This is a genomic window from Saccharothrix mutabilis subsp. mutabilis (assembly GCF_039521145.1).
GTDB classification, from domain to species: domain Bacteria; phylum Actinomycetota; class Actinomycetes; order Mycobacteriales; family Pseudonocardiaceae; genus Actinosynnema; species Actinosynnema mutabilis.
The window spans coordinates 1-57,671 of sequence record NZ_BAAABU010000016.1 but is presented as its reverse complement, the minus strand read 5'-3'; the positions used below and the strand labels follow the sequence as shown (position 1 = coordinate 57,671).

Below are 57,671 nucleotides of genomic sequence, written 5' to 3'. Positions count from 1 at the left end.
TTCCCGTTCGACCGCCTGGTGGACCTGCTCGGCGCGCGCCGCGCGGGCACCAGGGTGCCGCTGGCCCGGGTGTCGCTGGCGGTGCAGAACTTCGACGACCCCGGCACGCCCGCGCCCGAGCTGGGCTTCACCTGGCAGTTCCGCGACCCGCCGGAGCGGCAGAGCAAGTTCGACCTGGCCTTCACCGTCTCCGACACCGACGGCCTGCGGTTGACGGTCACCTACCGGCCGTCGCTGTTCCGCCGGGCCACCGTCGCCGCGTGGGCCGGCCAGTACCTCGTGGCGCTGGAGCACGTCGTGCGCGGCGTCGCCGACCCGGAGGGGAGCGCGCGGTGAAGCTCAACCGGCAGCACGAGTTGTTCCGCGAGTCGGTGCGGATGGTGCTCGACCGCGAGTGCGTCGAGCTGGTCGACGACTGGGAGCGCGACGGCGTCATGCCCGTGCACCAGCTGTGCAAGACCCTGGCCGGCGAAGGGCTGCTGGGCCTGACCATGCCGGTGGAGGACGGCGGGCTGGGCCTGGACCTCGGGTACTCCTACGTGTGGGCGCAGGAGCTGGGCCGCGTCCCGGCCGGCGCGCCCGCGATGGCGTTGTCCGTGCAGACCGACATCGTCGCGCCGCTGCTGGCCCGCGCCGGCACGCCCGAGGTGCGCCGCGACGTGCTGCGGCCGGCCATCCGGGGCGAGCTGGTGGCGGCGCTGGCCGCGACCGAACCGGCGGGCGGGTCCGACCTGGGCGCGCTCACCACCACCGCCGTGCGCACCGGGCGCGGCTTCACCGTCAACGGCACCAAGGCGTTCATCACCAACGGGTCGGTCGCGGACTTCGCCGTGGTGCTGTGCCGCACCGGTGAGGCGGCCGGCATCGGCGACCTGGCGCTGCTGGTGGTGCCGACGAACCTGGCCGGGGTGCGGCAGGTCCGCCACACCGGCAAGCTCGGCCACCGCTCGTGCGACCACGGCACGCTGACCTTCACCGACGTGGAGGTGCCCGCGGCCTACCTGCTGGGCGAGGTCGGCGAGGGCTACGAACTCCAGACCCGCACGTTCACCCGGGAGCGCTGCTTCCTGGCCGTGGTCGCGCTCGGCCAGGCCGAACGGGTGCTGCGCGCGACCGTGCACCACGCGCGCCGCCGCCGCGTCCTGGGCCGCGCGCTGACCGACCACCAGGCCATCGGGTTCCGGCTCGCCGAACTCGACGCCGAACTCGACCTCGTGCGCGGCTACGCGGGCGAGGCCTACCAACTGCTCGCCGACGGCGCGCAGTGCCTGCGCGAGGCCAGCATCGCCAAGCTGCGCGCCACCCGCCTGCTGCGCGAGGTCGCCGACGTCGGGCTCCAGGTCCGGGGCGCGGCGGGCTACCTGGGCGTGGACGACGTCGAGCGCACCTACCGCGACGCCCGCGCGGGCAGCTTCGCGGGCGGGGCGGACGAAGCGCTGCTGCACCTCATCGCGGGCCACCTGACCAGCACCGAACAGGAGTGAGGCATGACGCCGAGGGAAGAACTGCTGTTCCTGGACCGCGCGACCGTGCGGGCCTGCGTCGCGGGCGTGGACCCCGTCGAGGTGGTCGAGTCCGTGCTGCGCAGCCACGCCGCCGGCCGCACCACCCTGCCCGCCGAGGGCTACCTGCCGTGGGAGAACGACCAGGGCGCGTACTGCCGGTCCATCGCCATGCTGGGCGCGGTGGACGGCGAACGCGGCCCCACCTACGGCATCAAGCTGATCAACGCCGCCGTCTCCAACCCCTCGATCGGCCTGGACCGGGCCGGCGGCTGCGGGTTCCTGTTCGACCCGCGGACCGCGCGGCCCGTGGTGCTGGCGGAGGCGGCCTACCTGTCGGGACTGCGCACCGCCGCCTACACGATGGCGAGCCTGCGGCACCTGGGGCCGGTGGGGTTCGACGCGGTGAGCTTCATCGGCACGGGGGCGCAGGCCCGCGTGCACGCCGAGCTGCTGGCCCGCTACTTCCCGGCCGTGCGGGACCTGCACGTGTTCGACTCCGAGCGCTCCAGGGCCGAGGCGTTCACCGGCGCGTCCGGGCACACCGTGCACGTGCACGAGACCGCCGAGGCGGCCGTGCGCGCCAGTAACGTCCTGGTCACCCTGACCACGGTCAACGACGGGTACATCCCGCACGACTGGTTCCGGCCGGGGTCGTTCGTCGCGCACGTGTCGCTGGACGACCTGCTGCCCGAGGTGTTCTTCAAGTCCGAGGCGCTGTTCGTGGACGACCTGGAGCTGATCCGGGAGAACCCGCGCCGGGTGCTGGGCGCGCTGCTGGCCGACGGCGACGTCCCGGTCACCGGGTCGCTGGGCGGCGTGCTGACCGGCGCGGTGGCCCCGGTGCGGCCCCGGGACGGGGTGGTGGTCAGCAACCCGTTCGGCATGGCCGTGCTGGACGTGGGCCTGCTGGCGGAGGTCGCCGCGCACGCCCGCTCCGCCGGGCTGGGCACGACCCTCGACCTGCTGGGCGCGGCCCGATGACCGGCCTGTACTCGCTGGCGGACCTGTCCCCGGCGGACGTCCTCGCCCTGGCGGACCGGTCGGTGCAACTGCACCGCGACCGGACCGCGCACGACCGCCCGCTGACCGACCTGGTGGTGGGCACCCTGTTCACCAAGACCTCCACCCGCACCAGGACGGCGTTCACCACGGCGGCGCTGCGACTGGGCGCGTCGGTGGTCGCGTTCGGCCCGGACGAGTTGCAGACCGCCACCGGCGAGTCCACCGCGGACACCGGCCGGGTCCTGGCGTCCATGCTGGACGGGCTGGTCGTGCGCACCGCCGGGCCGGTCGCGCGGCAGCGGGAGCTGTCCGGCGGCGGCGTGCTGCCGGTGGTCAACGCCATGAGCCGCGAGGAGCACCCCACCCAGGGCCTGACCGACCTGGCGGTGCTGCGCCACCACTTCGGCGACCTGGCGGGCGTGCGGGTGCTGTACGTGGGCGAGGGCAACAACACCGCCGCCGCCCTGGTGCACGCGCTGGCCGCCGTCCCGGGCTGCGAGCTGGTGCTGGCCTGCCCCAAGGGCTACGGGCCGCGCGACCCCGGCCCGTGGCGGGAGGTCGCGGACCTGGCGGAGGTCACCGGGGACGTGGACGTCGTCTACACGACCCGGTGGCAGACCACCGGCACGGCCAAGGCCGACCCGGACTGGCGCGAGGCGTTCCGGCCCTTCCACGTGGACACCGCGCTGATGGACCGGTGGCCGGACGCGGTGTTCCTGCACGACCTGCCCGCCCACCGGGGCGAGGAGGTGGCCGGCGCGGTGCTGGACGGCGCGCGGTCGCTGGCGTGGACGCAGGCGGCGATGAAGGCGGCGAGCGCGATGGCGGTGCTGGAGCGGTTCGTCGGGGGTCGCCGTGCTTGACCTCTCCCCCGCCCAGCGCAGCCTGTGGGTGCTGCACCAGCTGGACGACACCGGGTTCACGCTGTCGTCGGCGCACCGGCTGCGCGGGCCGTTCGACCTCGGCGCGTTCACGGCGGCGGTGGACGCGGTGGTGGCCCGGCACTCGCCGTTGCGCACCCGGTTCCCGGTCGGGGCGGACGGCGGGCCCGACCCCGTGGTGGACCCTCCGGGGCCGGTGGTGGTCGAGGCCGTCGCGGCGGAGGGGTTCACCGCCGCGCACGCCGAAGCCGCGCGGTTCTGCGCCCGGCCGTTCGACCTGGCGCGGGAGTGGCCGCTGCGGGTGCTCGTGGCGCGTCTGTCCACAGAGGACCACGTGGTGGCGTTGGCGGTGCACCACATCTCCTGTGACGGGGTGTCGCTGGGGCTGCTGCACGACGAGCTGTCCCGGCTCTACGGCGGTGCGGAGCTGCCGCCCGTCGCCGACCACCGGGAGCTGGTGGCGCGGCGTGCGGTGGACCCGGCGGCGGTGGCCCGGTGCCGGGACCGGCTGGCGGGCGTGCCGCCGCTGGCCGCCGACCGGCCCGCGGTGCGGTCGGGCAAGGGCGACCAGGTGTGGTTCACCGTGCCCGCCGACCTGACCGGCGCGGTGCGGGCGTGCGCGCGGCGGCACCGCGTCACCGCGTTCATGGTGCTGCTGGCCGCTTTCCAGCTCGTCCTGCACCGGCGGACCGGGCAGACCGACTTCGCGGTCGGCGTGCCGGTGGCCGGGCGCGGCGACCCGGACAGCGAGAACGTCATCGGCCTGTTCACCAACACCGTCGTGGTGCGGGCCGACCTGGCCGGCGGGCCGGGCCCGGCGGAGGTGCTGCGGCGGGTGCGGGAGGCCGCGTTCGACGCGTTCGCCGACCAGGACGTCCCGCTGGACGCGGTCGTGGCGGCCGTGGGCGAACCGCCCGACCCGGCGCGCACCCCGTTGTTCCAGGCCCTGTTCACCTTCCAGGACGCGCCGGTCGGGCGGCTGGCGCTGCCCGGCGTGCGGTGCGTGGAACTGGACCTGCCCACCGGCGCCGCCGCCTCCGACCTGGAGCTGGAGCTGGTGCGCGACGGCGACGAGCTGGCCGGGTCCCTGGAGTACTCGACCGACCTGCACGACAGCGGCACGGCCGCGGCGCTGACCGCCGACTTCCTGGCCGTGCTGGACGAGATCACCGCGGAATAGGGGGAAACGTGGACACGTACCTGGTGGTCGTCAACCACGAGGAGCAGTACTCGCTGTGGCCGGCCGACCGGCCGCTGCCCGCCGGGTGGCGCGCCGAGGGCACCTCGGGCGACAAGGAGCAGTGCCTGGCGCACATCGAGACCGTGTGGACCGACATGCGCCCGCTCAGCGTCCGCCGCCGCGCGGAGGCGGTGTGACCGCGCTGCACCGCCTCGACCAGCTCGCCGGCGCGCGGCCCGACGCGCCGGCGTTGCTGGACGAGGCGGAGACCGTGTCCTACAGGCGGCTGTGGCGCGAGCTGACCGGCGTGGCGGGCGCGTTGCGGACGGCGGGCGTGCGGCACGGGGACCGGGTGGTGGTGCCGGCGGACCGGACGTGGCAGGGCATCGTGTCGATGCTCGGTGTCCTGCGGGCCGGGGCGGCGTACGTGCCGGTGGACGCCGGCGACCCGGTCGACCGGCTGCGGCACGTCGTGCGGACTGCGGGCGCGGCGTGGGCGACCGGGCGGGCGGAGGCGCTGGCGGCCTTGCCGGACCTGGGCCTGCACCCGGTCCCGTTCGGCTCGGCCCCGGCCCCCGACTCGGCCCCCGACTCAGCCCCGGCCTCGGGCTCGGGCTCGGGTGGCGTCGGCGGGTTGCCCGGTCCCGAGGACTTGGCGTACGTGATGTTCACCTCCGGGTCCACGGGCACGGCGAAGGCGGTCATGGTGCCGCACCGGTCGATCGCGCACGCCGCCCCGTCCCTGGCGCGGCGGTGCGGGATCACGCCGGACGACCGGTTCCTGAGCTGGGCGTCGCTCGTGTGGGACACCAGCGGCGAGGAGCTGTACTCGACGCTGCTGTCCGGCGCGGGCCTGGTGCTCGACCGCGAGGCCACCTCCGGGTCGGTCCCGGCGCTGCTGCGCGCGGTCGAACGCCGGTCGGTCTCGGTCGTGGACCTGCCGACCGCGTTCTGGAACCAGGTGGTGGACTACCTGGAGACGACCGGCGAGGCGGTGCCGGAGTGCTTGCGGCTGGTCGTCGTGGGCGGCGAGGAGGTGCGGGCGCGGCAGGTGCGGGTGTGGGCCCGGCGCGCGCCGGAAATCCGGCTGCTCAACACCTACGGGCAGACCGAGACCGTCATGGTCACCCACGCGGCCGACATCGGCGGTCTCGCGCCGCCGGACGGGGGCGCGGTGCCGATCGGGCACCCGCTGCCGCACGTCCGCCAGCACCTCGAACCGGTCGGCGACGGCCTGTTCGAGCTGCACGTCGGCGGCCCCACCCTCGCGTGGGGCTACCGGGACCGGCCCGCGGCGACCGCCGAGCGGTTCCTGCCCGACGAGCGCGGGCGGCGGTTCCGCACCGGGGACCTGGTGCGGGTCGCCGACGACGGCGCGCTGGTGTTCGTGGGCCGGGCCGACCGGCAGGTCAAGGTGCGCGGGGTGCGGGTCGAGCCGGCCGAGGTGGAACGCGCGCTCATGGCGTGCCCCGGGGTGACCGCGGCGGCGGCGTTCGTGGTGGACAACGCGTCGGACGGCGTCCTGCTGGTCGGCGCGTTCGTGCCCGGCGACGCCGGCACCACGCCCGCGACGGTCGCGGCGGCGTTGCGCGCCAGGTTGTCGCCCGCGCTGCTGCCGCACCGCCTGGTGTCCGTGCCCAGCATGCCGCTGCTCACCACGGGCAAGATCGACCAGGCCGCGCTGGTGGAGCGGTTCGCGCGCTCCGACGTCGCGCCGGGCGCCGGCCTGGCGGGGCAGCTCGCGGTGGTGTTCAGCGAAGTCCTGGGCACGCCGTGCGCGGCCGACGACGACTTCTTCGACCAGGGCGGTGATTCCGTGGTCGCGACCCGGCTGCTGACGCGCATCCGGCGCAGCTACCGGGTGGAGCTGACGTTCCGCGACGTGTTCGACCACCCGAGCCCGACCGCGTTGGCGGGCCTGATCAGCCGGACCCCGAGGTGAGCGCGGTGCCCGTCCAGCCGCACGAGCACGTCCGGCGCACGCCGGTGGAGCCGTCCTGGCGGCGGTTCCCCGGCTGGCGGGGCGTCACGCGGGAGCAGTGGCGCGACCCGCAGTGGCAGCGGGTGCACTGCGTCCGCAACACCCGGCAGTTGCGCGCGGTCGTCGGCGACCTGCTCGACGAGCGGTTCTACGACGACCTGGCGGCCGACCAGGAGTCGTTCGCCACGATGTCGATGCTGCTGCCCCCGCAGATGCTCAACACGATGGTGCCCGAGGGCGCGGCGGACTTCACCGCGGCGGACTTCACCGAGGCGTTCTACGCCGACCCGGTGCGCCGGTACATGCTGCCGGTGCGGTCGGACCGCGACCCCGAGTGGCCGAGCCACCCGTACTCGTCCCGGGACTCGTTGCACGAGGCGGAGATGTGGGTGGTGGAGGGCCTGACCCACCGGTACCCGACGAAGGTGCTGGCGGAGCTGGTGTCCACGTGTCCCCAGTACTGCGGGCACTGCACGCGGATGGACCTGGTCGGCAACTCGACCCCGCAGGTGCGCAAGCACAAGCTGGAGCTGAAACCGGTGGACCGGCAGGACAGGATGCTGGACTACCTGCGCAGCACGCCGGCGGTGCGGGACGTGGTGGTCTCCGGCGGGGACGTGGCGAACGTGCCGTGGCCGCAGCTGGAGTCGTTCCTGGCGCGGTTGCTGGAGATCGAGACCGTGCGGGACATCCGGTTGGCCACCAAGGCGCTCGCCGGGCTGCCCCAGCACTGGCTCCAGCCGCAGGTGGTGGAGGGCATGTCCCGCGTCGCCCGCACGGCCGCGAGCCGGGGCGTGAACCTGGCCGTGCACACGCACGTGAACCACGCCCAGTCCGTGACGCCGTTGGTGGCCGAGGCGGCGCGGGCGTTGCTGGACGCGGGGGTGCGGGACGTGCGCAACCAGGGCGTGCTGATGAAGGGCGTCAACGCGACGCCGGACGACCTGTTGGAGCTGTGCTTCGCGTTGCAGGGCGAGGCGAACATCCTGCCGTACTACTTCTACCTGTGCGACATGATCCCGAACGCCGAGCACTGGCGCACGTCGGTGGCCGAGGCGCAGGACTTGCAGGCGGCGATCATGGGCTACTTACCCGGTTACGCGACGCCGCGCATCGTGTGCGACGTGCCGTACGTGGGCAAGCGGTGGGTGCACCAGGTGGTCGAGTACGACCGGGAGCTGGGCATCTCGTACTGGACGAAGAACTACCGGACGGGCATCGAGTCGGACGACCCGAACGCCCTGGACCGCCGCTATCCCTACTACGACCCGATCTCCACGCTGGGCGAGACGGGCCGGCGGTGGTGGCGCAAACACGAACGATCCTGACCCCGCCCGCGCCCCGACAGCTCAACGCCTCGTCGGGGCGCGGGCACCGGCACGGCGCAGGCCGGCACGGCTCGACCGGACTCAGCGGTAGCCGGTCAGGCCGTCGTCCAGCTCCTCGTCGTCGCCGTCCTCGGCCCCCGCCAGCGCCTGCTGCAACGCGAACGTCCCCTGGTAAGCCCGGATCCGCGGCCACGCGTCCCCCGCCCCGAGCAGCGCGACGACCCGTTCCACCAGCTCAGGCCCGTAACTGGCCCCCACCGCCGCCAGGTCCTCCGCGGGATCGCCCACCTTGGCCTCGTCCCAGTCCACGATCCCGGTCAGCCGCGGCAACTCCTCCGCCTGCTGCCACAACACGTTCTCCCCGCCGAGGTCGCCGTGCACCAACCCGGTGGCGACGTGGTCCATCGCCACGGCCGCCGCCAGCTCCCGCTCGGCCCGCGCCCGCCCGTCCTCCGACATCAGCGGGAACAGCGTCGCCCGGACCCGCCCGGCGAACCCGCGCCACCGCCCGGCGTCGGCGACCGCCAGCACCAGCCGCAGCTTCTCGACGTCGGCGCCGGCCATCGCCCGCAACACCCGCGCGAACTCGGCGGCCACGACGTCGATCACCTCGGGCGACGTCGCGTCCCCTCGCTCCAGCGGCGTGCCGTGCAGCCGGCTGAGCACCAGGAACCCGTGCGGACCGCCGTCCCGCACCTCCGACAGCGGAACCGGCACCCCCACCCCCAGCTCCACCGCGTCGACCGCGGTCAACACCGCCACCCGACCCGGCAACTCGGCCGCCGCGGCGGCCGTCTTCGGGAACCGGAACACCCGATCACGCGCGATCAACACGTCGTGGAACTGGCCCGAGTGCACGCTGACACCCTCAAGATCGACATCGGGGTGGGCGCGCCGAACCACGTCGACAAGGTGGGACAAGGTCATGCCCCCACATGGTGCCGACCCGCCGCGGCCACCGCGACCGATTTATCTCACGATCCGCACCCATCCCACTACTCAGTGAAACCGATTACAACGATCGGGTGAACCACCCGCGGCAGCCGAACCGGACCGGCCCCCGCGCACGAACCACTGAAGCCGTCCGGCGTGCGGCGGAATCGTGCGCCGGACGGGCCTGCGCACCCCGCCGGTTAAGGTTCGCGGGTGGGGAATGGCGAGCGGATCGGGGTGTTCTACGACGGCACCTGGTTCGCGTATCTGAGCGACTACTTCGCGTCGGTGCACCCGCGGGCCGCCCGGGTCTCGCTGGACGGGTTCCACGACGCCCTGCGCTGGTACGTGCGCACCGTCACCAACCAGCCGTTGGACGAGTGCGTGGTCAGTGAGGCGCACTACGTCCGCGGGCGGATCGACACGCCGGCGGTGGCCTTCGACGCCGTGTTGGCGGCGGCCGGGGTGGTGCGGCACGACCTGCCGCTGCACGCGGGCAAGGAGAAGGGGGTGGACGTCCACCTCGCCCTGGAGGCCTGGGAGCGGGCCACGGCCGTCCCGCTGCGGTGGGTCGTGCTGGTGACCGGCGACGCGGACTTCGCGCCCCTCGCCACCCGCCTGGTCGCGCGCGGCGTCCGGGTCGTGGTGCCGGTGGTGGACGGCGGGGTCGTCGCGCCGGCGTGGATGCCGCGCACGGCGGCGCCGCTGCGCGCGGCGGCGTCGGCCACGCCCACGTTCGACGACCTGTTCACGCCCGCCGAACGCGACGACTACCCGCTGCGGGCGCCGTTCGTGCGGACCTCCGGGGGCGGCGCGTCCGTCGCGGGCGAACCCCGCGGCCGGCGCAAGGGCACCGTCACCGGGTGGAAGCCCGGCCAACCGCACGGGTTCATCACCGACACGCGCGGCGCGTCCTGGTTCGTCTCGCGCGACGACCTCCCGCTGGGGCTGGTGGCCCTGCCGGTCGGCACGTCCGTGTCGTTCACCGGCCCGTCCACTCCCCCGGCCGGCCGCAAGTACCCGCGGGCGTACGCGGTGCAGACGGAGTGATCAGCTCTTCTTGAACAGCAGCTGCCACGGCATGACCGCGGACTCCAGCTGCACCCCGAAGCTCATCTTCGACGCGCCCTCCGCCCGCTCCTCGAACCGGATCGGCACCTCGGCGATGCGCATGCCGCGCTTGACCACGCGGTGGTTCATCTCGACCTGGAAGGCGTACCCGTTGCTGCGGATCGACCCGACGTCGATCTTGCGGAGCGTCGCGGCGCGCCAGCACTTGAAGCCGGCGGTGGCGTCCTTCACGCGCAGCCGCAGGATGGCGTTGACGTAGACGTTGGCCCACAGGGAAAGCGCCTTGCGGTGCCACTTCCACTCGCCCGACACCGACCCGCCGGGCACGTAACGCGAACCGATGACGACCGCCGCCTCCGAGGTCCGCAGCTGTTCGATCATCGTCGGGATGGCGCTCGCCGGGTGCGACAGGTCGGCGTCCATCTGGACGACCAGGTCGGCGCCGTCGTCCAGGGCCTTCAGGATTCCCGCGACGTAGGCGCGCCCGAGGCCGTCCTTTTCCGTGCGGTGCAACACGGAAAGCGGGAGCGGACCTTCGAGCGCCAACTTGTCCGCGACGTCGCCGGTGCCGTCGGGGGAATTGTCGTCGACCACCAGGACGCGCAGGCCCGGCACACCGAGGTCGGCGAGCAGGTCGACCAGGACGGGCAGGTTGTCCCGCTCGTTGTAGGTCGGCACGACGACGGTGGTCCTGGGCGGGTCCGGTTGTTTCGACATTCCCCCGAGCTTACCCGCGGGCGGACGCCGCGAAGTGCGCAACCGCCTCAGTCGTGCCAGGGAAGTTCGTCACGTAGTCCGGTGTGGATCGCATAGGCGTTCTTGATGGCGGCTTTCACCGAGCCTTCCGCCCAACGCCGGTGCCGGCGGTCACAGGCGTCGTTGGCGAACCACACTCGGTTCACCGGGCGGATCACGTCCTCGTAGAACGACTCGCTCATCTCGTAGGCGCGGAACAACGGGCCGATGCCGCACGCGAACCAGTCCAGCGCCCAGTCCTTGTAGACGCCGAACTCGAAGGTCTCGCGCGCCTCGGGGTGGATCTTCGAAAGGTCTTCCAACGCCTGCATCACGCATTCCTCGCCCGCGAGCGGCGTGTACGGCATGCTGTCCTGCTCCCAGCAGTAGGAGGCGATCATGACGCCCTTGCCGTGCTTGCGGTCCTGGCCCGCCGGCGGGTAGACGACGTTGCGGATGGCCAGGTCGGTGACCGTCGTGCCGTGCGTGATGCCGTACCGCGTCTCCCACCAGCGTTCGCTGAACTGCATGAACAGCTTGTGGGCGCGGCCGTAGTAGGTGTTGCGGATGGCGTACCACTTCTCCGGGTCCAGCCCGGAGATCTCCATGTGCCGCAAGCTCGCGAACGGCACCGTCACGACGCACTCGTCGGCTGTGACGGTCCGCACGTCGCGACCGGTCCGGAAGTGCACGCGCACGTCGCTGTCGGACTGCTCGATGCCCTGCACCACCGCGCCGAACCGGATGTCGTCCATCAGGTGCGGTTCGAACGCGCGGGGCAGCGCGTCCGCGCCGGCGGGGAGGTAGACCAGGTCGCCGAAGACGTCCTCGTAGTAGTGCGAGAACCACTCCAGCAGCGAGAAGTGGTAGCGGCCCTCCAGGTTGAACAGCGGTCCGAGCATGGCCAGCGCGCCGTCGCTGAGGCCGCGCTCCTTGAGGAAGCCGAGCAGGGTGTACCGGTCGTAGTCGGCCAGCAGCCGTTGCCACGCCGGGTCCGGCTCGTCGTTCTCCATCACCTCGACCAGCGGGTGCACGACGCGCCGCAGCAGCTCGTGCGGCGTCTGCCCCTTCTCCTCGGGGGCGAGGTCGAACCGGAACGACGACGCGTCGAACTCGCTGCGCCGAACGCCCTTGCCCTGGAGGAAGATGAACGTGTCCTCGTCGTACATCGGGAACGGCGCGGTCTCCAGGCCGAATTTGTCGACGATGAGGTGCTGCACCAGCGGGTGCTGGCGGGGGAAGCGCATCGCGCCGAACTCGCCGTACATGTCGCCCGAGAAGTCGCGGTGGGTCAGGATGCGCCCGCCCAGGCGGTTCTGCCCTTCCAGCAACACCACGTCGTGGCCCGCGTCTTTGAGCAGCAGGGCGGTGGTGAGCCCGGCGATCCCCGCGCCCACGACGACTACGCGGCGACGGGGTTCCTTGCTTTCCGGGAGGCCGTCGCGGAGCAGGCTCAAGGCATCGAAGTCCATGGACGCACTCCTTCGTGCGAGATCTCGGGATGACGCGACCGTACCGACGCGCCGACGACCGCGACCATTACCCGAAGGGGTAAACCCTTTTGCCGCACGCGATTTCCGATTAGTGCGGGTATTCGCTCTTCCGAGCAGCCCCGCAACCCGTTCGGCCGCACGAAATCGTCCATTGAGGACGGTTCTCTCCGCCCGACCACCGGCTCTCACTCGCTCGCGTGACAGGGGGTGCCGGACCGTATGTTGTCGGGCGTGCCTTCAGGTCGGGTTTCGGTCTGGGTGCCGATCGTCGTCGGGGTCATCGGCCTGGTCGGCGTCGTGGCCGGCCGGTTGATCAACGCGCGCCGCGAGGACCGGCGCTGGGAGCGGGAGACCGCTCGTGCGGCGATGACCGACAGAGGTGCCCGGGGTGTTGTCGCCGGGTGTGCGGCGGGGGCTGCTCCTCGCCGGGCCGGGCGTCGCCGGGTGGGCGGTGGTCCGGGTCGTGCTGCTCGTCAGCGGGGTGGCGGTCGGGCTGCTGGTCAGCGGGGTGGCGGTCGGGCTGCTCGTCAGCGCGTTGCGGCGGAGTGGCCCGCTGCGGGTGGGGGTCGGTGTCGCCTTGGCGGTGGCCGCGCCGCCGGCGAGTCCGGTCGCCCCGGTCGCGGTGGCGGTGGGGGTCGCGATCGTCGTGGCGGCGCTGGTCGAGCGCCGCCGAGCCGTCCACCGCGTGCCTGTGGCTCATGCACATCGGTGCCGCCGAGGCGCTCGTGCGCTACTCGACCTCCGAGGTCGCCCGCTACTACGCCGACGAGCTGATCGCCGGACGCCGGTTCGCCAACGCCCTGTCCGAACCCACCGGCGGCAACCAGTTCCTCTCGCCCCAGCAGGTCGCCGAACCCGTCGCGGGCGGCTACCGGCTCACCGGCGCCAAACGGTTCATCTCCGGCTGCGAGATCGCCGACCACTTCCTGATCAACGCGCTCGTGGACGGTCAACCCACCCTGTTCGGGCTCGAACCCGACGACACCGTGACCTTCACCCCGCAGGACACCCTCGGCCTGCGCGCCACCCGCAGCCACCTGGTCGGCCTCAACGGCACCGTGCTGCGCTCCGACCGGCGCTGCCCGCCGGCGCCCCCCGGCCCCAACCACATCGCCGCCGGCCTGGCGTGGCTCTCGCTCGGCGTCGCCGACACGGCGCTGACCACCCTCCTCGACCACGCCCGCACCCGGACCCTGCCGACCGGCGAACCCCTTGCCGCGCAACAACACCTCCAGTTCGACGTGGCCAGGGCCGTGCTCGACCTGGAGGCCGCCACCCTGGTCGCGCACAACACCTCGTGGCTGGCCGACCGGAACTCCCCCGCGTTCCTGCCCGCCACGACCCGCGCGAAGCCCACGGCCAACCGCGTCGCCCGCGACCTGGCCCAGCTGTGCCTCCAGGTCGGCGGCGGCTCGGGCTTCGTCACCACCTCCCCGATCCAGCGCGTCTTCCGCGACGCCCAGACCGGCTGGCTGATGGCCCACTCCGTCGAGTTCTGCCTCGACCACATCGGCGCCACCACGATGACCCCGTGACCGGGGTGGCCGCCCGACCCGCCTCGTCCGAGGCGGGTCGGGCGGCCACCGGGGCGCAGCTCGGGTCAGGCGACCCGGCAGGAGACGCTGGGCCAGGTCCAGTTGCCGCCGTGCATGATGGTGAAACCGAAGGTGTTGCCGTTGCCGTTGGGACGGGCCGTCATCACGTTGGCCGTTTCCCACGTCGCCGTGGTGTTCCAGGTGGCGATGATCCGCTGGGGCGAGCTGACCGTGACGGTGACGACCCAGTTGTTCGTGCCCGTCACCGTCACCTGGCCGTTGAAGCGGTCGCTCCACTTCTCGCCCTCGGCGTAGGTCGCGGTGCAGCCGCCGGGGTCGGGGTTGGACGTGCTGGTGGTCGGCGTGGTGGTGCCCGTGCCGCTGTTCAGGACGTTGAGCACGGACGTGTAAGCGGCCTTCTTGTTGCCGTAGTTGTCGAACAGCAGCGGGGTGCCGGACGCGCGCCACGAGTCGCTGTCACGGATGCCCCACACCGTGATGCCGGTGCAGCGCGACACGGCCAGGCACGCCTGCACGACGCCCTGGTACTGCTGCGCCTGCGTGCTGCCGGAACCCTCGATGTCCAGCTCGGTGATCTGCACGTCCACGCCCAGGTTGGCGAAGTTCTGCAACGTGGTGTGGTAGTTGGACGGCACCGGGTTGCCGCTGTTGAAGTGCGCCTGGAAGCCGACGCAGTCGATGGGGACGCCGCGGGACTTGAAGTCCTGCACCATCCGGTAGACGCCCTGGGTCTTGGCGTGCGACCAGTTGTCGGTGTTGTAGTCGTTGTAGCAGAGCTTGGCGCCCGGGTCGGCCGCGCGGGCGGCGCGGAAGGCGGCCTCGATCCAGTCGTTGCCGGTGCGCTGGAGGTTGGAGTCGCGGCGGGCGCCGGAGGTGCCGTCGGCGTACGCCTCGTTCACCACGTCCCAGGCGTAGATCTTGCCCCGGTAGTAGGACGCCACCTGCGTGACGTGGTTGAGCATGGCCTGGCGCAGCGCGCTGCCGGACATGTTCTGCATCCAACCCGGCTGCTGGGAGTGCCAGGCCAGGGCGTGCCCGCGGACCCGCTTGCCCTGGTTGCGAGCGTGGTTGACGATCCGGTCGCCGCTGCCGAACGAGAACTGGCCCTGGTTGGGCTCGGTCGCGTCCATCTTCATCTCGTTCTCGGCCGTGACCATGTCGAACTCGCGGTTGAGGATTCCGACGTAGGTCGAGTCGCCGAGCTTGTTCGCCGCCACCGCGGTGCCGAAATAGCGCCCGCTCTGCTGGGCCGCGGCGGCGAGCGTGGCCGCCGCGCCGCTGGCGGGCGCCGCCACCAGCACCGCGGCGCCCGCCGTGGCGGCCACCAGGCTCGCCACGAGCGCGACTCGTGAGACCGACTTCGCTGTCAGCTTCATGTTGCGCACCGAAACTTTCGATTGAGTTTACGATACTTGCAGAGGGCGACCATAACCACAGCGGGACGGCGCGGGCAACGCCTCCGACCGGCTAAATAAATGCGCGATCCCGTTAGCAGCGGCACCCCGCTGGGCGTGACCGGATGCCCGCCGTCGCTACACTGTTGGTGAACCGTCAACCGACTTCTGTGAGGTGGAGGGCCCCCGCTCCGGGAGTCCGCGCGCGTGGTGGATACCGAACGTGCAATGCGTCGGCCGCAGGTCGGCGACCCGGTGTGGCGAGAGGCCCCCTACCCCGCGCTCGTGGTGGAGAGCGGCGGAGTCGTGCGGGAGGCGAACGCCGCCGCCGGGGTCCTGGTGACCGCCGGGGCCGCCCTGCGCGGGACCGTGGACTGGCTGGCCGACGCGCACGAGGCCTTCCCCGCCGGCGGTCCGGTGGCGTCCGGGCCGATCGGCGACCGCGCGTTCGAGGCGCACCCGGTGCCGCACGCGGACGGCGCGGTCACGTGGTGGCTGGTCGACAACACCGACGTGCGGCGCGCCCGCGAGGAGCTGCGCGTCGAACGGGAGCGCGCCGCCCTGCTGAGCAAGGTCTCCTCGGCCCTGCTGACCTCGCTCAACCCCGACCGCTGCATGCAGCTCACCGCGCAGCTGGCCGCCGACCACCTGGCCGACGCCGCGTGGGTCATCGCCCCCGGCGGCGTGGCCGGCCACCCGGCCACGGTGTGCGTGCGCGGCGACGCGCCGGTGCACCACCGGCTCGTGGTCGACCCCGACGACGTGGCGGGCCTGGGCGAGGCGTTGCAGGGGTTCCCGCCGGTGCCCTCGCGGTGGATCGACCCGGCGTCCGCGCCCGACTGGCTGGTGCCCGACGGCTTCGGCGCGATCGGCTCGATCGTGGTGACCCCGCTGCCCGGCCACGGCGTGCCGGCGGGCGCGCTGGTGCTGCTGCGCCGCAGCGCCGACCGGGCCTACACCCCGGACGAAGAGGTGTTCGCGCGGCTGTTCGCGGCCCGCGCCGGGTCGGCGATCTCCGCCGCCCGCAGCTTCGCCGCCCAGGCGTCGATCACCGAAACCCTGGTGCGCGAGCTGCTGCCGCCGGTGCTGCACCGCGTGGAGGGCGTCGAGCTGGCCGGCCGCTACCGGCCCGCGTCGGACTCCGAACGGGTCGGGGGCGACTTCTACGACGTCCACCCGGTCGGCGACGAGCACCTGGCGGTGCTGGGCGACGTGTGCGGCAAGGGCCTGGAGGCCGCCGTGGTGACCGGCAAGGTGCGCAGCGTCGTGCAGGCGCTGCTGCCGATGTCCGACGACCACCAGCGGGTCCTGACCCTGCTCAACAACGCGCTGCTGGGCCGGCACGGCACCCGGTTCGTCACGCTGGTGCTGGCGTCGGCGCGCCCGGTCCAGGGCGGGGTGCGGTTGCGGCTGACCTCCGGCGGCCACCTGCCGCCGCTGGTCGTGCGGACCACCGGGGTAGTCGAGGAGGCCCCGACGTCGGGGACGCTGGTCGGCGTGCTGCCCGAGGTCGTGTCCACCACCGCCGAGGTCGTGCTCGCGCCCGGCGAGACGTGCCTGCTCTACACCGACGGGATCACCGAGGCCGTGGGCGGGCCGCTGGGCGACGAGATGTTCGGCGAGGAGCGGCTGCACGCGGCGCTGGCCGCGTGCGCGGGGATGCCGGCCGACGCGGTGGCCGAGCACGTCCACATGGTCGCGGCCGAGTGGATCGGCGGCGGCAGCCACGACGACATCGCGCTGCTGGCCGTCACCGCGCCCCGGCACGCGTCGTGACCGCCGCGGGCGTCGCGGACGCGTTGTGGGCCGCGGTCGTCGCGGGCGACGAGCAGGCGGCGACCCGGGCCGTGCTGGGCGCGCTCGACGCGGGCCTGGACCCCGAGTCGGTGCTGCTCGACGTCGTCGGCGGCGTGCAGCGGCGGGTCGGCGCGGAGTGGGCGGCCAACCGGCTCACCGTCGCGCAGGAGCACGCGGCCACCGCCATCAACGAACGGGTGATCGCGGCGCTGGGCGCGGTCGTCGAACGGCCCCCACCGCGCCTCGCGCACGTCGTGGTGGCGTGCGTGGACGGCGAGTGGCACGCACTGCCCGCCCGGCTGCTGGCCGAGGTGCTGGCGCTGCGCGGGTTCCGCGTGGACTACCTGGGCGCGCAACTGCCCGTGCCGCACCTGATCACCCACCTGCACACCACCGGGCCGGCGGCGGTGGCGCTGTCCGGGTCGCTGGCCGTGCGGCTGCCGACCGCGCACGCGACGATCACCGCCTGCCAGGCCGCCGGGACGCCCGTGCTGGTCGGCGGCAGCGCGTTCGGCCCGGACGGCCGCTACGCGCGCCTGCTGGGCGCGGACCTGTGGGCGCCCGACGCGCGGGCGGCGGCGGACCTGCTGGCGGGCGGCCTGCCGCCGCGCACCCGCGACGCCCACCAGCCGATCGACGACCTGCCGCACCTGGCCGACCAGGAGTACACGCTGGTGTCCCGGTCGGCGCGGCGGCTGGTGCGCGCGGGCGTGGCCGCCGGCAGCCCGCCCGAGGACCTGGCGCACATCGTGGACTTCCTGTGCGCCGCGCTCTACACCGACGACCCGGCGCTGCTCACCGGCTACCTCGCGTGGCACGCCGAGGTCCAGGCCGCGCGCGGCACGCCGCTGTCGGCGCTGGTCCCCGCGCTGGACGTGCTCGCCGCCGAACTGCGCGACTTCCCCCGCGCCACCCGCCTGCTCGACGCGGCCCGCTCGGTGGCCGGCGGGTTCGCCGACCAGGGGCCCGCGGCGTGAGCGCCGCGCTGAGCTGCGCCCTGTCCACCACCGACGGCCTCGCCACGGTGGCGCTGTCCGGCGACCTCGTCTACGGCCGCGACGACGGGCTGCTCGGCGTGGTGGACCAGGCGCTGGCGACCCGCGCGGCGGTGGTCGTCCTGGACTGCGCGGGCCTCACCCACTGCGACTCCCACGGCCTGTCCACCCTCCTGGCCGCGCACCACCGCGCGTCCGCCGCCGGCGCGACGCTCACCGTGCGCAACCCGCCGGCCGTGCTGGACCGCCTGCTGCGCCGCACCAACACCCACCTGCACCTGACCGGCGACACCCCCGCGCGCTGACCCGTCACGCGCCGACCCGTCACGCGCTCTCGAACAGCGGGTCCAGGGCGGCGGCGAGGACGGTCACCTCCTTGGCCGCCGCGGCGAACCCGGTCGAGGCCGGCTGCTCGGTCAGCACGGCCACCAGGAACCGGTCGTCCACGACCCCGGTGGTGTTCAACGCCCGCTGACCGCTGTAGCAGCACGCCCAGCCCTGCTTGACCGCCCACCGGTGCCCGTCGAGCCCGGCGGGGATGCCGAAGGTCTGGTCCACGCCGTCCGCGCCGCGGGGCGTCGCGTTCGCCAGCGCCGGCAGCACCACGTCGGCCTGCGGCGAGTCGAGCACGTGCCGGTAGACGGCGACGACGTCGCGGGCGGTCATCAGCGTGTCGCCCCACATGTTCGGGTCCGGGGGCGGCACGAGCCCGTCGAGCCCGATCCGCGCCGCCCAGGTCCGCGGGATCGCCTGCCGCCACAGCCGGTTGGCGATGCCGTCGTCGCTGGTGGACAGCATCTCGGCCACCACGTCCGGCGGCGCGGCGCCCCGCTCCAGCGCGTCGAGGGCGATCAACAGCTTGATCACCGAGGCCGCCGGGAACGCCTCCTCGGGCCGCTCGGCGAACACCTCCGCCCCCGCGTGCCGGTCGAACACCGCCACACCGCGCCGCACCCCCGGCGCCACGCCCGCCAGGTCGACCGTCGGCGGCGCCTGCGCCGGCGGTTCCACGACCGGCGGCTCGGTCGCCGCCACGGCCGTGGTCGTGGTGGTGGTCGGTTGCGTCGTCGTCGGTGTCGTCGTCGGTGTCGTCGTCACGACCGGCACCTCCGTCACGATCGCCACCGGGGCGGCAGGCCCCTCCCGCTGCTCCCCCGGCCCCGCCACCACGACCATCGCCATCACGGTCACCGCGCCGACCCCCATCGCCACCAATGCCACTCGAATACCCCTCACATCTACTGAAAAAGGCTTCGGGTCCTTCGACGTTGACCTGTCGGCGAGGCAACTTTTCCGCCGCCCACGGCGTCCGCGCGCGGTTCCTCAGGCCCCTGCGGGCCGGAAATCCGGTGGTGTGACGAGGACGGCGAGCCGGTGGTCGTCCACCGCCACGCGGAGATCCTCCAGTGACACCTCAGAAGGGGTGACGCCTCCGAAGGCCGCCGCCGTTGCCGCCGAACGGTGCATTGGGAGCGCTCCCAGAACTGCGTAGGGTTCGAGTCACGTCCACCGGCGCCCGAGGGAGATCCGCTGTGCGCAAGTTGCTGACGGCCTGCCTGGCCGCGTTGCTCGCCGTGCCCACCGCGGCGACGGCGGACGCGAAACCGGCCCCGTGCTCCCGTGCCGAACTGCTGTTCTGCGAGGACTTCGAACGCGTGGCCACGGGCGGCGCGACCAGCCTCAAGTGGGGCGTGGACACCAAAGACGGCACGCTGACCGTGGAACGGCACGGGCGCAACAAGGTCCTGCACGCCCACACGGTCGGCAACGGCCGCGCGTTCCTGCGCGTGGACCACTTCTCGGCCCCCGGCAACAGCTTCCACGGCCGCGCCCGCATCCGCGTGGCCGCCTTCCCCACCGAACCCGACTGGGCGCACTACACCCTCGTCGAGACCACCGGCGACGGCCCGGAGATCATCCGCCCGTTGGGCGGCCAGTACGTGCCCACGGTCGACAAGGCGCTGTGGGGCGTCGGCGCGGACGGCGGCCCGACCGGCGACTGGACGAACTGGCGCGAATCCGCCCCGTCGCGGGCGGGTGTGTGGCAATGCGTGGAATGGCACATGGACGCGACCGACAACCGCGTCACCGTGTCGATCGACGGCCGGCCGAAACCGGACCTGACGGTGTCCACGAAGGTCCACGGCGGCAACCCGGTCGACTTCCTGTTCCCCCGGTTCGACGCGGTCAAGTTCGGCTGGCAGCTCTACCAGCCCAACCCCGGCGCCTACGACGTGTGGCTGGACGACCTGGCCCTGTCCACCCGCCGCATCGGCTGCTGACCGTCCCGCATTCCGGGGACGCCACAATCGCGACTCGCGCTCGTATTCGCTGATCAAGGTATAAGTGCGGCAGAAATCCGCTTCACCGTTGACCGACCCGTGACGACCACTGGGCGACAAGCAGTCCCCATAGCGTGGAATCCGCCATCTCATGTCGGCGTGCGGCGCACAATCCCCGTCGTGTCGCAGGACCTCGTCGAAATGCTCGTGCCGTGTCGCGTGTGGCAGTTGATCCACCCGACGTTGCCCGAGTGGCCGAGACGGCGGCAGGGCGGCGGCACGGAGCCCAAGGACGACCGCGCTTCGTTGGCGGCTGTGGCTTTCGTGCTGGTCTCGGGGTGCTCCTGGCGGGAGGTGCCGCCCGTGTTCGGGATCTCGCGCGCCACCGCGCACCGCAGGTTCGTCCACTGGACGGAGGCGGGCGTCTGGGAAGCGCTGGACGGCATCGCGGTGCCCGAGGACGGCTGGGACGCGGAGTTCCGCTGGCTCGACACCGTCCGCCGCGCCGCCCGACGCCGCACCGCGCGACCGGAGGCGGGGGGACGCGCGGCAGTTCGGCTCGACGGGTCGGCACCGTCCGGCACGGCCACGCGAGACACCGCCGGTGATGATCGAATCCGCCCCGCCGGGATTCCCTTCCCGGCCGAGGGCAGGTCGACGGAGTTGAGGAGGATGCTCGTGGGCGGCGACAAGACCGACGACGACTGATCCACACGAGGCAACGCCCGGCGGCCGAGTCGGGCGTTGCCTACTTCAGGTCCAGTCGCACGCCGAAGCGGTGCCGACCGGGGACGTCGGTGGCGGTCAGGGTGACCTGCGTGCGGCCCGTGTCGTTGGCCTTGACGATCAGGTCGTACCCGCGGTCGCCTTCCGCGAAGCCGATGGGCTCGGCGTAGGCGTCCTCCCCTTCGGGCAGCACGATCACGTAGCGCACCGCGTCGGCGGGCCGGGCGAACCGCAGGAAGAAGTCGTCCGGCTGCCGTTTGCGGACCAGGGGTTCGCACATGCCGGGCCAGTCCAGGTCGATCACGAGCCGCAGCTCGTCGCCCGCCTTCACCGGGGAGGCCAGGTGCGCGATCACCTCCAGCCGGCCGTCGGCCAGCCACGTCTGCGTGGTGTCGCACCGGGGACCGGGGGTGGTCGCGCCGGACAGGGTGCGGACGCGGCAGGTCACCTTCGCGCGCTGCCGCTCGGGCTGGTTCCACGCCGGTCCGATCCGGAAGCGGACGAAGGGCGCGACGTCCGCCTCGACCCGCGCGCGGACGGCGACGGTCTCCGCCGCGCCGCCCCGGTCGTCGATCACGGTCACGTCGTCCCAGCTGAGGTAGTGCAGGGGCCCGCCGATGGCCTGTTGCACCAGCTCGCAGTACCGCGCGATCAGCCGCCGGTCCCGCAGCCGGTCGGCCTCGCCGCGCCGGCGGTGGGCCACCAGCGCGGCGAACGCGGCGAGCACCCCGATCCCCGCGACCACCACGGCCGCGGTCTTCGCGACCGGACCCCCGAACACGGCGCCGAGCACCGCGCCGACGGACAGCACGGTCAGCGACGCTTCGAGCAACCCCGCCAGGCCGGCTCGCAACACCTGCGCCTCGAACCACGCCACCACACCGCGCATGTGACGACCTCCCCACCCCCGCGCCATACCGCACGGCCTCGCCGTGCGGTATGCGGAAGCACGAATCGTGCAATAACGGGCAAGTCGCGTCCATGCGCCCGTTGCATGGTTATGCGAATCCGTTGAATTGCGGCCTGCTCAAGGCATTCCACGTCGGCGGGGAAGCATGGTGGTATGGGTTCCGCGATATGGGACCATTTCCGCGCGTGGTCCCGTGTGCTTCTCACGCAACCTTGAAGTGTGGCGGGGAAATCTGTCGGCGGGTACCTACCGGAAGCCCTATTCGCGCGGTGCGCGGGGGTGCGACGCTGCGGGGGTTCGACCGCACCCAGCCGGGCCGCCGCCCGCGTGGGGCCGGTGCGGTCGGCTTCCCCCTGCCTCACGAGGAGCATCGGATGAAGCACAGAACCCTGGGCGCGGCGGTCGCCCTCGCGGCCCTCGCCTGGACGGGGGTCCTCGCGCCGGCGGCCCAAGCCGAGCCGGGCGTGGCGACCCCCGCGGCGGCCGGGCCCGCTACGACAACCCTCGCGCCGCCGAACGTGGACGTGGCCGCCGTGCAGGCGCACCTCACCCAGTTCAACGGCTTCGCCACCGCCAACGGCGGCCACCGCCGCGCGGGCAGCGCCGGGTACACGCAGTCGCTCGCGTACGTGAAGGGCAAGCTGCAAGCCGCCGGGTACACGGTGACCGAGCAGCGCTGCACCTCCTGCACCTACGTGTCGAACAACCTGATCGCCGACTGGCCCGGCGGCGACGCCAACCAGACCGTCGTGTTCGGGGCGCACCTCGACGGCGTGTCCGCCGGTCCCGGGATCAACGACAACGGCTCCGGGTCCGCGGTCCTGCTGGAGAACGCGCTCCAACTCGCCGCCCGCAACCCGTCGATGACCAAGCACGTCCGGTTCGCGTGGTGGACCGACGAGGAGCAGGGCCTGAACGGTTCGCGCTTCTACGTCGGCCAGTTGACCTCCGCCCAGCGCACGGCCATCAAGGCGTACTACAACTTCGACATGGTCGGGTCGCGCAACGCGGGCTACTTCGTCAACAACATCTCCACCGCCGCCGCGGCCCCGCTGCGCGAGTACTGGACGTCGCTGGGCCTCGCGCCGGAGGAGAACGTCGAGGGCGCGGGCCGGTCCGACGACTACTCGTTCCAACAGGCGGGCATCCCCTCCTCCGGCTACGCCACGGGCGCGTCGGCCCGCAAGACCAGCGCCCAGGCGGCGAAGTGGGGCGGCACGGCCGGCGCGGCCTACGACCCGTGCTACCACGCCCGGTGCGACACGACGGGCAACATCAACCCGACCGCGCTGGACCGCGCGGCCGACGGCGTCGCCCACACGATCTGGAAGCAGGCCGTCAACGAGAGCCCCGCCAACGACTTCTCGCTGTCGTTGTCGCCGTCGTCCGGTTCGGTGGCGGCGGGCGGTTCCACCACGTTCACCGTGGCCACGTCCACCACGGCCGGCTCGCCGCAGACCGTCACCCTGTCGGCGACCGGCGCGCCCAGCGGCGTGGCGGTGACGTTCGACCCGGGCACCGTCCAGTCCGGTTCTTCCTCCACCGCAACGGTTTCCGTCCCGGCCTCGGCGGCGTCGGGCACGTACGCGGTCACCGTCACCGGGACCGGCACGACCGCCCGTTCGGCCACCTACACGCTGACCGTCACCGGCGGCGGGCCGGGCGGCTGCGACGGCGTCCCGGCGTGGAGCGCGTCGGCGTCCTACGCGCCCGACGACGTGGTGTCCCACAACAACCACAAGTGGAAGTCCACCTGGTACTCGTCGGGCGCGGAGCCCGGCGCGCCCGGCTCGTGGGCCGTCTGGCAGGACCAGGGCACCTGCTGACCCGCGCGGGGGTGGCGCACGACCGCCACCCCCGCTATTCCCCGACCCTGGCCCCACCAAGCCTTGTCGGCACGGCGGCGCGCGGGTCGGGCACGTGCACCCACGCCTGCTCGTCCACCTCCTTCAGCACCACCCGGACGGGGTCGAAGTCGGCCGCCCGCAACCCGCCGTAGCCCTGGCGCACGACCGCCCGGTGGACCGCGTCGGACACGACCACCACCAGGTCGGCGTCGGGCCGGTCGGCCAGCCTGCGGTACAGCTCCGGGCTGTCCACCAGCCGGCACGCCGTGACCAGGTCCGTGCCGGTCCAGCCGTGGCGGTCGCGGTCGAGGTCGCCCGCGTGCACCGCCATCCGCAGCCGCACCCCCTCCGGCCGGGCCGCCAGCCCCGCCACCAGTCGCGGCACCAGCGGGTCGAGCAGGACCGCCTTGGACACCGACGGCGGCACCACCAGGATCAACCCGTCCCCGCGGTCGGCCACCGCCAACCGCCACCACCGCACCCCCGCCGCGCGGAACGCCCCGCGCACCACGCCGCGCAGGGCCTCCCGCACCCGGAGCTGGGCACGGTTGTCCAGCCGACCGAAACCGGCCACGTCGAACACCACGATCGAGCGGTACATCGGGTACACGGCTCCCACCTCCCACCACCACGTGGGCCGGCCGACCGGGATCTCCCCGTCCGCCGCCGAACCCGGGGCAGCACCGGCGACACCGACGACCACCACCCCGTCCACCGCGCGTGCCAACCCGTCCACGTCGTCGGCGGCGGGCAGCGCCTCCCCGCACACGCTCAGCGCGTCCCGAGGTACGCCGCCGACGACCCGTCGCCCATACCGGTGATTCTGCAACCCACCGGCGAAGGCTTGTGATCTACCGCACGACCATCCATGCTAGGCCGACTCTTGGGAGCGCTCCCAGACACGACGAGGAGGAGCAGAGGACCGTGGACAAGCGAGGGACGAGACGCCGGACCGCCCTGGCCGGGCTGGCCGCCGCCGCGCTGGTCGCAGGCGCGTTCGCCACGACGGCGACCGCGGGGACCGGCGAGGGCGACGGCCCGCCGCACCTGCCCCGGGGCACCGGGTTCTACGTGGACCCGGATTCCGGCGCGGCCCGGCAGGCCGCGATCTGGCGGCAGGAGGGCCGCACCGCCGACGCCGACCTGATGGACGCGATGGCGTCCCACGGCCAGGCGATCTGGTTCACCACGGCCGGCGCGGACCAGGTGCGCGAGGGCGTGCGCCGGGTCGTGCGGGCGGCCAAGGCCCAGGACCGGGTGCCGGTGCTGGTGGCGTACTTCGTGCCGTACCGGGACTGCTCGCAGTGGTCGGCGGGCGGCGCGCGCAGCGAGCAGGAGTACAAGGAGTGGATCGACGCCTTCGCGCAGGGCATCGGTGACGAGAAGGCCGTGGTCGTGGTGGAGCCGGACGGCCTGGCGCTGCTGACCAGCGAACCGTGGTGCACCATCGGCCCGGACGAGGAGCTGGTGCCGCAGCGGTACCGCGAGATCAACCACGCCGTGGACGCCCTCAAGCGCGGCAAGCACACCCGGGTCTACCTGGACGCGGGCCACTCGGCGTGGCAGGCGCTCAACGACTACGACGCCGGGTACGGCGAGCCCAGGCAGCAGTCCGGCATCGTCAACCGCCTGCTGCGCGGCGGCGTGACCCGAGCCGACGGCTTCGCCCTGAACACGTCGAACTACCGGACCACCGAGGACCTGGTCCGTTACGGGACACGGGTTTCCAAGTGCATCCACCTGCGCACGCAGGGCGCGACGAGCTGCCCGTCGGACGCGGAACTGGACGCGATGCCCGTGCACAAGCCCGGCATGACCCACTTCGTCCTCGACACCAGCCGCAACGGCCGGGGCCACTACACCCCGGGCCCGGGCGAGACCGACTGGTGCAACCCGCCGGGCCGCGGCCTGGGCGAACGCCCGACCGCGAACACCGGCATCCCGCTGGTGGACGCGTTCCTGTGGGTCAAGCGCCCGGGCGAGTCGGACGGCGAGTGCCAGGGCGGCCCGCCCGCCGGCCGGTGGTGGCCCGAACAGGCCCTGGAACTGGCGAAGCTCGCCTCTCCCCCGCTGCGGTAGTCGTACGGGCGCGGGAAGGCCTCCCTGGTGCGGTGAGCCCAGCTCGCGCGCACCCGGGAGGCCTTCCCACGCCAAGGCGGCTTCACTTGCACGTGCCCAAGCTGCCGGGCGGCACGGACTCGACGACGGCCGACTGACCGCTCGCGCGGTGATCGAGTTCCGGTCGCGGGTGGTGTGCCGCCCGCCCCCGCCGCGTCACAGTGGTCCGGACTTCGCGGAGGGTGGCGCATGGACGAGGTGGCTCAGGGGGTCGCGTTCGTCGACGGGCGGTTCCGCCCGGTCGGGGAGGCGAGGATCTCCGTGCTGGACATGGCCCTGACCAAGGGCGACAGCACGTACGACGTCGTGCACGTGTGGAAGGGCCGGTTCTACCGGCTCGACAGCCACCTGGACCGGTTCCAGGCGAGCATGAACGCCCTGCGGCTGGACCCCGGCCTCACCCGGCGGCAGATCGAGGACGTGCTGCACGAGTGCGTGAGCCGCGCCGGCCTGCGCGACGCGTACGTGTCGATGACCTGCACGCGCGGTCGCACGACGGTGCCGGGCAGCCGGGACATCCGGAACGCGCGCAACGGGTTCTACGCCTTCGCGGTCCCGTTCGTGTGGATCACCACCCCGGAGCAGCAGGAGCACGGGGCGTCGCTGTGGATCAGCTCCCGCCCGCGCATCGCCCCCGAGAGCGTCGACCCGGCGGTCAAGAACTACCACTGGCTGGACATCCAGATGGCGCAGTTCGAGGCCTACGACCACGACGCGCAACTCGTCGTGCTGCGCGACCAGTCCGGCGGCATCACCGAAGGCGCGGGCTACAACATCTTCGCCTTCGTGGACGACCGGTGGGTCACGCCGAAGAACGGGGTGCTGGGAGGCATCACCAGGCAGTCGGTCATCGAACTGCTCGCCGAGGACGGCGTCGCCCTGGACGAGGGACACCTGAGCGCGGACGCCGTGCTGCGCGCGACGGAAGTCGTCGTCACCTCGACCGCCGGCGGCGTCATGCCCGTCACGGAGGTCAACGGCCGGCCGGTGGGCTCGGGCCGCCCCGGCCCCCACACCCGACGCCTCCGCGACCGCTACTGGGCCCGCCACGGGGACGACCGGTGGTCGACCCCGGTCCGCCCAAGCCGCCCAATGCAATTGCCAGAAGTATTCGATTAGCCCTGGTCGTCACACGCGGTAAACGCTCGGAACGCGTGTGTCACCAAAGGCTGTTACCGTCTCAAAAGGTGTGTCCACAACTGGTCAAGGCCGACCGACTCCGAATGGCCGCAGATGGATATCGGCGTGGCCGAACTCCCGCAAAAATTGCGCCCAACCGTGCTGATCAGGCGCATGACCTGCTCTGTTCGGGTGCTGTGCGGACGGGCGGTCGTGCGCTGATACTGGGCGAATCGACGGCGCTCTTGGGGGAAGGCCGTCGCCCGTCAGCACTATTCAGGGGGTACATCCGTGGCGCATGGAACTGTCGATCCTCGATTGAGCACACCGCCGGCACAAAATGTGCCGACCCGCTTGCCGTCACTGACCGGCGCGCGTTTCGTCGCCGCCGGTCTCGTTTTCTTCTTCCACGCGACCCTGCTGTTCCCCTTCGCCTCGCCCGACGCGCAGGAGAACGCCGACACGCTGTTCCTGCAAGGCGGCTTCACCGGGGTGACGTTCTTCTTCATGCTCAGCGGCTTCGTGCTCACCTGGTCGGTGCGGCCGGGCGACACCGCGCCGGCGTTCTGGCGCCGGCGGTTCTTCAAGGTCTACCCCAACCACCTGCTCACGTTCGTGGCCGCGCTCGTCGTCCTGGGCCTGGTCACCGGGGCGACGCTCGACGCGTGGGACGGCGTGCTGAACGTCCTGCTGCTGCAGAGCTGGCACCCCGACCTGGCCGTCCGCACCGGCTTCAACGTGGTCGCCTGGTCGCTGTCCTGCGAGGCGCTGTTCTACTTCGCCTTCCCGTTCCTGATCAAGCTGGTCGACCGGGTCCGGCCGGAGCGGCTGTGGCTCTGGACGACCCTCTCGGCGGCCTCCGTGGTCTCGCTGCCGAGCTTCGCCGCGCTGCTGCCCGAGGGGCAGCCGTTCCCGTTCGGCTACAGCGACCGGGAGCTGTGGTTCGTCTTCCACCTGCCGCCCACGCAGCTGCTCACGTTCGTCTTCGGCATGTTCCTGGCCAGGATCGTGCTGACCGGCCGGCCGCTGCCGCTCAAGCTCGGCGGGGCGGTCGGGTTGGCCGTCGGCGCGTACTTCGTCGCCCCGCTGTTCGAGCCGCTCTACCGGTTCAGCGCGGTCATGCTGGTCCCGCTCGGCCTGCTCGTGGCCGCCGCCGCGGTCGCCGACGTGGACCGGCAGCCGACGTTCCTCGGCAGCAAGGCCATGGTGTGGCTGGGTGACGTCTCGTTCGCCTTCTACATGTGGCACTACCTGGTGCTGGTCCTGGGTCAGCAATGGCTCGGCACGGGCCAGGACTGGAGCACCACGACCACGGTCGTCGTGATGCTCCTGCTGTTCGCGGTCACCCTGGTCCTGGCCTGGGCGACCTTCACCGTCGTGGAACGGCCGATGATGAAGCGGTTCGCCACCTCGCGCCGCAAGCGCGAGCCGGTCCTGGCCGCCTAGCGGGACGGCGGGGCCGGTGGGGACACCGGCCCCGGGTGGCACGTGCTCGACCGGCCGGCCGCCGCGCGCGACGCCGGGCCGGCCGGCCGCACCGTGCCGGTGGCGCGGTAGGTGCGGCCGGCGGTGGCGGCGAAGGTGACCCGGTCGCCGACCCGGGTGCCCGCGACCGGCTGCCCGGTGGCGGTGTCGATCAACGCGTACCGGCCGGCGAAGATGCCGCTGCGCACGGTCAGGTTGCCCGAGCCGGCCGGCGTGACGGTGAAGTCGACGCCGCCGGCCGCCGTCCACGACGCGTCCACGGTGACGTCGCCCCGGGCCTTGAGACCGGTCACCGAGCCGCCGGCCCAGGCGCCGGGCTTCGCGGGCAGGACGTGGACGTCGCCGTTCTGGCTCTGCACCAGCATTTCCGTCATGCCGGCGGTCGCGCCGAAGTTGCCGTCGATCTGGAACGGCGGGTGCGTGTCGAACAGGTTCGCCAACGTGGACGACTTGAGCTGTTCGGCGAGCACCCTGTGGGCGTGGTCGCCGTCGAGCAGCCGCGCCCAGAAATTGATCTTCCACGCCTTGCTCCAGCCGGTGCCGCCGTCGCCCCGGTCGAGCAGCGTGGCCTTCGCGGCCTCGCCGAACGCCGTGCCGGCCGCGATCTGGCGCCCGGGGTGCAGCGCGTAGAGGTGGGACACGTGCCGGTGCCGCGGTTCACCGGTGATGCCGTCGCTCTTCCACTCCCGCAACCGCCCGCCGCCGTCCACCCGCAGACCGGGGTCCATCGCGTCGAGCCCGGCCCGCACCCGGGACCGGAAGTCGGAGTCGACGCCGAGCGCGTTCGCGGCGGCGATGGTGTCGGTGAACAGTCCCCACACGATCTGCTGCGCCATCGCGCCGCCGGCGGTGAACGGGCCGTGCTCGGGCGAGTAGCTCGGTGTCACGACCGGCCTGCCGTCGCGCGGGTCGGCGCGCAGGTTCGCCAGCCAGAACTCGCTGGCCCCCTTGAGCAGCGCGTACGCCCGGTTGAGCAGGGCCGGGTCCCGGGTGAAGGTGGCGAGGTCGTAGACCTGGGAGGCCAGCCAGCCGTTGGCCTCGGGGAACCAGAACGCGGTGGCCCAGTCGTGCACGCCGGTGAAGCCGAACGGGTTGGTCTCGTTGTGCACGACCCACCCGGCGGTGCCGAACATGCCGGCCGCGGTGACCTGACCGGGCGCCTTGAGCGCCTCCACGAACCGGACGAACGGCTCCACCGTCTCGCCGAGGTTGGCCTGCGCGGCGAGCCAGTAGTTCATCTGGAGGTTGATGTTCGTGTGGTAGTCCGCCGACCAGGGCGGTGAGGTGGAGTTGTTCCACACGCCCTGGAGGTTCGCCGGCAGCGACCCGGTCCGCGACGACGCGATGAGCAGGTAGCGGCCGTACTGGTAGAACAACGCCTCCAACGCCCGGTCGTCCGGCGAGGAGCCCCCGGTGTAGGCGGCGCGCAGGTCGTCGGTGGGCTTGTCCGGCATCACCTGGCCGATGTCCAGCCGCACCCGGTCGAACAGCGCCCTGTGGTCGGCGGTGTGGTTGGCGCGCAGGGTCGCGAAGGACTTGGCCGCCGCACTGTCCACTCTGGACTTGACCCGCGCACTCGGGTCGCTGCCGCGACAAGTCGGGTAGGTGTCGGCGTAATCGGTGCCGGCGCTCAGCACGAACATCGCGCTGTTCGCTCCGGACACCGTGATCGACGACCCGTCGCCGGTCACGGTTCCGCCGTCGGTGACGACCTGGACCTGGGCCTCGAACACCATGCCGTTGTCGGCCAACGCGCCCCGGATGGTCAGCCGCCCGCCGGACGCGGTCGTGGTGGAGTCGCCGCGCGGGGAGGTGTGGCGGAGGGTGAACGACACCCGGCCCGGCCGGTTCGCGGCCAGCCGGCCCACCACCACGCCGTCCGGGTGGCTGGCGAAGTACTCGCGGCTGTGCGCCACGCCGTTGACGGTGTAGCTCACCTTCGCGGTGGCGTCACCGATGTCCAGCTCGCGCCGGTACCCGGAGTGGGCGGCGCCGTGCCCGGCCATGTCCAGGCGCAGGTCGCCGAACGTCTGGTACGCGCCGAAGCCGGTCTTGGGCTGACCGAGCCGGCCCGCCACCCAGGACGGGTCGGCCGAGCCGTTCCGGTCGATGGCGTCGACCACCTCGTCCAGCGCGCCGGGCCGGGGCGAGGTCCAGTTGCCGGAGTCGTAGCCGCCGGCCGCGCCGGGACCGCCGGTCCACAGCGACTTCTCGTTGAACTGCACCTGCTCGGAGGTGACGCCGCCGAACACCATCGCGCCCAGCGCGCCGTTGCCGATCGGCAGCGCCCGGCTCTCCCAGTCGGTGGCGGGCTCGTCGTACCACAGGGTGTTGCCGTCGGCGGCCCGCTGGGCGTGCGCGCGCGGCGGGCGGTCGGACAGCGCCGCGAGGCCGGTCGACACCAGGGCCGGCGCCACGACTGCCGACTTCGCCAGCGGTCCACGCATGGGCATCCTCCGTTGGCTCGGGTGATCGGATTTCAGGCTCGGCCTCGGGCAGCATAGATCCGATGTATGCGGGGCGGGTAGCCCTCAACGGCGCGTTGGCAACGAACCGCCAGGGCGGAAACGTCGGATGCGTGGGCGATGTCAGCCCGGCAGGTAGCGCGGGGGCCGCCGGGCCGCCGCCGCCTGCTCGAACGCCGCCGCCAGCCGCAGCACCCGCACGTCCTCGCCGTGGCCGCCCAGGAAGGACAGGCCCACCGGGAGGTCGCCGACGAAGCCCGCGGGCACGGTGGCGTTCGGGTAACCCGACACCGCCGCCGGCGCGGACGACCTCGCCCTGGTGACCCGTGCCGCCCGGTCCGTCCTCGGCGCCGGCGTGTTGGTCGGCGACACGATCACGTCGAGGTCGTGCGCGGTCATCACCTCGTCGATCGACCGCTTCGCCAGCGCCGTCGCCGTCCGCCGCCGCTCGACGTACCCGGGGTCGGTGATCGGCGGCGCGTCCCGGGCCAGCAGGAAGACCTCCTGGCCGAACCGGCTCAGCTCGACGGGATCGCGCTCGTTGAACGCGATCAGCTCCGCCAGGGTGCGCGGCGCGCCGGGCCGCGTCGCCAGGTAGCGCTCCACGTCGTGCCGGAACTCGGAGAGCAGCGCCGGCCACTCCGCCGCCCGGATCTCCTCCTGGTGCGCCAACTCCACGTCCACCACGGTCGCGCCGGCCCGCCGCAGCACCTCCACCGCGGACGCCACGACCCGGCCGACCTCCGGGCTGTGCCCGGCCCACCGCCACACGCCGACCCGCGCGCCGCGCAACGCACCGGGCGTCAGCTCGTAGGGCGCCCGCCGGCGGTCCAGCACCGACATCAGGACCGCCGCGTCCACCACGTGCCGCGCCATCGGCCCGGCCGTGTCCTGGCGCGAGGAGATCGGCACGATCCCGTCCGCGCTCACCACGCCGAGGGTCGGCTTGAGCCCCACGATCCCGTTCACGCCCGCCGGGCACACGATCGAGCCGTCCGTCTCGGTGCCCACGGCCACCTGCGCCAGCGACGCCGCCACCGCCGCGCCCGACCCCGACGACGACCCGCACGGACTCCGGTCCAGCACGTGGGGGTTGTGCGTCTGGCCGCCGACCGCCGACCAGCCCGAGATCGACCGCGTGGAGCGGAAGTTCGACCACTCCGACAGGTTCGTCTTGCCCAGCACGACCGCGCCCGCCGCGCGCAGCCGGGTCACCAGCTCGGCGTCGTCCCGCGGCGGCACGCGCAGCGCCCGCGAGCCGGCCGTCGTCGCCAGGCCGCGCGTGTCGATGTTGTCCTTGAGCAGCAACGGGATTCCGTCCAGCGGACCGCGCGCCCGGCCGTCCCGGCGCCGCCGGTCGCTCTCCGCCGCCTGGCGCAGCGCGGTCGGGTCGACGGCCAGGACCGAGCGGACCGCGCGGTCGACGGTGTCGATGCGGCGCAGGTAGGCGCGGGTCAGGTCCACGGAGGTCAGCCGGCCCGCGTCGAGTTCGCGGACCAGGTGAGGGATCGTCGCCGAGTCCAATTCGAGCCGCGCCGCGCCGGCGGGTGCGGACGGCACGAGCAGCACGGCCACCAGCGCGGCGACCCCGGCCCGACGCGCGGTGCTGCCCCACGACATCCCGCTACCACCGCACCGGCAGCGTGAACAGCTCCCGGAACTGCAACCCCTCCCGGTGGCGCACCTCGGAGCGGGGCACCGCGAGGCGCAGCCCCGGCAGGCGGCGGGCCAGGACCGCCAACGCGACCCGCAGCTCGACGCGGGCGAGGTGGACGCCGACGCAGTAGTGCCGCCCCGGCCCGAACGTCACGTGCGGGCAGCTCTCGCGGGTGATGTCGAGCCGGTCGGGGTCGGGGAACACGGCGGGGTCCCGGTTGGCCTGGCGGGGGCACACGAAGACCAGGTCGCCCGCGCTGATCGGCAGGCCCGCCAGGTCCACGTCCTCCACCGCCATCCTCGGGTGCAGCGCGTGGGCCTCCGGCGGGGTGAACCGCAGCAGCTCCTCCACCGCGCGGTCGACCAGGGCCGGCTCCGCCACCAGCCGCCGCCACTGGTCGGGGTGGGCCAGCAGCTCCAGCACCCCGTTGGACAGCTGCACCGACGTGGACACGTGCCCGGAGACCAGCATGAACGCGGTCATGCGCACGGCCTCGCCCGGGTCGTCGTGGGCCGCCATCAACTCCGCGACCGCGCTGTCCCCGCCCCACGCGGCCGGGTCCCGCAACAGGCCGTGCACGAACTCCGCGTAGCGCGCGGCGGCCTCGCCCGCGCCCGCCGCCTGCTCGGCGGTCAGCGCCAGCACCGGCCTGCTCAGCTCCCGCACCAGGGCGTGGTCGACCGGCGGCAGGCCGAGCGCGGCGGTGATCCCGGCCGAGGTGAACGGCGCGACGAAGGTCTCCAGCAGGTCCGCGGGCGGGTCGCCGAGCCCGTCCAGCAGGTCCTCCGCGGTGCGTTCGAGCAGGCCGCGCAGCCGCTCCGCGTGGGCCGGGGTGAACAGCTTGAGCGACGGCTTGCGCATCCGGGTGTGCTCGGGCGGGTCCATGCCCAGGATCGAGCGGGGGTTCAACGGGACGTCGCGACCGCGGTTGACCCACGGGTCGGCGGCGGCGGCCGAGCTGAACCTCAGATCGGCCAGCACGGCGCGGGCCGCCGCGTGGTCACCCACCCACCAACCACTTCGCCCGTTCCCCAACGCGGTTCGCTCGACCCGGTCCGCGGACGTGTGCGCCGTGGACATCGCCACCACCTTTCGGGTTCACCTCCACGAGTTCCCCGTTACCCTTCCGGGAAATTCCGGGAACACGCTCGGTGAGCAGTTTGCCATTCATTCTTCAGAGTGACCGCCCGATTCCCGATTGTGCCTTCCGAGAATAGCATAGTACGGTCGATCCACTGCCCGAGAAATAAGCGGGCGGTGAACCCAGTGGCAAAGGTGAAACCGATGTCGATCACAGTGAAGAGCACGAACGACGACCGCAGCGTGTCGCGCGTGGCGCACACCGGGCAGCCGATGACGGCGGTCGCCGGCAGCAGCACGAACAGCACCAACAGCACCAACTGCACGAACAGCACCAACTGCTCCGTCCGGCCCGGCCCGAAGGGCGCGAAGAAGTAGCACGTGAGCAGGGCGCACCGAGCGTCGACGGGCACGCCGTCCGGGAGCCGTCCACGTGCCGCTGGACGGCGTGCCGTCCCCGATCCGCGACGGCGACCGAACGGAGCCGAGATGGCAGACGCCCCGCACCCCGACCCGGCGCTCGTCTTCCGGACCGTCCGGGCGAATTCGCACCGGCCGACCACCCCGTGGTTCGGCTCGACCGCATTCCGGCCGCCGGTGGCCCGGCACGGCCACCTCGATTTCGGCGCGCCGCCGGCGGCGGCCGAGGAATTCCTCCTCGCGTCGCGCCTGCACCCGCACGACCGCGAAGTGGCGCATTCCGTGCGCGAGTACCTGGACGAATCATTCCTGCCCGTGGTGGCGGCGATCGACACCGAGGCGGCGCCGGCGGCGGTCGACACCGAGGCGGCGCCGGCGGCCGTCGAACTGCCCGCGTCGGTGGAGCCGACCGCGCGGCTTTGCGACCTGATCGCCACCCGGCGCAGCGCACGGGCGTTCGGCGGCGGTCCCGTCGGGTTGCCGGAGCTGGCGACGCTGGTCCGCGCGTGCGCCGGCGTGACCCGCGAGCCCGGCGACGGCGTGCTGCCCGGCCGGGCGGTGGCCAGCGGCGGCGCGCTGTACCCCGTGGAGCTGTGGGTGCTCGCCCTGGACGTGCCGGGCCTGGACCGCGGCGCCTACCGCTACGCGCCGGTCCGGGACGTGCTCGCCCGCGAGGGCGACGCCGGGGTGGTCGCGCGGTTCCTGCGGGAGGCGTTGCTGGACCTCGGCGAGGACTCGCCGGTGGCCCGGTGCGCCGCGATCGGCGTCCTGGTGGCGCGGCCGTGGCGGTCGATGCGCAAGTACGGGCCCCGCGGGATGCGGCTGACCCTGCACGAGGTCGGCGCGATGTCCCAGCAGTTCCACCTGACCGCCGGCGCGCTCGGCCTGGCCAGCACCGACTGGTCGAGCTTCTACGACGTCCCGGCCAACCGGGCGCTGGGCCTGGACGGGCTGCGCCACCTCGTGCTGCACACGGTCCTGCTCGGCCGGCCCGCGACCTGAACCGGCCCGCGACCTGAGTCGGCCCGCGACCTGAACCGGCCCCGACCGGCCCGCGAACTGGAACGGAGTGAAGATGCGGCCCCAGACGGCACCTCGGATCAAGCGGTCGTTCACCGTCGTGGCCCACGGCCCCGACGAGGTCGAACTGCGCACCGGCGTGTGGAACACCACCTCGCACCTGATCAGCGACGACTCCGGCGCGGGCCGGCTGCTCACGATGGTGCGGGCGCTGGACGGCACCGCCACCGAGACCGACCTGGCCGCCCGCTGCGGCGCGACCGCCGAGGAGGTCACGGCGCTGGTCGACCGGCTGCGCGAGCTGGGCGCGGTCGAGGACGGCCCGCAGTCGGCGCTGGACCACTACCTCGACGCGCACGCGCACGTGCTGCGCGACCGCGACCCCGGCCCGCCGCCGAGCGTGCGGCTGCTCGGCGACCCGGACGTGGTCGGCCCGCTGGCGCAGCAGTTGACCGCGAGCGACCCGAAGCTCGCCGTGCTCGACGCCACCGACGAGACCGCGCAGCACCTGCTCGACGACCCCGACACCTCCTGGGTCGACGACCCGCTGCGGCGGGCTGAGCGGCTGGCCCCGCTGGCGCACTGGCGGGACTCGGTGCTGGTGTGGGCGGGGTCGCGGGTGGACCCGGTGCGGTGCGCGGTGCTGAACAAGATGAGCCTGCACCTGGAGGCGCCGTGGGCGCACGGCGCGGTCGACGGCCCGTTCCTGCTCGTCGGGCCGGTGTTCCTGCCGGGCCGGACGGCGTGCTACGCGTGCTTCGAGACGCGGGTGCTGATGAACCTGACCGGCGCCGACTCGTACCTGCGCTACAAGGAGGCGCTCGCGACGGCGGCGGTGTCCGGCGGGCGGATGCCGATGCTGCCCGCGTTGACCACGCTGCTCACGTCCTACCTCGCGCTGGACGTGCTGAACCTCGCGCACACCGGCGCGGCCTTCACCGCGGGCAAGGTGCTCGGGCTGTACCTGCCGACGTGGGAGACCACGGTCAACGAGGTGCTGCCGGTGCCGGGGTGCGCGGCGTGCGGCCCGGTCAGCCAGCGCGAGGACGCCGCGCTGTACTTCGACGTGAGGGCCTGGCTCGATGAGCACTGACTCGATGCGCACTGACTCGATGCGCACTGAACTGCGGAGCCACCGCGACCCGCGGGCGGCGACGGAAGCGTTGGCGCGGCGGGTGGTCAGCCCGCTGACCGGTCTGGTGCCCAGCATCGGCTTCTACGCCCGCGTGCGGCGCGGCACGCGGGTGGTGCTGACGACGTGCGACCTGGCGGGCGTGCACCACCTGGTCGGCGGACCGGCGGCGCGACCGGGCGCCCACCACATCGGCGCGGCGAGCCTCACCGTGACCGACGCGGTGATCCGCAGCCTGGCCGAGTCGATCGAGCGGTACGCGCACTACGCGTTCCCGGCCCACCACCGGTTCGCGGTCGCGCCCAGCGCCGACCCGCCGGGTCCGGCGGTGCCCCCGGGAGCGCTGTTCGACGACGACCAGCACGCCGACCCGGGGTTCCCGTTCGACCGGCCCGACCCGGCCGCGCCGCTGGGCTGGTGGCGGATGACCGCGCTGACCGGCGGGCCGGACCTGTTCGTGCCCGCGCAGTCCACCCTGGTCGGCTACCGGCCGGGCGAGGCCGAACCGTGGCTGCACCCGGCGGTGTCCACCGGCACGGCGGCGCACACCGATCCCGGCGCGGCGCTGCTCAACGCCGTCCGGGAACTGGTCCAGCTCGACGCGACGATGGGCCACTGGCACACCGCGACGCGCAGCGTGCGCATCGGGTTCGACCAGCGGACCCGCGCGCTGGCCGACCTGGTCGACCGGTACTGGGACGGCCGGGCCCCGCGCCCGGAGTTCCACCTGCTGCCCAGCCCGGACCTGCCCGGGTTCACGGTGGCGTGCCTGCTGCGGGCGGCGGCGGTGGGCGGCCCGGCGGTGAGCGTGGGCCTGGGCGCGAGCGCCGGGCTCACCACCGCCATGTTCAAGGCGCTGGTCGAGGGCACCGCGCTGGTGTCGTTGTTCAGCACCAGTCCGGTCCCGCCGGGCGAGGAGGCCGACGAGGAGCCGGAGCGGTTCCTGGACCTGAACGGCAACGTCACGCACTACTCCGAGCCCGCCAACGCCCGCGTGGTGGAGGACCGGTTCGCCGACTGCGACACCGCCTCGGCGGCCGACCTGCCGCCCGACGTCACGACCGACACGCGCGACGCCGTGCACCGGTACCTGGAGGCGTTCCGCGCGACCGGCAAACGCCTGCTGCACGGCGACCTGACCACCCCGGACGTCCGCCGCCTGGGCTTCCACGTGCACCGGGTCTGGTCGCCGGACCTGCTCCCGCTCAGCCTGCCCGGCGCACCGGCGCGGCTGCACCGGCGCTACCTCGACTACGGCGGCTACCGCCCCTCCCCCATCCACCCCTACCCGTAGGTCCTCACGCGGCGGCCCGGTCGGAGGTCAGGATCTCGCGCAACGCGGCAAGCCCTTTGGCCGCTTGGCTCTTGACCGTGCCCTCGGCGCACCCCAACCGCTCGGACGTCTCCGCCACGCTCAGGTCCGCGCAGTAGCGCAACACCACCGCCGCGCGCTGACCGGGCGGCAACCGCACCAGCGCGGCCCGCACGTCCAGCACGTCCTCGACCGCCGCCGGCGACACGCTCACCGGCGGCAGCTCCGCGACCACGGTCTCGCGCTTGCGGAAGGACCGCCGGGTCTCGTCCATCGTCGTGCGCAGCACCACTTTGCGGGCGTAGGCGTCCACGTTCACCTCGCGGCCCAGGCGCGGCCAGGCCGCGTAGAGCTTCGCCAGCGTGGTTTGCGTGAGGTCGTCCGCGAGGTGCCCGTCACCGCACAGCCGGTAGGCGAAGCGGCGGATCATCGCGGCACTGGCCGCCGCGTAGCGCTGGAACTCGTCCTCGGTCACACCTGCTTTCCGTCGCAGGGCCGCTTCGCGTCCCCGTGACCTCGGTCACAAGCCGCGTGGACCATCGCGCACCCCGACCGCTCCGCTTGTTCCCGCCCAAGCCACTCTGTCGGCTCTGCTGCTGGTAGCCACGGCACCGGCAGCACAAGCCGCACCCCCGCCCCGCCCGGTCGTCGAGCTGCTCAACCGAATAAGCGGAACGGCGACGACCAGCGGGATGCACAACAAGGAACCCAACTCCGACCCCGCCCGCCACACCGCCAAGGTGCACGCGATCACCGGTCAGTACCCCGGTCTGTGGGCGGCGACTTCCTGTTCGCCCAGGACGACGTCGACCACCGCCAGACGATGGTCGACCAGGCCAAGACCGAGTGGCGCAACGGTTCCCTGGTCACCCTGACCTGACCTGGACCACAGTCCACGAGAACTACGCGGCCGACGGTGGCACGGACGACATCCACCTCACCGCGACAGCGCGTTACGTGAAGCTCTACGCCTTCCAACGCGCCACCGCGTACGGCTACTCCCTATGGGAATTCGCCATTTATTGACCCCGCTCCGGCGGGCGCCCACCGCGCCCGCCGGCTCAAAGCCTCTCGGGCAGTGTCACCCGAAAGTCCACGCCAACCCTTTCAGGTGATGCACCGGGCGGTGCGTGTACACGCGTGCGTGGCGGCTACCCGTTCGCAACAGGCGCTGGTCCGCCGGAAGAGGTCCGGCGCGAGCGCCACCACGGACTTTGGGGACGGGCTTGTGAGGACCGCGACTCTGCTTCGCACCGGCATCATCGTGCTGGCGCTGTGGCAAGCGGGGCCCGCGCTGTGGGCCGTCGTGTCGCCCGAGGGTTTCTACTGGGCGTTCCCGACCCCCGACCACGCCTGGGTCAGCGCGCACCCGCCGTACAACGAACACCTGGTGCGCGACCTCGGGCTGGCGGCGTTGCAGCTCGTGCCCGTGGCGGCGGTGTGCGTCAAGTGGCCGCAGCCGGTGTTCGTGCGCGCGGTCCTGATCGCCTCACTGGTGTTCAGCTTGCCGCACATGGTCTACCACGAGACGCATGTCGCCCACACCCACGACCTGCTCTGGCAACGAGCAGCCCTGTGGTTCCCCATCCTCCTCGCGATCTCCCTCCTACCCCTGACCCGCGCCCGCGCGAAAGAACCCGTCCGCCCGTAGCTCCGCAAGGCTCGGGGTAATCGCCGACTACCTGCGCGCGCACGGCACGGCCACCCGCGTGATCGGAGGTCATGCCGCGCACTTGTTGTCGCCGGGTGCGGTGGCGGCGCGGACTTCTCGGCTGATGGCGGCGCTGCGGACGAGGTCGGTGGTCTTCTCCAGGTCGGGGGTCAGGTAGCGGTCGTCGTCCAGGCGGGGCACGTGGCGGCGGACCAGGTCGTGGACGCGCCGGGTGCCCGTGCCCAGGGGCAGGCCGGTCATCTTCTCGGCGATGAGGTCGATGCCCTGGGCGGCCATCAGGACCTGCACGGCCAGGACCGTTTCCAGCCGGTCGAGGTTGTCGTGCAGGGCGCGCACGGACGCCATGGCCATGGTGTTGTGGTCCTCCTGGCCGAACTTGGCCGGCCGGGACAGCGTGCCCGCCGGGGTGGCCAGCCGCTGCATCTCCGGCACCAGCGCGACGGCGACGGTCTGGACCTGCACCATGCCGGAGTTCAGGCCCACCTCCCCACCGGCGAGGTTGGCGGGCAGGTGGTAGCTCCACTTGTCGGCCAACAGGCGCGCGGACAGCTCCTGCGACAGCACCCCCAGGTCGGCGACCTGCGCGTTCAGGGAGTCGATCTCGTGGCCGAGCAGGGCGGCGTCCCAGTTGCCGCCCATCACGAACTCGTGCCCGCCGCCGGCCTTGGGGAAGACCAGGGGGTTCGACGTCGACGCGTTGGCCTCGCGCTCGATGTGGCCGCGCGCGTCGGCCAGCCGCTGCCGCAACGCGCCGGTGATGTGCGGTGTCGCGCGCACGGACACCGCGTCCTGGACACGGGGGTGCTCCTCCCCCAGGCGCTTGCGGCCCTCCTCGGTCATCCAGCCGGTGCCGCAGATCAGGGCGCGGACCGTCGCCGCCGCCCGCACCTCGGCCGGGATGCGCCGCTCGTCGTGGGTGCGGGCGTCGAACGCGCCCTGCTCGGCCCTCGTCGCCTCCAGGAACAGGGTGAACGCGCCGTCGAACGTGTCCGCCAGGCGTTCGGCCCGCACGACCGCGTCGACGTAGCGCGCGGTGAGCACGCTGCTGCCGCTGATCAACGGCAGCGCTTCCCCTTGCTCCAACGGGAAGTCCACCGGCAGTCCGGCCGCCGCGAGCACCTCGGGCGCGGGGGCTTCGCGGCCCTGGAAGCGGGCGGGCGCGGGTTCGCCGGTGAGCACGAGCCCGGCGGCGGCCATGGGTTGCAGGTCGCCGGTGCCCAGGGAGCCGATCTCGGGCATGCGCGGCGTGACGCCGGCCCCGACCAGCGCCAGGACGCGGTCCACGAACTCCGGCCGGACACCCATCGTGCCGCGCGCCATCGTGTTGGCGCGCAACACCAACGCCAACCGGGCCACCCGGTCCGACAGGGCCAGCCCGACGCCGGCGGCGTGCGACCGCAGCACCCGGCGCTGGAACTCGACCCGGTCGGCCTCGGCCAGCGGCTGGTCCTTCAACGGTCCCAGCGCCTGGTTCCAGCCGTAGACCCGCTGCCCGGCGGCGATCGCGTCCAACGCGCCGGTGCGGGCCTCGACCATCTTCTGCCGCGCCTTGAGGTCCAGCCGCACGGTCAGCCGGTCGGCCTCCAGGACCTGCACCAGCCGGTCCCAGCCGAGCGAGTCACCGTCGAGCACGAGGTCCACCCGCCGCTCGCCGACCGCGAGCGGCGACACGACACCCGTGCCGGCCATCGCGACCAGAGCGGCGGTGAACACCACCAGCAGCCGTCTCCACATCGGCTCATCGTGGCACCGCAACGCTTGGACGACCTCCGGCCGACCCACGAACCGCACCATCGGGTGGGCAGCACCGTTCACGGTCGAGCGGCCGGCGGCGGAACGGCCACAAAGGAGAGTTATCCTCACCCGCCGGCACCATCACCATCGGGGGACTTCCAGTGAGACGCGCACTACCGCTCTTGGCTTTGCTGGCCGCCGCCTGCACGACGGCCCCACCGCAAGCGGTCACCCCCACCCCTGCGCCGACCACGACGACGGCGCCCACCTCCACCCCGGCACCGGCGGAACTGGCACCGCAACGCGTCCGCGCCGCCACCCTGCCCGCCGACGCCCTGGACCGCTTCGGCGTCCCCGAGGCCGGCGCCGACTCCAACGGCCAACGCCGCCAACTCCCGCTGCCGTGCGCCGAGCCGAAGACGACCGGCCACCAGGTCTTCGGCTACCACGTCAACCACTTCCGCGAGTGGAAGAACCGCGGTTTCCAGTTCGTCCACGTGGTCACGTGGTACCAGGACCGCACCGGCGCGGACGCCGTCACCAAGACGCAGGACCTGGCGCAGTCCTGCCGCGAGTACGTCTACTCGACCAGGGACACCGGCGACCACACCCTCAAAGTCACCGCGCCGATCACCCTGCCCACCCCGCCGGGCGTCAGCGCCGCCTACACGTACTGCGAAGACAACGGCACCACCCACGCGTGCTGGGCCTTGCTCGGCCACGACGACCTGACGTCCACCCTGACCACCTTCGCCGCCACCCGAGACCAAAGCCTGACGCTGCTGAGCGAAATGCTCCCGGCCGCCGCCGAGCTGCTCACCAAGGCGTAGCCGCCACCGGTCACCCGATCACCGGCGCCCGGCGATCCCACCGCGCGACCGGTCCGGCCGCCCCTCGTCCGGCCCGTCCATCCACCGGTCGACGGCGTCCACCACGAACGCCGCGACCAGGAAGCCGGCGGCACCCGCCACCACGATCCCGACCGGATTCGACCGCGCCCCCACAAGCACCCCGGCGGTCGTCAGCACCATCCCGAGCGGAGCGGTCAGCCACGGTCGCACACCGCCGAGCCGGCGCAGCAGCAGCCAGCCCAGCAACCACCCCGCGACCGGATAGGTGTAGAGCACGAGCACGAACCACCCCAGGCAGCCCAAGCCCTCAGCGTCACACGGGAGCAACGCGACGAGACTCGTGCTCGCCAGCGCGCCGACGCCCACCAACGCGCCGACCAACGACGCGACCAGAACCCGCTGACGTCTCCCCACGCCGCTGATCATCGCGTTGCGAACACCGCCGCGACATGAGTATTACTACGCGGAAAGCGCGGCGCGGCACTCGTCAGCGGCTGCAACCCTCGTGCAACGACTCCCGCCGACGCTGGTCCGCGTGGGTGACGAGCGACGCACCCCGCGGGGCACCGCCCTGGTCGACCAGGCGGCCCGGCTGCTCCTGGTCGAGATCTTCGACGCCACCAAAGACTTCACCAACCACCAGACCGGCAGGACCAACCTGACCCACCACCGGGACGTGGCCCGGGTGCTCGACGACTGCCGGGTCCCCGTCACCCGCCTGGACCGCCCGCTCCTCCTGGCTGCCGCCGGCAACGACGAGATCGTGCCCTCCACCGTCATCCACGACTTCGCCGCCGACATCACGGCCGCCGGCAGCACGGTGCACCTGACGACCTACCCGGACGCCACCCACAGCACCATCCACCGCGGCCGGCACCGACGCGACGACGTGGGCAGCCGGCCTCACCGGCCACCCGCACCACCCGCACCACCTTCGCCGAAACCGTCCACCCGCTGGCGACCGCCGTGCTGTCCCTGATCGACACCAACGGCACGGGCCAGGTGGAACGCTCTGACCCCCATAACACCGAGCTTGAGCAAGGGCGACACCGGCGAATCGCGCCGGGCTCCACGCTGTCCTGAAAGGGATTCACCTCTCTCGTCCGACATTCGGCGCAACGGGTTCCCGCCACCAGGACGGTTTTGCCGCCGATCCGCGCCACCTCCCCGCTCCGCCCGTTTGACCGCCCCCGAAGCCGGCAAAGGTCTGGACCATCAGCCGGCCGTGTGGGTGGTCGGCGACCACCGAGGAAGTGGAGTGACGGATGAGCGACGCGCAGCTGCCACCGCTGTCGATCGACGAGCTGGCCGCCGAGGGCGGCACCGCCCTGCCGGACAAAGAGGTGTACTCGCTGCTCGACCTGAACGTCGACCTGGACCTCGCGCTCGACCTCGCGGCGCCGATCGGGCTCGCGCTCGCGGGCAACGCCAACGTCGCGGCGCCCATCGACGCCGCCGTGGGCGCGAACGTGCTGTCCGACGGGTCCACCGCGCAGGCCCTCTCCGAGCAGGGTGTCGCGATCCAGCAGGGCATCACCGGCGAGGCGGTGGCCAACTCCGACCAGGACAGCGCCATCGGCCAGGGCACCACCCCGACCCCGCCGCCCGCCGTCACCGACACCCCGGCGCCCACGGACGTGGCCGGCGCGCTGGACGGCGGTCTGCTCAACCTCGACGTGAACCTCGCCGCCGACCTCGACCTGGCCGCCCCGATCAACGGCGCGGTCGCCCTCAACGCCAACGTCGCCGCCCCGATCGACGCCGCCGTGGCCGCCAACCTCGGCTCCGTCGGCTCGGAGGCCACGGCCGTGGCGCAGCAGCAGGCGATCATCCAGCAGACCATCGACGGCTCCGCCGAGGCGAACGCCCAGCAGAGGTCCGAGATCGACCAGTGAGCGAGACGATGAACGCCGCACCGGCGCCGGCCGGCGGGGACACCGCGTCCCCGCCGCGCCGCGCGCGCGACGTCGAACTGATCGGCGCACTGCGCGACTCGGGCTACCGCCACCCGCCGGCGCTGGTGCGCCGCGGCGACGGCCAGGTCCTCCAGCTCACCCCGCTGCTCTACCGGGTGCTGGCCGCCGTCGACGGGCGCACCGACCCCGCCGGCATCGCCGCCGCCGTCGGGCCCGCCATCGGCCGCACGGTGTCCGCCGACGACGTGCGCACCCTCCTGGACACCAAGCTCAGACCGCTCGGGCTGCTCGACGGCTCCCCGCCCGCGCACCGCAAGGCCGAACCGCTGCTCGGGCTGCGCCTGCGCCGCGTGATCACCGAGCCCGCCCGCACCCGCCGGATCACCGCGCCGTTCGCGCGGCTGTTCCACCCGCTGGTGGTGGCGGCGGTGCTGGTGGCGTTCGCGGCCGTGTCGTTCTGGGTGCTGTTCGTGAAGGGCCTGGCCGGCGCCACCCACCAGGCCTTCCACGAGCCCGCCCTGTTGCTCCTGGTGTTCGCGGTGACGGTGCTCTCGGCGGGCTTCCACGAGTTCGGGCACGCCGCCGCCGCGCGCTACGGCGGCGCCACCCCCGGCGCGATGGGCTTCGGCCTGTACCTGCTCTGGCCCGCCTTCTACACCGACGTGACCGACAGCTACCGGCTCGGCCGGGCCGGTCGGCTGCGCACGGACCTGGGCGGGCTGTACTTCAACGCGCTGGTCGCGGTCGCCGTCCACGGCCTCTGGTGGCTGACCGGCTGGGACGCCCTGCTGCTGGTCATCGCCACGCAGATCCTCCAGATGGTGCGCCAACTCGCGCCCCTGGTGCGTTACGACGGCTACCACGTGCTCGCCGACCTGACCGGCGTCCCCGACCTGTTCCACCACATCAAGCCCACGCTGCTGGGCCTGTTGCCGCACCGCTGGGGCAAGCCGCAGGTGCTCAAGCCGTGGGCACGCGCGGTCGTGACCACGTGGGTGCTGGTCGTCGTGCCGTTGTTGCTGGCGAGCACGGTCCTGCTGGTGCTGGCGTTCCCCCGGGTCGTGGGGACGGCCTGGGAGAGCGTCATCGGGCAGTGGCGGTCGGCGAGGACCGCGTTCGACGACGGCGACCTCGCCCTGCTGCTGGTGAAGGTGCTGTCGGTGGTCGCGGTCGCGTTGCCCGTGCTCGGCATCGGCCTGCTGCTCACCCGCCTCGCGCACCGGCTCTGCGTCCGCGCCTGGAAGTCCACCACGGGCAGGCCCGGACGGCGTGCGCTCGTCGTGCTGTGCGGTGTCGCCGTGCTCGCCGGCCTGGCGTGGGCGTGGTGGCCCCAGCCCGACCGGTACCGGCCGATCCGGCCCGACGAGCGCGGCACGGTCGCCGACGCCGCGCCCGTCCTCGCGTCGGCTCCCGGCCCCGTGCGCCCGGAGCCGGTGCCGGAGCCGGTGCCGGCCCGCACCGTGTGGCCGACCGGCACACCGTTGCCCCGCAAGGACAAGCCGGTCCTGGCGATGGTCCTGGAACCGGTCTCGCCCGGCGCGCCGACGTGGGTCTTCCCGTTCGACCGACCCGAACCGCCCGGTCCCGGCGACAACCAGGCGCTGGTCGTGAACACCACCGACGGCGCGGTCCGGTACAAGGTGTCCTTCGCCCTGGTGTGGGAGACCGACGGCGTGGTGGACAACCGGAACGAGGCCTACGCGCTGGCGTCGTGCCGGGGCTGCACGACGGTCGCCGTCGCCTTCCAGGTGGTCCTGGTGGTCGGCGAGGCGAACGTGGTGGTGCCGGAGAACGTCGCCGTCGCCGTGAACCACTCGTGCGTCGAGTGCGTGACCTACGCGCTGGCCTCACAACTGGTCGTGAGCCTGCCCGAGGACCTGAGCCCCGAGGCGAAGGCCCGGCTGGAGGAGGTGTGGGCGCAGTTGTCCCGGCTGGCCGACGAGGTGCCGGGCATGACGGCCGCGCAGATCCAGCAGTCACTGGAGGACGCCAAGTCCCGCATCCTCGACGTGCTGCGGGAGGAAGGCGTCCCCATCCCCGGCACGACGACCACCGCCCCGCCCACCACGACCACGACGGAGAGCCCTCGCCCGACCACGACCGAAGTGCCCGCGAGCACCCCGGTGACGACGACCACACCACCGTCGTCGCAGAGCCCGACGACGACGGTCACGTCACCGCCCACGACGGTCTCGACCAGTTGATCCGCCCCCGGGCGCTCGTACTTTAGGCCGATCTGCGGCCGGGGCGGCTCACATACCATCACTCGGTGCACGAGCTCCTCCGCGCCGTCTGGGACGAACCCCGCCCGCCGAACCCGCCGTCGCGCGCCGGGTGGGACTGGGCGCTCATCGGCGTGCTGGCGGTGCTCGGCGTGCTTGAGGGGGTGCTGCGCGACGATTTGGCGTCACCGGTCGTCTCGGTGCTGGTCGTCGTGGGCGTGCTGCCGGCGTTGCGGTGGCGGCGGACCCGTCCGCTGCTGGTGCTCGTGATCGCCTTCGTCGTCGGCGGCGTCGCCGCGGCGCTGGTCGGCCACGAACTCCAGCTGTCCACGATGGCGTACTTCCTGCTGCTGCCGTACTCGCTGTTCCGCTGGGGCTCCGGGCGCGAGGCGGTGCTCGGGTCGCTGGTCGTGCTGGCCAACGTCGGCGCCTCGGTGGCGCTGGGCCACACGAGCCGGTCCGACGGGCTCGCCGGCGTGCTGGTCGTGTCCACGGTCGCCATCCTCGGCACCGCGCTGCGGTGGCGGGTCAAGGCGCGGCTGCGCGAACTGGACCAGGCCAAGCTGCTGGAACGGGAGCGGCTCGCCCGCGACCTGCACGACACCGTCGCCCACCACGTCTCGGCGATGGCGATCCGCGCCCAGGCCGGTCTGGCCACCGCCGACGCGAACCCGCGGGCCGCGGTCGAGGCCCTGCGCGTGATCGAGGCCGAGGCGTCCCGGGCGCTGGCGGAGATGCGCGGCATGGTCCGGCTCCTGCGGCACGCCGAGCCGGCCGACCTCGCGCCCAACCCCGGGGTGGCCGACCTGGACCGGCTCGCGGGCCGCTCGCCGTTCGGGCCGACCGTGGACGTGGAGGTGGTCGGCGAGGTCGCCGACCTGTCGCCGTCGGTGGGGACCGCGGTCTACCGGCTCGCGCAGGAGTCGGTCACCAACGCCCGGCGGCACGCCCGGCACGCCTCCCGCATCGGGGTCCGGGTCGTCGTCGAGGACCGGGCGGTGCGCCTGTGGGTGACCGACGACGGCGAGCGCCCCAGCCGCCCGCTGTCCCGCGGGCACGGGCTGATCGGCATGGCCGAGCGCGCCGGCCTGTTCGGCGGCACCTGCGAGGCGGGTCCCGGCCCGGAGCGCGGCTGGACGGTGACCGCCGTGCTGCCGCGCGTCGGGGGCACCGCGTGAGCGTCACCGTGGTCGTCGCCGACGACCAGGAGATCATCCGCACCGGCCTGACGATGATCCTCGACGCCCAGCCGGGCATCGAGGTGGTGGGCGCGGCGGCCGACGGCCGGGAGGCGGTCGAGCTGGCCCGGCGGCTGCGGCCCGACGTGTGCCTGTTCGACATCCGGATGCCGCTGGTCGACGGCATCGAGGCGACCCGCGCGCTGGCCGGGCCGGGCGTGGCCGACCCGTTGGCGGTCGTCGTGATCACGACGTTCGACCTGGACGAGTACGTGTACGCGGCACTGCGCGCGGGCGCCAAGGGGTTCCTGCTCAAGGACGCCGGGCCGGGCTTGCTGGCCCAGGCGGTCCACGCCGCCGCGAACGGCGAGGCGCTGATCGCCCCGAGCGTCACGGCGAGGCTGCTCGACGCGTTCGCGGGCGCCGCGCCGCCGGCGGCCCCGGTGCAGCCAGTGGAACCGCTCACCGAGCGGGAGGAGCAGGTGCTGGCCGCGGTGGCGGCCGGGCGCACCAACAGCGAGGTCGCCGACCAGCTCCACATCACGTTGAGCACGGTGAAGACCCACGTCGCGAGCCTGATGAACAAGCTCGGCGTGCGCAACCGCGTGGAGATCGCGATCTGGGCCTACGAGACCGACCGGGTCCGGCGGTAACCGAAAGTACGACCCGGCAGCCGGTCTTCCGGCCGGTTCAACTCCTGGTCCAACGCCCGATGATCCAGGCCGTCGCACCAGCCACGATCTGGGCATGACCACGACAACACCGCGGCGGCGCACCACGTGGGGCGTCCCGGCCGGACTGATCGCGCTCGGCCTCGTCCCCGTGGTGGCCGGCAGCCTCCGCCTGGCCGAACTGGGCGGCGGCCCGCAACTCATCGCCTCCGGCGGCCGGGACTACGCGAGCGCTCCGGGTTTCCTGGTGGCGCACATCGTCGCCGTGATCGGGTACGCCGTTCTCGGCGCTTTCCAGTTCGCACCGGGGTTTCGCGCGCGGCGGCGCGGTTGGCACCGGGTGGCGGGCCGGCTGCTGGTCGGCTGCGGACTCGTGGGCGCGGTGTCGGGCCTGTGGCTGTCGCTGTTCCAACACCGGCCGGAGATCAGCCCCCTGCTCACCGGCATCCGACTCGTCGTCGGCACGGCGTGGATCGTCTTCCTCGTCCTGGGCTTCACCGCGATCCGCCGCCGGGACTTCGCCGGCCACCGCGCGTGGATGACGCGCGCGTACGCGATCGCCTTGGGCGCGGGCACGCAGGCCTTCACCGTCGGGGGCTGGCAACTGGCCGTCGGCACCCCCGACCCGTTCGCCGAGTCCCTGCTGATGCTCGCCGGCTGGCTGGTCAACCTCGCGGTGGCGGAGTGGGCGATCCGACGTTCCACCGCGAGACGTGCGGCGTGACCGCGCTGTCCCCGCTTGACACAGCGGGGACAGCGCGGTTGGCGTGGCAGGTCAGGGTTCGATCCACAGGGTCAGGGTGTAGCCCACCAGGGCCTCGGTCACCAGGGAGAACCAGGACACGTTCTCCTTGCCGACGTGGCTCAGGCAGCGCAGCTTGTTGGGGACGACCTTGTCAGGGGTGAAACGGCCGGCGCTGGTCATGCCCCACGGACCCTGCTGCCAGGCGGCGGTGTTGGACACCCGCACCGCGGCGCGGTCCGCGCCGGGGAAGGTGGCGTGCGACACCAGGCCGATGGCCGTCCCGTTCGCCGACGTCGGTGTGCCGACCGGGCCGCAGTGGCCGGCGGTGAGGAAGTAGCGGTTGCTGCCGTTGAACACGTGAAACCGGCCGAGCAACGGACCGCGCCGCTCCAGTACCCGTCGCCGCCGCGCAACAGGGCCGCGACGCCGGCGAAGGCGTCCGATTCGGCGTCCTCGGCGGTGGTCACGGCGACCACGAGCCGCGCGGTGGTCTCGTCCAGCCACGAACCGCCGTGGTCGTCGCCCTGCCGGGGCGTGTCCGCCAGGCTCGCCGACCCGGTCCGCGTCACGGTCACCCGCCCGGGCACCTCGGCCACCGCGCCCGGCGCCACCAGGCCCAGCACCAGCCCGGCCCCCACAACCAGCCCCGCCATCGACGTCTTCCGCATCGAACCCCCTCGGTCCCCAACCGCGTCAGGGCGACGCGGCGTTGCGTTGCGGTGTGGCCGATGCCGCCGGTGACCAGGGTGGTGACCGGGGCGTCGGACACACCCCGCACCCCGAAGGCAACCGGCCGCGCATTGTTTGCGTACCCCTATTTAATTCCGCCCACCCCAATAAATACACGCCCCTTCCCTGTTAACCGGCAACGCTTTCCTCCACGAGATTCACAGCGCACGATCTCAACGCCTTGCGGGATCGCCCTCGCCGATTCCTCCCTGCACAAAGGAGTGCTTCTCGTGAGAAGAAAGACAATGCGCGCGCTGCTGCTCGTCCCGGCGGTCGCGTGCCTGGCCACCCTGACCGCCCACGGCTCCGGCCAGGCGGAACCGCAGAACCCCTCCGGGCGGGCGTTGACCGACAACGTCGTCGCGGGGCAGGAGTACGACCAGTACATCGTCGCTTTCCGGGCCCGGTCGCAGTCCGGGCGGTCGGGTGAGGTGCGGGCGAGGGCGTTGCGCGCCGCCGGGCAGCGGCACGGCGTGTCGGTCCAGGAGGTGCGGGAGTTGGCCGTCGGCGGCCACGTGGTCCGCACCGGCAAGAAGTTGTCCGGTGAGCAGGCGCGCGGGTTCCTGCGGTCGCTGGCCGCGCAGGCGGACGTCGCGTACGCCGAGCCGGACACCGTCTTCCAGCCCACCGCCACGCCGAACGACCCGAGCTACGGCAACCAGTGGCACTACTTCGAAGCCACCGCCGGCCTGCGGCTGCCCAAGGCGTGGGACACCGCCGACGGCTCCGGCGTCACGGTGGCGGTGGTGGACACCGGTCGCACCGCCCACTCCGACCTCGACGCCAACACCGTCGGCGGGTACGACTTCATCAGCGACACGTTCGTCTCCCGCGACGGCAACGGCCGCGACGCCAACCCGCAGGACGAGGGTGACTGGAGCCCGGCCGAGAACGACTGCTACCAGGGCAGCCCCCGGACCAACTCGTCCTGGCACGGCACCCACGTGGCGGGCACGATCGGCGCGGTCAGCGGCAACGCCAAGGGCGTGGCCGGTGTGGCGCCCGCGGCGAAGCTGGTCCACGCCCGCGTGCTGGGCCGCTGCGGCGGTTCGCTGTCCGACATCGCCGACGCCGTCACCTGGGCGTCGGGCGGCACGGTCAGCGGCGTGCCCGCCAACGCCAACCCCGCCAAGGTCATCAACATGAGCCTGGGCGGCGGCGGGGCGTGCAGCAGCACCTACCAGAACGCCATCAACGGCGCGGTCGGGCGCGGCGCGACCGTGGTCGTCGCGGCGGGCAACTCGAACCAGAACGCCTCCAACAGCCAGCCGGCCAACTGCTCGAACGTCGTCACCGTCGCGGCGCTGGACCGCCAGGGCAACCGCGCGATCTTCCGGTCCGACGGCAGCGCGGGCTCCAACTACGGCTCCCTGGTCGACGTGGCCGCCCCCGGCGGCGAGACGTGGACGGCCAGCGACGGCAGCAACGGCGTCCTGTCCACCCTGAACACCGGCACCACCACGCCGGGCAGCGAGACCTACCGGTACTACCAGGGCACCAGCATGGCCGCCCCGCACGTCGCCGGCCTGGTCGCCCTCATGCTCGGCGAGAAGGCGCTCACGCCGAGCCAGGTGGAGAGCGCGTTGAAGCAGAACGCCCGCCCGATCCCCGGCACCTGCTCCGAGGGCTGCGGCGCGGGCATGGTCGACGCGGAGAAGACCATCGCCGCGCTCGGCGGCACCACCCCGCCCACCACCGGCCAGCTCCTGGCCAACCCCGGCTTCGAGTCCGGCAACACCGGCTGGGCGAGCACCCAGGACGTCATCACCTCCGACACGACCTACCCCGCCCGCACCGGCTCGTGGAAGGCGTGGCTCAACGGCTACGGCCGCACCCACACCGACACGCTGTCGCAGGCGGTGAGCATCCCGGCCACCGCGACCTCCGCGACCCTGTCGTTCCACCTGCGGATCGACTCGGCCGAGACCGAGAACGTCGTCTACGACACGCTCCGGGTGCAGGTGGTCGACTCCGCCGGCACGGTGCTCGCGACGCTGGCCACCTACTCCAACGTCAACGAGGGCACCTCCTACGTCCAGCGCACCTTCGACCTGAAGCAGTACGCCGGCAAGGGCGTCACGATCAAGTTCACCGGCGCCGAGGACGCCAACCTCGCCACGTCGTTCCTGATCGACGACGCGTCGCTCACGACCGGCTGACCCGGGGACCCGGCGGCGCTCCGCACTCCTCTCGGGGCGCCGCCGCGGGGGCCGGTGCGCTCGGTGTCGAGCGCACCGGCCCCCGTGTCACGAAGTCCAGCCGTCCGGCAGGCCGTCGACCTCGGCGTGCTCCCCGTGCGCCCGGATGTGCACGGTGGCCTGCCCCAGCCGCAGGTCGGTCAGGGCGAGGTCGCCCCACCGGGCCGGGACGTGCGGTGACAGCGCCAGCCGCCGGCGCGGCACGTGGGGGTCCAGGCCCAGCACGGACCGGACCAGCAGCAGCGGCGCGGCGCTGGCCCACGCCTGCGGCGAGCACGACGTGGGGTAGGGCACGGGCGGGCTGAAGTCGTCGCGGGAGAAGCCGCAGTACAGCTCCGGCAGCCGGCCGCCGAAGGTCGCCGCCGCGTCCAGCAGGCCGTCGGCCAGCCGGTGCGCCAGAACGACCGCGCCCGGCACGTGCGCGTACCGCAGCAGGCCCGCCACGGCGATCGCCGTGTCGTGCGGCCACACCGACCCGTTGTGGTAGCTCATCGGGTTGTACGCGCCCATCGAGGACGACAGCGTGCGCAGCCCGTACCCGGTGTCCATGTCCGGCTGGGCCAGCCGCGCCACCAGCGCCGCCGCGTGCTCGTCGGTGGCGATGCCGGTCCACAGGCAGTGCGCCGCGTTGCTGGTCAGCGCGTCCACCGCCGCCTTGCGCCCGTCCAGCGCCACGGCGTACCAGCCCCGGTCGGGCAGCCAGAACGCGTCGGCGAACGCGGCCCGCAGCTTCGCGGCCCGTTCGCGCTGGGCGGTCGCGGTGGCGGGGTCGCCGAACGCCTCGGCCAACTCCGCGCGGGCCAGCCGGGCCGCGTACACGTACCCCTGCACCTCGCACAGCGCGATCGGCGGCACCGCGACCCGCCCGTCGGCGTCGTTCACGCCGTCGAAGCTGTCCTTCCAGCCCTGGTTGAGCAGTCCCCGGTCGGTGGCGCGGCGGTACTCCACGAACCCGTCGCCGTCGCGGTCGCCGTGGCGGTCCACCCACAGCAGCGCCGCGTCCGCCGCCGGCAGCAGCGACCGCACGACCTCCTCGTCCGCGCCCCACCGCCACGCCTCGGCCAGCAGCATCACGAACAGCGGCGTCGCGTCGACCGTGCCGTAGTAGTGGCTGCCGCCCAGCACGTTCGTGCTGTCCGGGCCCAGCCGCAGCTCGTGCAGGACCCGGCCGGGCTCCTCCTCGGTGGTCGGGTCCACCCGCCGCCCCTGGGTCTCGGCCAGCGTCTGCAGCGTGCCCAGCGCGAGGCCGACGTCCAGCGGCAGCGCCATCCACGCGGTGAGCAGGCTGTCGCGCCCGAACAGGGTCATGAACCACGGCGCGCCCGCCGCCACGAACGGCCGGCCGTCCTGGTTCTGGATCTGCAACGCGCCCAGGTCGCTCTCCGAGCGCCGCAGCACCCCGGTCAGCACGGGGTCGCCGGCCGCGACGACCGTGCTGGCCGCCCGCCACGCCTGGATCTTGCGTGCGGGCGCGGTGCTCTCCATCCGCTCGCCGCGGCGGAAGCGCGGCTGCACCGGCCGGTTGGCCACGCTGGGCTGCACGACGATCTCGGTGGACCACCGCCCGCCCGCCGGCACCACGATCCGCCAGCTCAGCACGCCCGGCGCGACCACGGGGTCCGCGGTCGCGGCCACCGCCACCCCGCGCGAGCCGTCGCCGCGGTCGCGGAAGAGCAGGTCGCTGCCGGCGGCGGAGACGTCCGCGCCGCGGTGCGCGGCGCGGCCCTCCTTCACCGCGAACAGGTCGGCGAAGTCGGCGTCCACGTGCAGGTCCAGCCGGGCGACGGTGGCCTCGCGGCCGAGGTTGTCCAGCGTGATGGTCTCCCGCAGGCCGTCGCCGACCAGGCGTTCGCGCACCAGCAGCAGCGTGCTGTCGGCCGACCCGGCGGCGGGCGGGCGGCGCAGCACGAACCGCGCGCCGAACGCCTCGTGGTGCAGCACCGACAGCGGGTGCGGCACGTGCCCGTCCAGCCGCAACTGCCACCGCGACAGCACCCGCGCGTCGCGGAAGAACAGGCCGTGCGCGGTGCCGTGGTCGATGTCGCCGACGTGGTCGGACAGGCAGAACGTGCTGCCCTCCACCAGGGTCACCGCGCCGCCGACCACGGCCGGCTCGCCCGCGTTGAACGGCTCGGCGGTCATGCCGCGTCACCGGACGCCGGCACCGCGGTCGGGCCGTCGTCACCGAGGGCGGCGCGGTCCAGCGCGTCACCGGCCAAGGCGGCGCGGTCCAGCACGTGGTGGCTGAGCGTGTCGCCGTCGAGCGCGTCGCGGTTGAGCGCGTGGCGGTCCAGGGCGTCGTCCAGCGCGTCGTCCAGGGCCGCGAAGTCGCGCCGCAGCGAGGCCAGCGAGCTGGACGGCTCCAGCGCCCGCAGGTAGGCCGCCTCGTAGCCCGCGCCCAGCGCCTCCGCCCCGAAGTGCCGCGCGACGTGCGCCCGGCACGCCGCCGGGTCGAGGTCGCGCACGTCGTGCAGCGCCTGCGCCAGCTCGTCGGGGTGGTCGCGCACCAGGCCCGTCACCCCGTCCACCACGACCTCCGGCACCGCGCCCGCGCGCAGCGCCACGACCGGCGTGCCGCACGCCATGGCCTCGATCATCACCATGCCGAACGGCTCCTCCCACCGGATCGGGAAGAGCAGGCACCGCGCGGAGGCCAGCAGCTTGCGCTTCTCGGTCGCGTCGGCGACGCCGAACACGTGGTCGGCCGCGGTCAGCCGGGGCTTGACCTCGGTCTCGAAGTACTCCTTCTCCACCGGTTCGGCGCACTTGCCCGCCAGCACGACCGGCAGGCCGGCGGCGTGCGCGGCCTCCAGCGCCAGGTGCGGGGCCTTGTCCGGGTGGAAGCGGCCGAGGAACAGGGCGTAGTCCTCTTTGGACTCCTGGAACGGCCAGTCCGCGACGCGCAGCGCGTTGTGGACGGTGCCGATCCAGTTCAGCTCGGGCGCGAGCGCGCGCTGCCGGTCGCTGATCGCGACCAGGTGCACGTCCCGGCCCAGGGTCCGGTAGTAGCGCCGCAGGTCCGCGTCCACCGGCCCGTGCACGGTGACCACGGTCGGCACGCCCAACTCGGCGAAGCGGGGCGCGTTGAGGGGACCGCCGAAGGTGTGGTCGTGCACGACGTCCACGCCTTCCGAGGCGATCAGCCGCTCGACCGCCCGGCGCGCGGCGAGGGCGTGCATGACCTCGGGGTAGGGCTCGCCGAGGCGTTCGGGGACCGTGCGGTCCCACACGGGCACGAACCGGGCACGGGTCCCCGGCTCGCCGGCGCCCACGAGGGTGACGGTGTGGCCGCGCGCCACCAGCGCGTCGGCGAGGTCGGCGACCACCGCCTCGACGCCGCCGTACGCCTTGGGCGGCACGTCGAAGTAGGGCGGGACGACCAGGGCCACGCGCAACGCCCGGCGGGCGCGGTGACCGGCGACGAAGGGATGCGAGCCGCTCAAGACCTTCCTCCCTGAGCTGACGGGCTTGGCACTCTCCGCCATCGAGTGCTAACAACCCGGGCGCGCGGCGCGCAAGAAGATCACCGAAAACGAGACCCGGGTCACACCCGTTCGGGCACGCCGGCCCCGTGCTCAGCGCCGCCGGAGCAAGGACTCGCGCACCGCCTCACCGACCCGGTCGAACAGCGCCGGGTCCACTTCACCGGGGGTGGCGTGCGGCGCGACGCGTTCCGCCGCGCGGACCAGGGCCGCCATGTCGGCCAGTTCGGTGGTGTCGTAGTGGGAGCGCAGGTACCGGAACTCGTAGCTCTCCTCGTGGTTGGCGTGTTCCAGGACCGCCTGCCGCAGGCCGGCCAGCCCGTCGGCGAACTCGGGGTGGTCCGGGCCCAGCTCGCCCAGGCGCGCGAGCAGTTCCCCGGCCCGCTGCTCCTCGCCCAGGCGGTCCTCGACCACGGCGTCGCCGCCTTCCACGCCGCGGGCGGCCGGGTGGACGACGACCTCCTCGGCCGCCTCGTGCAGCGCGAGGAGGCGGACCAGGCGGGCGAAGGCGGTGGCGCGCTCGTCGCCCTCGCCCGTCTCCACCGCGGTGAACAGGTCGCGGATGCGCGTGTGCTGGTCGACCAGCAGCGCGACCACGTCAGCGTCGATCACCGCGTCACCCCGCTGCGGCGCAGGGACGGCACCGGGTGCTCGCCCTCGGTCGAGTGGCGGTAGTCGCGGCCGGCCTCGGTGCGGTTGAGGTCCACGACCACCTCGCTGGGCGGCTTCTCGCCGCCCATGATGGCGTCCTGCAGGGCCTCGAACCGCTCGTGCGCGTCCTGGACGTACCCGGTGCCCAGCGTGGTGAGGTCGATCTGGGTGTCGAGCAGCTCGCGCAGGTACTGCTTGTTCGGCTCGAAGGTCACCGGCGCGGGCAGTTCCGGCGCGACGACCTCCTCGGGTTCGCGGTCGTCGTTGGCGCGCATCAGGTCGCACGCCAACCGCAGGTGCTCCAACTCCATGTTGAGGTGCAGCTCCCAGATCGCCTTGATCCTCGGGTCGGACTCGGTCTCCATGAACGAGTGGTAGAGGTAGCACTCGTTGTACTCGTGGTTGACCAGCCGCTCCCACCACGTCTCGCCCGGGTCCACCAGGGACTCGTAGTGGGTGACGTGCTCTTCCTCGATCAGGCCGATCTCCTGGTAGAGCTGCCGCGCGATGGGCTCCATGTACTGCGGGCCGACGTTCATGTAGAAGTTCATCGTCTGCTGCTCGGCCGACATGATGGTCAGCGCGTGCAGCTTGGAGATCGGCGCCGCCGCGGCCCGGTCGTAGGGCTCGCGGACGTTGTCGTGCGGGTGCCGGTGGTGGTACTTCGTCGGCCGCCCGGGGATGACCTCGGTGAGGTCGTCCACGATCTTCTCCGCCTTGCGGCGCTGGATCATCTCGTACAGGTTGGCGTAGCGGTAGAGGTGGTCGAAGTCCTCCAGCACCCCGAACTCGTAGGCCTGCTTGAGGTACGGGTCGGGTTCCATCCGCGCCACCCAGGCGGTGAGGTCCACCGCGACCTGCTCGTAGGCGATCGTGGTCTCCAGCGGCGACGACACGCCGGGCAGCAACCAGTTGACCGCCTTCTGCTGTTGCTGCTCGATGTAGCGCACCTCGGCCAGTTGCCGCTTGACGTCCAGGTCGGGGCAGTTGCGGGCGAACTGGTGGCTGAACATCAGCGCTTCGACCTCGATGCCGTTCATCGTGATGATCCGGCACCGGGTGTAGGGGTCGGCGTGGTCCGGGTCGATCGGGTCGACGTCCAGCTCGCGCCACGTGCGCAACTGCCGGTCCAGCGGGATGCCTCGGTGTTCGAGCGGGTTGAACGTCATCGGGAACGCCCATTCGTGTGGTGGTGGGGCGGCGTGACCGCCGTCGGGTCGGCCCGGCGCGCGACGCTCGGGCGACCTCGAAGCGCGGGCAGGTCCCCGTGGCGGGTGCCCTGCGAACCACCGCCGAAACCGGCGGGCGGCCTGCCACCCGAACGGAGGACCCCCGGGTGAGCAGTTGGCCGGACCGGCACGGCCGCTGGCTGCTGAACGGCTCAAGCCGGCCCGACCCGGCCCGCCCGGGCGCACCGGCCGCTCATGCGCGGCGATACGGGCTACCCGTTCCGCCGTGGCTCACACCCCCGACGACCCGCGCACCGACTTCCGGCCCGCGGGGGTGTAGCGTTGTCGGCATCGGGTCGGCTCGGTCGAGTCCACCCGAAGCATCCCGCGTCCCGAGACGGCTCCGACATCGTTCGCGTTGAGCCCCGAGGGCGCGGAGAAGGACGGAAACCCATGTCAGCCCAGTACGTTTCCCGGTACGAAGCACGGGTGGACCTCGTGCGCAACGCGTTGCGGGAGTTGTCCGACCTGGACGCCAAGACCGCGCAGGACGTCGCGGTCCGGGTGGTCCACGTGTTGGACCACCTGCCGGAGAGCATCCGGTGACCGCGGACGGTTTGTTCAGCCACCCCGAGGTCCCGCGGCCGACTCCGCCGGTCCCGCCGACCGACGACGAGCACGAGCCGCTGTTCCTCGAACCCGGGACGAAGGCCGACCAGGCCTAGGTCCCGTGGCGGCGGTGGTCGGCCACCCACCCGATCACCGGCCCCTGCGCCGCCAGGCCGCAGGCGGCGGCCAGGGCCGCCCGCAGCGCCCGCTTGGCATTGAACGCGCCGTGCGTGAAGCACCGGTGGCAGCCGATCGCCACGCCCAGCGTGGACAGGGTGTGGAACACCGCCGCGAGCGCCACCTCAGCCCCCACCCCAGGTCGGCCGCGAGCCGCCGCCTGCGACCGGGCGTACGGTGGCCGCATCGAGCGACCAGCACGTGACAGGGCAGGACCGGCCGGGGTGGGCAGGAGGCTCCGGT

The 57,671-nt window shown here is 73.1% G+C and carries 52 protein-coding genes and 1 pseudogene (1 of these 53 running past the window's edge); 34 read left to right on the top strand and 19 right to left on the bottom strand.

What is annotated here, in order from left to right; genetic code table 11:
- The 8 genes in view from ABD126_RS27425 to ABD126_RS27390 are tightly spaced (at most 8 nt apart) and all read left to right on the top strand, a layout consistent with a single transcriptional unit that may run on beyond the window.
- Positions 1-336, top strand: the end of a protein-coding gene (locus tag ABD126_RS27425) for a condensation domain-containing protein (protein WP_343936835.1). It extends 1,347 nt beyond the left edge of the window; 336 of the gene's 1,683 nt are visible here — the last part of the coding sequence; its start codon lies beyond the left edge, outside the window; the stop codon is at positions 334-336.
- Positions 333-1,484 (top strand): acyl-CoA dehydrogenase family protein, encoded by a 1,152-nt coding sequence (locus tag ABD126_RS27420; RefSeq protein WP_343936834.1) that lies wholly within the window; start codon positions 333-335, stop codon positions 1,482-1,484. The genes ABD126_RS27425 and ABD126_RS27420 overlap by 4 nt, the downstream gene beginning before the upstream one ends.
- A gap of 3 nt (positions 1,485-1,487) precedes the next feature.
- Positions 1,488-2,486: an ornithine cyclodeaminase gene (locus ABD126_RS27415; RefSeq protein WP_343936833.1), complete on the top strand. Its 999-nt coding sequence runs from the start codon at positions 1,488-1,490 to the stop codon at positions 2,484-2,486.
- Entirely contained in the window at positions 2,483-3,370 is an 888-nt protein-coding gene (locus ABD126_RS27410; protein ID WP_343936832.1) for an ornithine carbamoyltransferase, read from the top strand. Before ABD126_RS27415 ends, ABD126_RS27410 begins: the two co-directional genes overlap by 4 nt.
- Positions 3,363-4,568, top strand: a complete 1,206-nt coding sequence (locus ABD126_RS27405; RefSeq protein WP_343936831.1) for a condensation domain-containing protein — start codon at positions 3,363-3,365, stop codon at positions 4,566-4,568. The genes ABD126_RS27410 and ABD126_RS27405 overlap by 8 nt, the downstream gene beginning before the upstream one ends.
- Before the next feature lie 8 nt (positions 4,569-4,576).
- Positions 4,577-4,765: an MbtH family protein gene (locus ABD126_RS27400; protein ID WP_343936830.1), complete on the top strand. Its 189-nt coding sequence runs from the start codon at positions 4,577-4,579 to the stop codon at positions 4,763-4,765.
- Positions 4,762-6,510, top strand: coding sequence for a non-ribosomal peptide synthetase (locus tag ABD126_RS27395; RefSeq protein WP_343936829.1), 1,749 nt, complete (start codon positions 4,762-4,764; stop codon positions 6,508-6,510). The genes ABD126_RS27400 and ABD126_RS27395 overlap by 4 nt, the downstream gene beginning before the upstream one ends.
- 5 nt (positions 6,511-6,515) lie before the next feature.
- Positions 6,516-7,877, top strand: coding sequence for a KamA family radical SAM protein (locus tag ABD126_RS27390; RefSeq protein WP_343936828.1), 1,362 nt, complete (start codon positions 6,516-6,518; stop codon positions 7,875-7,877).
- A gap of 81 nt (positions 7,878-7,958) precedes the next feature.
- On the opposite strand, the gene cph is transcribed toward ABD126_RS27390, so the two are convergent.
- Positions 7,959-8,804, bottom strand: coding sequence for a capreomycin phosphotransferase (gene cph, locus ABD126_RS27385; protein ID WP_343936827.1), 846 nt, complete (start codon positions 8,802-8,804; stop codon positions 7,959-7,961).
- A 219-nt stretch (positions 8,805-9,023) separates the two neighbouring features.
- Between cph and ABD126_RS27380 the strand changes: the two genes are divergently transcribed.
- Positions 9,024-9,860, top strand: coding sequence for an NYN domain-containing protein (locus ABD126_RS27380; RefSeq protein WP_343936826.1), 837 nt, complete (start codon positions 9,024-9,026; stop codon positions 9,858-9,860).
- On the opposite strand, the gene ABD126_RS27375 is transcribed toward ABD126_RS27380, so the two are convergent.
- Both ABD126_RS27375 and ABD126_RS27370 read right to left on the bottom strand, forming a co-directional pair.
- Entirely contained in the window at positions 9,861-10,598 is a 738-nt protein-coding gene (locus ABD126_RS27375; RefSeq protein WP_343936825.1) for a polyprenol monophosphomannose synthase, read from the bottom strand.
- 47 nt (positions 10,599-10,645) lie between these two features.
- The gene (locus ABD126_RS27370) at positions 10,646-12,088 is read right to left on the bottom strand and encodes a flavin monoamine oxidase family protein (protein ID WP_343936824.1); all 1,443 of its coding nucleotides are present in this window, start codon (positions 12,086-12,088) and stop codon (positions 10,646-10,648) included.
- 719 nt (positions 12,089-12,807) lie between these two features.
- Here ABD126_RS27370 and ABD126_RS27365 point away from each other — a divergent pair.
- Positions 12,808-13,644, top strand: coding sequence for an acyl-CoA dehydrogenase family protein (locus ABD126_RS27365; RefSeq protein ID WP_343936823.1), 837 nt, complete (start codon positions 12,808-12,810; stop codon positions 13,642-13,644).
- Between the two features lie 65 nt (positions 13,645-13,709).
- Here ABD126_RS27365 and ABD126_RS27360 read toward each other — a convergent pair whose 3' ends face one another.
- Positions 13,710-15,041, bottom strand: a complete 1,332-nt coding sequence (locus ABD126_RS27360; RefSeq protein WP_343936822.1) for a glycoside hydrolase family 10 protein — start codon at positions 15,039-15,041, stop codon at positions 13,710-13,712.
- 246 nt (positions 15,042-15,287) lie between these two features.
- Here ABD126_RS27360 and ABD126_RS27355 point away from each other — a divergent pair, with 246 nt between their 5' ends.
- Genes ABD126_RS27355 through ABD126_RS27345 form a run of 3 tightly spaced genes read left to right on the top strand, consistent with a single transcriptional unit; the run spans position 15,288 to position 18,156 of the window.
- Positions 15,288-16,835 carry a PP2C family protein-serine/threonine phosphatase gene (locus ABD126_RS27355; RefSeq protein WP_343936821.1) on the top strand — a complete coding sequence of 516 codons (1,548 nt, stop codon included), beginning with the start codon at positions 15,288-15,290 and terminating at the stop codon, positions 16,833-16,835.
- Positions 16,832-17,833, top strand: coding sequence for a cobalamin B12-binding domain-containing protein (locus tag ABD126_RS27350; protein ID WP_343936820.1), 1,002 nt, complete (start codon positions 16,832-16,834; stop codon positions 17,831-17,833). The genes ABD126_RS27355 and ABD126_RS27350 overlap by 4 nt, the downstream gene beginning before the upstream one ends.
- Entirely contained in the window at positions 17,830-18,156 is a 327-nt protein-coding gene (locus tag ABD126_RS27345) for an STAS domain-containing protein (protein WP_343936819.1), read from the top strand. The genes ABD126_RS27350 and ABD126_RS27345 overlap by 4 nt, the downstream gene beginning before the upstream one ends.
- Positions 18,157-18,175: 19 nt before the next feature.
- Here ABD126_RS27345 and ABD126_RS27340 read toward each other — a convergent pair whose 3' ends face one another.
- Entirely contained in the window at positions 18,176-19,072 is an 897-nt protein-coding gene (locus ABD126_RS27340; protein ID WP_343936818.1) for a hypothetical protein, read from the bottom strand.
- Between the two features lie 311 nt (positions 19,073-19,383).
- Here ABD126_RS27340 and ABD126_RS27335 point away from each other — a divergent pair, with 311 nt between their 5' ends.
- Positions 19,384-20,133 (top strand): hypothetical protein, encoded by a 750-nt coding sequence (locus ABD126_RS27335; RefSeq protein WP_343936817.1) that lies wholly within the window; start codon positions 19,384-19,386, stop codon positions 20,131-20,133.
- Between the two features lie 180 nt (positions 20,134-20,313).
- Positions 20,314-20,841 carry a transposase gene (locus tag ABD126_RS27330; protein ID WP_343936816.1) on the top strand — a complete coding sequence of 176 codons (528 nt, stop codon included), beginning with the start codon at positions 20,314-20,316 and terminating at the stop codon, positions 20,839-20,841.
- A 40-nt stretch (positions 20,842-20,881) separates the two neighbouring features.
- Here ABD126_RS27330 and ABD126_RS27325 read toward each other — a convergent pair whose 3' ends face one another.
- Complete coding sequence (locus ABD126_RS27325; protein ID WP_343936815.1) at positions 20,882-21,748, bottom strand: hypothetical protein; 867 nt, start codon at positions 21,746-21,748, stop codon at positions 20,882-20,884.
- A 395-nt stretch (positions 21,749-22,143) separates the two neighbouring features.
- On the opposite strand from ABD126_RS27325, the gene ABD126_RS27320 reads away from it, so the two are divergent.
- A complete protein-coding gene (locus tag ABD126_RS27320; protein ID WP_343936814.1) occupies positions 22,144-23,595 on the top strand; it encodes a M28 family peptidase in 1,452 nt (483 codons plus the stop codon).
- Positions 23,596-23,629: 34 nt separating this feature from the next.
- Here ABD126_RS27320 and ABD126_RS27315 read toward each other — a convergent pair whose 3' ends face one another.
- Positions 23,630-24,385 carry a hypothetical protein gene (locus ABD126_RS27315; protein WP_343936813.1) on the bottom strand — a complete coding sequence of 252 codons (756 nt, stop codon included), beginning with the start codon at positions 24,383-24,385 and terminating at the stop codon, positions 23,630-23,632.
- A 155-nt stretch (positions 24,386-24,540) separates the two neighbouring features.
- Between ABD126_RS27315 and ABD126_RS27310 the strand changes: the two genes are divergently transcribed.
- The 3 genes from ABD126_RS27310 (at position 24,541) to ABD126_RS27300 (ending at position 28,299) form a co-directional block, all read left to right on the top strand.
- Positions 24,541-25,695 carry a glycoside hydrolase family 6 protein gene (locus ABD126_RS27310; RefSeq protein ID WP_343936812.1) on the top strand — a complete coding sequence of 385 codons (1,155 nt, stop codon included), beginning with the start codon at positions 24,541-24,543 and terminating at the stop codon, positions 25,693-25,695.
- 228 nt (positions 25,696-25,923) lie between these two features.
- Entirely contained in the window at positions 25,924-26,853 is a 930-nt protein-coding gene (locus tag ABD126_RS27305; RefSeq protein WP_343936811.1) for an aminotransferase class IV, read from the top strand.
- A gap of 354 nt (positions 26,854-27,207) precedes the next feature.
- Complete coding sequence (locus ABD126_RS27300) at positions 27,208-28,299, top strand: acyltransferase family protein (protein WP_343936810.1); 1,092 nt, start codon at positions 27,208-27,210, stop codon at positions 28,297-28,299.
- Here ABD126_RS27300 and ABD126_RS27295 read toward each other — a convergent pair.
- From ABD126_RS27295 to ABD126_RS27285, 3 genes are all read right to left on the bottom strand, one after another.
- Entirely contained in the window at positions 28,296-30,785 is a 2,490-nt protein-coding gene (locus tag ABD126_RS27295) for a glycoside hydrolase family 95 protein (RefSeq protein ID WP_343936809.1), read from the bottom strand. The two genes, ABD126_RS27300 and ABD126_RS27295, sit on opposite strands and share 4 nt — an antisense overlap.
- 141 nt (positions 30,786-30,926) lie before the next feature.
- Positions 30,927-32,423: an amidase family protein gene (locus ABD126_RS27290; protein ID WP_343936808.1), complete on the bottom strand. Its 1,497-nt coding sequence runs from the start codon at positions 32,421-32,423 to the stop codon at positions 30,927-30,929.
- 4 nt (positions 32,424-32,427) lie between these two features.
- Complete coding sequence (locus ABD126_RS27285) at positions 32,428-33,468, bottom strand: cytochrome P450 (RefSeq protein WP_343936807.1); 1,041 nt, start codon at positions 33,466-33,468, stop codon at positions 32,428-32,430.
- Between the two features lie 276 nt (positions 33,469-33,744).
- Here ABD126_RS27285 and ABD126_RS27280 point away from each other — a divergent pair, with 276 nt between their 5' ends.
- From ABD126_RS27280 to ABD126_RS27265, 4 genes are all read left to right on the top strand, one after another.
- Positions 33,745-33,918 (top strand): hypothetical protein, encoded by a 174-nt coding sequence (locus ABD126_RS27280; protein ID WP_343936806.1) that lies wholly within the window; start codon positions 33,745-33,747, stop codon positions 33,916-33,918.
- A gap of 111 nt (positions 33,919-34,029) precedes the next feature.
- Positions 34,030-34,962 (top strand): SagB family peptide dehydrogenase, encoded by a 933-nt coding sequence (locus tag ABD126_RS27275; RefSeq protein WP_343936805.1) that lies wholly within the window; start codon positions 34,030-34,032, stop codon positions 34,960-34,962.
- Between the two features lie 73 nt (positions 34,963-35,035).
- On the top strand, positions 35,036-36,073 hold the full coding sequence (locus ABD126_RS27270) for a TOMM precursor leader peptide-binding protein (protein WP_343936804.1): 1,038 nt from the start codon (positions 35,036-35,038) through the stop codon (positions 36,071-36,073).
- A gap of 19 nt (positions 36,074-36,092) precedes the next feature.
- Positions 36,093-37,406 (top strand): YcaO-like family protein, encoded by a 1,314-nt coding sequence (locus tag ABD126_RS27265; RefSeq protein WP_343936803.1) that lies wholly within the window; start codon positions 36,093-36,095, stop codon positions 37,404-37,406.
- Between the two features lie 4 nt (positions 37,407-37,410).
- Here ABD126_RS27265 and ABD126_RS27260 read toward each other — a convergent pair whose 3' ends face one another.
- Positions 37,411-37,899: a SigE family RNA polymerase sigma factor gene (locus ABD126_RS27260; protein WP_343936802.1), complete on the bottom strand. Its 489-nt coding sequence runs from the start codon at positions 37,897-37,899 to the stop codon at positions 37,411-37,413.
- Positions 37,900-38,652: 753 nt separating this feature from the next.
- Here ABD126_RS27260 and ABD126_RS27255 point away from each other — a divergent pair.
- Complete coding sequence (locus tag ABD126_RS27255) at positions 38,653-39,075, top strand: hypothetical protein (RefSeq protein ID WP_343936800.1); 423 nt, start codon at positions 38,653-38,655, stop codon at positions 39,073-39,075.
- Positions 39,076-39,144: 69 nt separating this feature from the next.
- Here ABD126_RS27255 and ABD126_RS27250 read toward each other — a convergent pair whose 3' ends face one another.
- Positions 39,145-40,830: an HAL/PAL/TAL family ammonia-lyase gene (locus ABD126_RS27250; RefSeq protein ID WP_343936799.1), complete on the bottom strand. Its 1,686-nt coding sequence runs from the start codon at positions 40,828-40,830 to the stop codon at positions 39,145-39,147.
- A gap of 182 nt (positions 40,831-41,012) precedes the next feature.
- Here ABD126_RS27250 and ABD126_RS27245 point away from each other — a divergent pair, with 182 nt between their 5' ends.
- Positions 41,013-41,660 (top strand): hypothetical protein, encoded by a 648-nt coding sequence (locus tag ABD126_RS27245; RefSeq protein ID WP_343936798.1) that lies wholly within the window; start codon positions 41,013-41,015, stop codon positions 41,658-41,660.
- 18 nt (positions 41,661-41,678) lie between these two features.
- Here the strand turns inward: ABD126_RS27245 and ABD126_RS27240 are convergent, their stop codons facing one another.
- Positions 41,679-42,095: a hypothetical protein gene (locus tag ABD126_RS27240; RefSeq protein WP_343936797.1), complete on the bottom strand. Its 417-nt coding sequence runs from the start codon at positions 42,093-42,095 to the stop codon at positions 41,679-41,681.
- Positions 42,096-42,216: 121 nt separating this feature from the next.
- Between ABD126_RS27240 and ABD126_RS27235 the strand changes: the two genes are divergently transcribed.
- The 6 genes from ABD126_RS27235 (at position 42,217) to ABD126_RS27210 (ending at position 48,392) form a co-directional block, all read left to right on the top strand.
- On the top strand, positions 42,217-42,660 hold the full coding sequence (locus ABD126_RS27235; protein ID WP_343936796.1) for a dienelactone hydrolase family protein: 444 nt from the start codon (positions 42,217-42,219) through the stop codon (positions 42,658-42,660).
- A gap of 286 nt (positions 42,661-42,946) precedes the next feature.
- On the top strand, positions 42,947-43,576 hold the full coding sequence (locus ABD126_RS27230) for a peptidoglycan-binding protein (protein ID WP_343936795.1): 630 nt from the start codon (positions 42,947-42,949) through the stop codon (positions 43,574-43,576).
- An 8-nt stretch (positions 43,577-43,584) separates the two neighbouring features.
- On the top strand, positions 43,585-45,801 hold the full coding sequence (locus ABD126_RS27225; RefSeq protein ID WP_343936794.1) for a zinc metalloprotease: 2,217 nt from the start codon (positions 43,585-43,587) through the stop codon (positions 45,799-45,801).
- A gap of 65 nt (positions 45,802-45,866) precedes the next feature.
- Positions 45,867-46,997 (top strand): sensor histidine kinase, encoded by a 1,131-nt coding sequence (locus ABD126_RS27220; RefSeq protein WP_343936793.1) that lies wholly within the window; start codon positions 45,867-45,869, stop codon positions 46,995-46,997.
- A complete protein-coding gene (locus tag ABD126_RS27215; protein WP_343936792.1) occupies positions 46,994-47,650 on the top strand; it encodes a response regulator in 657 nt (218 codons plus the stop codon). The genes ABD126_RS27220 and ABD126_RS27215 overlap by 4 nt, the downstream gene beginning before the upstream one ends.
- Before the next feature lie 94 nt (positions 47,651-47,744).
- The gene (locus ABD126_RS27210; protein ID WP_343936791.1) at positions 47,745-48,392 is read left to right on the top strand and encodes a DUF2306 domain-containing protein; all 648 of its coding nucleotides are present in this window, start codon (positions 47,745-47,747) and stop codon (positions 48,390-48,392) included.
- Positions 48,393-48,443: 51 nt separating this feature from the next.
- Here ABD126_RS27210 and ABD126_RS27205 read toward each other — a convergent pair whose 3' ends face one another.
- A complete protein-coding gene (locus tag ABD126_RS27205) occupies positions 48,444-48,788 on the bottom strand; it encodes a chymotrypsin family serine protease (protein ID WP_343936790.1) in 345 nt (114 codons plus the stop codon).
- Between the two features lie 584 nt (positions 48,789-49,372).
- Between ABD126_RS27205 and ABD126_RS27200 the strand changes: the two genes are divergently transcribed.
- Positions 49,373-51,301, top strand: coding sequence for a S8 family serine peptidase (locus tag ABD126_RS27200; RefSeq protein ID WP_343936789.1), 1,929 nt, complete (start codon positions 49,373-49,375; stop codon positions 51,299-51,301).
- A gap of 87 nt (positions 51,302-51,388) precedes the next feature.
- Here the strand turns inward: ABD126_RS27200 and ABD126_RS27195 are convergent, their stop codons facing one another.
- The 4 genes from ABD126_RS27195 to ABD126_RS27180 all read right to left on the bottom strand — a co-directional run bounded on the left by ABD126_RS27195 (position 51,389) and on the right by ABD126_RS27180 (position 56,642).
- Positions 51,389-53,482, bottom strand: coding sequence for an amylo-alpha-1,6-glucosidase (locus tag ABD126_RS27195; protein ID WP_343936788.1), 2,094 nt, complete (start codon positions 53,480-53,482; stop codon positions 51,389-51,391).
- A complete protein-coding gene (locus tag ABD126_RS27190; protein ID WP_343936787.1) occupies positions 53,479-54,783 on the bottom strand; it encodes a glycosyltransferase family 4 protein in 1,305 nt (434 codons plus the stop codon). The genes ABD126_RS27195 and ABD126_RS27190 overlap by 4 nt, the downstream gene beginning before the upstream one ends.
- 132 nt (positions 54,784-54,915) lie before the next feature.
- Positions 54,916-55,434: a hemerythrin domain-containing protein gene (locus ABD126_RS27185; RefSeq protein WP_343936786.1), complete on the bottom strand. Its 519-nt coding sequence runs from the start codon at positions 55,432-55,434 to the stop codon at positions 54,916-54,918.
- The gene (locus tag ABD126_RS27180) at positions 55,431-56,642 is read right to left on the bottom strand and encodes a hypothetical protein (RefSeq protein WP_343936785.1); all 1,212 of its coding nucleotides are present in this window, start codon (positions 56,640-56,642) and stop codon (positions 55,431-55,433) included. Before ABD126_RS27180 ends, ABD126_RS27185 begins: the two co-directional genes overlap by 4 nt.
- 453 nt (positions 56,643-57,095) lie before the next feature.
- Here ABD126_RS27180 and ABD126_RS27175 point away from each other — a divergent pair, with 453 nt between their 5' ends.
- The gene (locus ABD126_RS27175; RefSeq protein ID WP_343936784.1) at positions 57,096-57,248 is read left to right on the top strand and encodes a DUF6307 family protein; all 153 of its coding nucleotides are present in this window, start codon (positions 57,096-57,098) and stop codon (positions 57,246-57,248) included.
- Positions 57,245-57,367 (top strand): hypothetical protein, encoded by a 123-nt coding sequence (locus tag ABD126_RS27170; protein WP_343936783.1) that lies wholly within the window; start codon positions 57,245-57,247, stop codon positions 57,365-57,367. The genes ABD126_RS27175 and ABD126_RS27170 overlap by 4 nt, the downstream gene beginning before the upstream one ends.
- Before the next feature lie 5 nt (positions 57,368-57,372).
- On the opposite strand, the pseudogene ABD126_RS27165 reads toward ABD126_RS27170, so the two are convergent.
- Positions 57,373-57,534: pseudogene (locus ABD126_RS27165) on the bottom strand (acyl-CoA desaturase); the annotation flags it as partial.
- Between the last annotated feature and the right edge of the window lie 137 nt (positions 57,535-57,671).

Excerpts from the sequence above, each read along its gene's own strand:
- ABD126_RS27415 (WP_343936833.1), top strand. The coding sequence starts at position 1,488 with ATGACGCCGAGGGAAGAACTGCTGTTCCTGGACCGCGCGACCGTGCGG.
- ABD126_RS27410 (WP_343936832.1), top strand. The coding sequence starts at position 2,483 with ATGACCGGCCTGTACTCGCTGGCGGACCTGTCCCCGGCGGACGTCCTC.
- cph (WP_343936827.1), bottom strand. The coding sequence starts at position 8,804 with ATGACCTTGTCCCACCTTGTCGACGTGGTTCGGCGCGCCCACCCCGAT.
- ABD126_RS27375 (WP_343936825.1), bottom strand. The coding sequence starts at position 10,598 with ATGTCGAAACAACCGGACCCGCCCAGGACCACCGTCGTCGTGCCGACC.
- ABD126_RS27370 (WP_343936824.1), bottom strand. The coding sequence starts at position 12,088 with ATGGACTTCGATGCCTTGAGCCTGCTCCGCGACGGCCTCCCGGAAAGC.
- ABD126_RS27365 (WP_343936823.1), top strand. The coding sequence starts at position 12,808 with ATGCACATCGGTGCCGCCGAGGCGCTCGTGCGCTACTCGACCTCCGAG.
- ABD126_RS27360 (WP_343936822.1), bottom strand. The coding sequence starts at position 15,041 with ATGAAGCTGACAGCGAAGTCGGTCTCACGAGTCGCGCTCGTGGCGAGC.
- ABD126_RS27355 (WP_343936821.1), top strand. The coding sequence starts at position 15,288 with ATGCGTCGGCCGCAGGTCGGCGACCCGGTGTGGCGAGAGGCCCCCTAC.
- ABD126_RS27325 (WP_343936815.1), bottom strand. The coding sequence starts at position 21,748 with ATGCGCGGTGTGGTGGCGTGGTTCGAGGCGCAGGTGTTGCGAGCCGGC.
- ABD126_RS27320 (WP_343936814.1), top strand. The coding sequence starts at position 22,144 with ATGAAGCACAGAACCCTGGGCGCGGCGGTCGCCCTCGCGGCCCTCGCC.
- ABD126_RS27305 (WP_343936811.1), top strand. The coding sequence starts at position 25,924 with ATGGACGAGGTGGCTCAGGGGGTCGCGTTCGTCGACGGGCGGTTCCGC.
- ABD126_RS27295 (WP_343936809.1), bottom strand. The coding sequence starts at position 30,785 with ATGCGTGGACCGCTGGCGAAGTCGGCAGTCGTGGCGCCGGCCCTGGTG.
- ABD126_RS27290 (WP_343936808.1), bottom strand. The coding sequence starts at position 32,423 with ATGTCGTGGGGCAGCACCGCGCGTCGGGCCGGGGTCGCCGCGCTGGTG.
- ABD126_RS27280 (WP_343936806.1), top strand. The coding sequence starts at position 33,745 with ATGTCGATCACAGTGAAGAGCACGAACGACGACCGCAGCGTGTCGCGC.
- ABD126_RS27275 (WP_343936805.1), top strand. The coding sequence starts at position 34,030 with ATGGCAGACGCCCCGCACCCCGACCCGGCGCTCGTCTTCCGGACCGTC.
- ABD126_RS27270 (WP_343936804.1), top strand. The coding sequence starts at position 35,036 with ATGCGGCCCCAGACGGCACCTCGGATCAAGCGGTCGTTCACCGTCGTG.
- ABD126_RS27265 (WP_343936803.1), top strand. The coding sequence starts at position 36,093 with ATGCGCACTGAACTGCGGAGCCACCGCGACCCGCGGGCGGCGACGGAA.
- ABD126_RS27250 (WP_343936799.1), bottom strand. The coding sequence starts at position 40,830 with ATGTGGAGACGGCTGCTGGTGGTGTTCACCGCCGCTCTGGTCGCGATG.
- ABD126_RS27230 (WP_343936795.1), top strand. The coding sequence starts at position 42,947 with ATGAGCGACGCGCAGCTGCCACCGCTGTCGATCGACGAGCTGGCCGCC.
- ABD126_RS27225 (WP_343936794.1), top strand. The coding sequence starts at position 43,585 with ATGAACGCCGCACCGGCGCCGGCCGGCGGGGACACCGCGTCCCCGCCG.
- ABD126_RS27210 (WP_343936791.1), top strand. The coding sequence starts at position 47,745 with ATGACCACGACAACACCGCGGCGGCGCACCACGTGGGGCGTCCCGGCC.
- ABD126_RS27195 (WP_343936788.1), bottom strand. The coding sequence starts at position 53,482 with ATGACCGCCGAGCCGTTCAACGCGGGCGAGCCGGCCGTGGTCGGCGGC.
- ABD126_RS27180 (WP_343936785.1), bottom strand. The coding sequence starts at position 56,642 with ATGACGTTCAACCCGCTCGAACACCGAGGCATCCCGCTGGACCGGCAG.
- ABD126_RS27175 (WP_343936784.1), top strand. The coding sequence starts at position 57,096 with ATGTCAGCCCAGTACGTTTCCCGGTACGAAGCACGGGTGGACCTCGTG.